Here is a 44,606-nt window from a genome sequence, read left to right as displayed (position 1 = left end):
TCAAATAAAATTGTATTTTTTTAATAAATCACCGTAAGTGAAATGAAAAATCCACCCAGAATATGAGTGGATTTTATTCTAAATCAATATCGAAAAACAATTTTCAAGGGAAGCCTAAATAACGCACCAATTATCAAAATCATTTTTCATTAAAAGTTAGTTTGTGCGTCTTTTTTGAAACGCCACCTTATTAATTCATACTCCTTCCAAAGCCAACGGTTTCTCTAAACAATTGTGGTGAAACGTCTGCATTATTTTTAAAAAATCGACTGAAATAATATTCATCATCATAGCCTAATTCAAAGGCTATTTCCTTCACGGTTTTATTGGTTAAGTACAATTCTCTTTTGGCCTCAATTACAATTCTTTCGGCAATTAAATCCGTTAAAGTTTTATTGAAATAGGTTTTAGTGATTTTGGCTAAAGCTTTTGCAGAAATGTTTAAGTCTTCGGCGTAATCACTTGGAGAATGTTTTACTTTGAAATTACTTTCAATAGAATCTTTGAGATTTTGCAGAATAAAAGGTTCTTTTAGTTCTGATAAAGTTGTTTTATAATTTGCTGTCTGTTCGTTTTTTAGTCGTGAAGCTTTTATCAAAAATATCTTCAAATACGAAACCAATAATTCATTTTGAGCTAAGGCTGGATTTTGCATTTCGCTTTGCATTTGTTCATATAACATTTCGAAAGCCAAGGAAGAGGTTTCATCAATCAAAGTAAAAGGAGGCTGATAGATATTGTTGAACAAAACGCCATTGCAAGCGACTTCGCTATGATGTTTATGAATACAAAAAAAATCTGGGTGAAATTGAATAGCAACTCCACTAATATTTTCAGTGCAAAGCATAAAAGGCTGATAAAGCGAGAAGGCAAACAACGTATTTCCTGAAAAATCATACTCCGAAAAGTCAGATTTTAGTTTTCCACTACCTTCTTTCACCCAAATCAATGAGTAATAATTATGGCGTTGTAAATGGTCGAAATGGCGATTATCTTCAAACGAAAAAATCTTAAAAGCGAGGTTTCCTGTGTGTGGATTGACTAGCGTAAAAACAGATTGCGTTGACATATTCAAAATAATGTGTTGTATTAAATCAATTTACGTTCAGATGCTGAAATGGTTAAATCATTGATGCTGGCAAAGCGTTTTTGCATTAACCCATTTTCATCAAATTCCCAAAGTTCATTGCCATAACTTCTAAACCATTGTCCTGAATGGTCGTGCCATTCGTATTCAAAACGTACAGCCATTCTATTTTCACGAAAGCCCCATAATTCTTTTTTGAGTTTATAGTCTAATTCTTTTTCCCATTTGCGAGTCAGAAAAGCTTTTACTTCTTCACGACCATTAATAAAGTCAGTTCTGTTTCTCCATTCTGTATCAATAGTGTAAGCTAAAGAAACTTTTTCTGGGTCTTTCGTATTCCAAGCATCTTCGGCAGCTTGTACTTTTTGCAAAGCAGTTTCCATCGTAAACGGTGGAAGCGGGTATCTTTTATTATCCATTGTTTTGTCTTAAAAATAAAGGTAGTTGCTTTTGGGAACAACTACCTTTATTCATTTATTAAATTAAACCGTTTCAAGTTGATGTGCATTAACTACTGGAAAATCAATTTCAGTTTGTGCAGTATTATTGAAGTAATTTGTAAGAATGTTCAATGCTACATGACCAACTACTTCTCCAATTTCGCCTTCTGTAAGTCCAGCTTCTTTGGCAGCTTCTACCTCAGAATCAGTCAATAAGCCCTTTTTACTTACTAAGGCTTTTGCCAATTTCAAGACGCCATCTGTTTTTACATCAGAAGCATTTCCTAATCTTGCAGCTTCTATTACTTCAGGTTTAATTTTTACCAAGTTTGCTCCAATGTATGTATGTGCCGACAAACAGTAATCACAAGCATTACTTTCTGATACTGCTAAAGCAATTAATTCACCTGTTTTTGCTCCCAAAGTACCACCCGCTAATGCTCCGCTTAGATGCAAATAGCTTTCTAAAAAAGCTGGAGAATTTGCCATTGTTCTCATCATATTAGGAACAACTCCCAATTTACCTTGAATGGCATTAAAAAGTTCTTTTGTTTTACCTGTGGCTACTTCTGGATTAATTGCTGTTAAACGTGCCATGTTGTTTATTAAGTTTAAATGTTTTGTCCTTATTGACAATACAAAGTTGCAAGAACTTAAAGGCTTAAAACATGGAGAAACTACGCAACATGATGGACGATTTTCCCTGCCGAAATTTAATAAAACTTAGGCAAAGGATTTAGTTTTAAATTTTGTCTTTGATGCCAATATGGGTAAATAGTTGGTATTTCGCTGGCTTGGTCTAATTTTTTGATTTGTTCTGTACTAAGATTCCAGCCAACTGCTTCAAGGTTCTGGCGAAGTTGAGCTTCATTTCTTGCACCGATGATGATACTCGAAACCGTTGGTCTTTGTAAAACCCAATTAATCGCTACTTGTGCTACTGTTTTGCCTGTTTCTTCGGCTACTTCATATAAAGCATCAATAGTATTATAAAATACTTCTTCATTAATAACTGCTTCTGGAATCGGACTTCCGCCTTGTGCCACACGACTATCTTGTGGAAGTGGCTGATTTCTACGATACTTTCCACCTAATCTTCCAGCCGCCAATGGCGACCACACGATTGCTCCTACTTTTTGGTCTAAACCTAAAGGCATTAATTCCCATTCGTATTCACGATTTGCTAAAGAGTAATATACTTGATGTCCTACATATTTATTCCAACCATATTTATCGGCAATTGCTTGCGATTTCATTAAATGCCAACCCGAAAAGTTGGAAGCAGCAATGTATCTGATTTTGCCACTTTGAATTAAATCATCTAAAGCACGTAAAGTTTCTTCAACAGGCGTATTGCCATCAAAACCGTGCATGTGATAAAGGTCGATATAATCAGTATTAAGGCGTTTTAAACTACCTTCCACTTGTTTGATTAACCTAAAACGAGAAGAACCTTGATTGTTCGGCCCATCGCCAAAAGTAAAAGTAGCTTTGGTAGAGATTAAAGATTTATCTCTTTTACCAGCCAAAGCTTTGCCCAGAATTTCTTCTGAAAGTCCTTGAGAATAAACATCGGCAGTGTCGAAGAAATTTAAACCTGCCTCCAAACAAATATCTACTAAACGAGTTGCTTCTTCCACTTGAGTACTTCCCCAAGCTTTGAAGAAATCATTTCCACCGCCAAAAGTAGCAGTACCAAAACTTAGCACAGGCACTTCCAAGCCCGATGCACCTAATTGTCTGTATTCCATTTTAAATTGGTTTAATTTTTATGTGTCAACAAGTAAATTACTTGATGATAAAATACAAAAAAGAGAAAATGGGTTCGTTTTTTATAAAAGAATTAGCCTGTAGAAAAGGGTAGAAATCAGCTTGTTTTTGAAGTATTTTAAATCAAAACAGCTTCCCGAAAAATTCAGGAAGCTGTCGTTTTCACCTAACCACTAATATTTATTGTTTTTAAATAATAATTTTCAAAAGATGATTGTTCAATTATCTTTTTGAGTATCTTCTTATTGTATCTTGAAACTCTGCCTTTCTTCTTCGGGCAATGTCTATTTTTTGTTCGTTAATCATAATTACACTTAGTTCTTCTACAGTATTAAAGGCTTTCAAGTATCTTAAATTAATGAGTACTGATCTGCTAATTCTTAAGAAATCGTAAGGCTCAAAGAGTTCACAAAATTGTTTTAATGTTTTTGAGAACAAATGTTTCTCTCCGTTTTTGTAGTGAACATAAGTATAATTGCCTTCACCTTTGCACATTAAGATTTCCTCAATGTAAATTTCTGTTTTTCCTCTTTCTAAATAAATAATTGTGTTTTTTTCTCTATTAAAACGCTTAGGAGAATATAAAAAATTGGTTTGTATTGGTAAGTTCATAGTTGTTTGGTTTGCAAAAATCACCTTGATGAATAGTATTGCATAGTACAAAACAAATGCCTTTGTTATCAATATTTTAGCGTATAAATACTCTATGGGTAAATTAGCGTATTTGTACGTTATGATGAAACTAGCTTTTGGTACTACAAATTGTTAGTCGCAAAAGCATTTGAAAATGGTAACAAAAATTTAGAAAAACTTTTAGGGTTTGAAGAACACACGAATAATTCTTAATTTTGTAGCAAAACAAGATTTGTGATTTTCTTGCAAATCATATTACAACGACTATGCTTTCAGAACAAGAAGTACTTCGCCGACAAAAGCGAGAAGAATTGATGAAGTTGGGAATTGACCCTTATCCAGCTGAACTATACGAAATCAATGTAACTACTGAAGATATTCAGCAGCATTACGAAAACAATAAGATTGATTATAAAAACATCTCGATTGCTGGTAGATTAATGTCTTTCCGTATTATGGGAAGTGCATCATTTGCTGAATTGCAAGATGCTACTGGTCGTATTCAATTATATTTTCGTAGAGATGACCTTTGCCCTGGCGAAGACAAAACACTTTATAATACTGTATTCAAAAAGCTATTGGATATCGGTGACATTATTGGTGTAAAAGGTTATGTTTTCACTACTCAAACGGGTGAAATTTCTATTCACGTTACTGAATTCAAGATTCTTAATAAATCTTTGCGTCCGTTACCAGTGGTAAAACGTGATGAAGATGGTAATGTATTTGATGGTTTAACAGATCCTGAAACTCGTTACCGTCAGCGTTATGTTGACTTAATTGTTAATCCAGACGTAAAAAAAATATTTTTGAAGCGTTCAAGAATTGTAACGACGATGCGTTCAATTTTTGATGAAAGAGGTTGGTTAGAAGTAGAAACGCCAATTCTTCAACCTATTCACGGTGGAGCTTCTGCTCGTCCATTCAAAACACATCATAATACATTGGATATGCCTTTGTACATGCGTATTGCCAATGAATTGTATTTGAAACGACTTATTGTAGGAGGTTTTGATGGCGTTTATGAATTCGGTAAAATGTTCCGTAATGAAGGAATGGACAGAACTCATAATCCAGAATTTACTTCGTTAGAGTTCTATGTAGCTTATAAAGACTACAATTGGATGATGGGAATTACGGAAGAAATTTTCGAAAAAGTTGCTTTGGCTACTAATGGACAAACAAAAGTAAAGGTTGGTGAAAACGAAATTGAATTTGCTGGACCATTTACTCGTTTGACGATTGCAGGAGCAATTGAAAAATATACTGGTGTTAATGTGGAAGGCATGGACGAAGTTACACTTCGTGAGCATTGCAAATCGTGGGGAATTGAAGTGGATGCTACAATGGGAACTGGTAAATTAATTGACGAAATTTTTGGTGAGAAAGTAGAAGGCAATTTGATTCAACCGACTTTCATTATTGACTATCCAGTTGAAATGTCGCCATTGACTAAAAAGCATCGTAGTAAACCTGGTTTGGTAGAGCGTTTTGAATTATTTGTAAATGGTAAAGAAATTGCCAATGCTTATTCAGAATTAAATGACCCAATCGACCAACGTGAACGTTTTGAAGAGCAACTCAAATTAGCGGAAAGAGGCGACGATGAAGCGATGGCGATGGATGAAGATTTTCTTCGTTCTTTAGAATACGGTATGCCACCAACAGCTGGTATCGGTATTGGTATCGACCGCTTGACGATGTTGATGACTAACCAAACAACGATTCAAGAAGTATTGTTCTTCCCTCAGATGCGTCCAGAGAAGAAAGCAGAACTTTCTACGAATGAAGAATATGAAGCAATTGGTGTACCAACAGAATGGATTCCAGTACTTCAAAAAATGGGCTTTATGACGATTACTGCTTTGAAAGAAGCCAACCCGAATAAAGTATTTAATGATTTGGGCGGAATGCGTAAAAAACTAAAATTAGATATTGCAATCCCTGCCAAGGGCGACGTTCTTAAATGGTTTGAGTAAACAAAAACGGCTACTTCAATTGAGGTAGCCGTTTTTGTTTACTCACATTTTTATTGTGATTCTAGTTAATCCTTAATGACAATTTTATTATCTTAATTTTTACGATTCGGCTATTTTGTCATGTAAATATTTTTTTAAATACGTAATAGCAGACAAAATGGCGTAATTTATTGGCTGGTATAAGATTTGAAATAAAAGGGATGTCCATCAATTTAAAATGGATAATTCATATTAAACATCAAATCAAAAAACATTTAAACATAATAAAGCCATGAAACTTGTAAGATTCAATAACCCAGCATTCCAATTTTTCAATGAAGATTTCAATAACGTTTTAAAAAATCTAGACACTATGTATCCTTCAAAACAAAATCATCAATTAGCTTTCAATAATATTCCAGCAGTGAATGTAAAAGAAGTAGAAGGCTCTTTTCAGATTGAAGTAGCTGCACCTGGTTTGAAAAAAGAGGATTTCAAATTAAGTCTTCACGAAAACCGCTTGAGTATTTCAACCAAAAAAGAAGAATCAAGTGAAGAAAAAACAGAAAAATATACTCGTCAAGAATTTAATTATTCTTCTTTCCAAAGAACATTCAATTTGCCGAAATCAGTAGATGGCGAAAAAATTGAAGCAACTTATAATGATGGTATTTTGAATATCAATTTACCTAAAAAAGAAGAAATCAAGCCAGCAATAAAAGAAATTGCAGTAGCTTAATTTAGGAATGAGCTAACAGTTATGAGTCATGAGTTTGAAAATTTTTGATATTTTAAAGCTCATGGCTCATAGCTGTTAGCTTAAGGCTTAAAACTCATCGCTATTTTTCTTAAAATTTGTTAAAAAGCCCTAAAGCGATGCACCTTAAAAAAAGTTTTTGCGTTAAATTAGCAGATGTGAATGAAAGACCGAAAGATTTATTCAATCTTTAACTGTTTTGTAAAATTTAACAAAATATCACAACCATGGAAATTAAAAATAATGTTAAAAACCTAGCTATAGCCGGAGTATTGAGTAGTGCTACTACGCTTGGAGCCTATAAGCTTTTTTTAGAAAAATCATCATCAGATTCTCTATTTACTAATACGCCTTCAGCTTTTACTAGAATGGTTTCGAATGCTGGAGCTTTACCAGCGGGAGCACCGGGGGAATTTACTTTTGCTGCCGAAAAGGCAACACCAGCTGTAGTGCATATTAAAACAAAAATGACTCGTAATGTGAGCCGCCAAATGATGGATCCATTTGAAGATTTCTTCGGGGGGTTTGGAGGAGGTGGTCGTCGTCAACAACAAGAACCACAAGAAGCCTCAGGTTCAGGAGTAATTATTAGTTCAGATGGCTACATTGTTACGAACAACCACGTAGTACAAGATGCAGATGAAGTATCAGTAATTTTGAACGATAAGCGTGAATTAAAAGCAAAAGTTATCAGTACTGACCCTGCTACTGATATTGCGGTGATTCAAGTGAAAAGTAATAATTTGCCATTCTTAACTTTCGGTGATTCGGATGGTATTAGAGTAGGAGAGTGGGTTTTGGCTGTTGGTAATCCATTCAATTTAGAATCGACTGTTACGGCTGGTATCGTTTCAGCGAAAGGACGCCAAAATATTATTGACCGTGACAAAGATGTAAATCCATTAGAATCATTTATTCAAACGGATGCTGCTGTAAATCCGGGTAATTCTGGTGGTGCTTTAGTAAACTTGAAAGGTGAATTAATTGGTATTAATACTGCAATTTATAGTCGTACAGGTCAATTTGCAGGTTATTCATTTGCTGTTCCTGTAAGTATCGTTAAAAAAGTAGCAGCAGATTTAATTAAATACGGAAATGTTCAACGTGGATATTTAGGAATCAATATTGCAGAAGTAAATGCCAAATTGGTTGAGGAAAAAGATTTGAAAGTAAGCGACGGTGTTTATGTAGGAGGTTTTCCTACGACTGGTGGAAGTTCTGCTCAATCAGCAGGTTTGAAAGTAAATGACGTAATTGTAAAAATCGACGGTATCGAAACGAAATCAATGTCAAAATTGATGGAGTTGGTTGGTCGCAAGCGTCCAGGTGAAACCGTAGTTGTTACGGTAAATCGTGATGGTTCTTTGAAAGATTTCAATGTAGTATTGAAAAACAAAGATGGAAATACAAACATTGTAAAAGGAGAAGTGGCAGGAAATGCTGTAAAAAGTGATTTTCTTGGAGCGAAACTTTCTAATTTAACAGATGGAGAAAAATCTAAATTTAAAGTAAGTGGTGGTGCTAAAATCACAGAAATTGATCCTGAAGGACGTTTAGGTTACCAAGGATTCGACAAAGGTTTTGTAATCACAAAAATTGATGATAAAGCGATTACTGATGCTAAAGAAGTGGCTGACGTATTGGCTAACCGTAAAGGAAGAGTTAAAATCGAAGGAATAGATGTGGACGGTACTCGTGTAATTATGGTACTTTAGTCATTCTAATATTTCATTAAAAAACCTGTGAGGCTAAGCTTTACAGGTTTTTTAATGCTCCATTTTTTTAATTGCATTTGAAAGTTCTTTTGCCCAAAGTGGATAAGCTACTTGTTTTAAATGAATGCCATCTAAGGAATACTGGTTTTTTAATGATTCTTTTTCAGATAGAACTTGATTGGCATCTATATAAACCACTTGGTTTTGTTGACAAAAACTTGCCAGTTGTTGGTTCAAAATCGTTATTTGATGATTAATTTCAGGCAAATTGGTATAAATAACGGCATTAACAATGGGCTTAATTTGTTGTTTTTGAAGGATATGAATCATCTTAATATAATTTTCAAAAACTCTTTGTTCGGGAACGCCAGCTAATAAATCATTTACTCCGCCTTCAATCACACATATTTTAGGTTTTATTTTTGGACTCAATACTTCTATGTTTTTTAGAATATATAAAGTAATTGCCCCACCATAAGCCAAATTCGTAATATCGTTCCTTTCTAAAAGTAAAGCCCAATTTTCTTGTGCTAATAAAGAATCACCCACTAATAAAATGTTGTTTGATTCAGGCGGGAATAAATATTTATGCAGTTTTTCTTTGAATTTAAAAGCTAAAGTTCCACCTGTTAGGATAAGTATTACATTTAAGATTAAAGAAAAAGTAAGTAACTTTTTTTGCATTATAAAAGGTTGTTAATTTCAAAAGAATCAGCATCTAAATAAGCAGGAAACTGTTCCCTGAATTCTGCTAAACTCTTTTTGTTGAGTACTTGTGTTTCAATAATTTCGCTATCTGCTTGGTAGAAAAGATGATTTCCTTTAAAATCAATCATGGTAGAATTTCCTGAATAAACTAAATCCATTCCATCTTTTCCCACTCTATTTACTCCAATTACAAAGCTTTGATTTTCAATGGCTCGTGCTTGTAACAGCGTATCCCAAACTTTTGATCGCACCGCTGGCCAATTGGCTACATAAATCAATAAATCGTAAGCTTGATTTACATTTCTTGACCAAACTGGGAAGCGTAAATCATAACAAATGAGTGGGCAAATTTTCCAACCTTTCAATTCTACAATTAATTTTTGCGTACCACTAGTAAAGTAATGATGTTCGCCCCCCATTCTAAATAAATGTCGTTTGTCGTATTGTTCAAAACTTCCATCTGGTCGCATCCAAATTAAACGGTTAAAATACTTTTCACCTTCTTTGGCAATAAAACTTCCAGTGACAACTGCATTTGTTTGTGCAGCTTGTTGTTTCATCCATTTTTGTACGAAAAAATTCATGGGTTCACCTACTTGTTCAACATTCATTGTAAAACCAGAATTAAACATTTCAGGTAATACAATCAAGTCGGTTGGTGTAGAAATCATCGCAATTTTTTCTTCCAACATTGCCAAATTAGCAGTTGAATTTTCCCAATATAAATCAGTTTGGATGAGTGTTATGGAAAGGTCTTGCATACAATTAGAATTGTTTAAGAAAGGGAAATAAGGAAAGCTATTTTTCAAAAATACTCATTTTATGTGGCTCAATCAAGTTTTGATTTCGTAGAATATGTTTGATTTAAAAGGAAACTGGAAACTTAACTAACAAAACAAGATACATCCATGAAGAAAAATTTCTATCTTTTATGAAGCATAAAAAACAATTTTAAAAAAATGAAAAGAATACTTATCCTCTTATTATTAACTATTTGCGTAGGAATATTTGGCTTCAAAAATATTGAAGAGCATCCAACTTTAGAAATAGGTTCGCCAGCTCCTAATTTCAATTTAAAAGCTACCGATGGTAAAATGTACTCGCTGAATACTTTTGCTAAAGCTAAAGTATTGGTCGTAGTTTTTACTTGCAATCATTGTCCAACGGCACAAGCTTATGAAGAACGCATTAAGAAATTGGTGACAGAGTATAAAACTAAAGGAGTACAAGTAATTGCGATTTCGCCAAACGATCCAGTAAGTGTCCGTTTGGATGAAATGGGTTACACCGATTTAGGCGATAGTTTCAACGACATGAAAGTAAGAGCCAAAGAACACCAATTTAATTTTCCGTATTTATATGACGGTGACACAGAAGAAGCCTCTAAAAAGTTTGGACCAGTTGCTACGCCACATGTTTTCATATTCGACCAAAAAAGAATATTGAGGTATTCAGGTAGAATTGATGATGTAGAAAAACCAACAGGTACTCCTAAAAATCATGATACAAGAAGGGCTATCGAAGAATTATTAGCCGATAAACCAGTGTCAATAAGTAAGACAAAAACGTTTGGTTGTTCGGTAAAGTGGGGAGGAAAACGAGAATTGGCTGCTCAAGAAAAAATAGATTGGGCAAAAGAGCCAGTCAGTTTAGAAACCATTGATGAAGAAGGAATAAAGAGTTTATTGAAAAATGATTCTGGGAAATTACGTTTAATCAATGTTTGGGCTACTTGGTGCGGACCTTGCGTGGCTGAATTACCAGATTTTATGACGATAAATAGGATGTATCGTTTAAGAGATTTTGAATTAGTGACGATTTCGGCAGATAAACCTGATAAAAAAGACAAAGCTTTGGCTACATTAAAAAGATTACAAGCTTCGACCAAAAACTATATTTTTAATTCAGATGATGCTTATAAATTGATAGAATTAATTGACCCAAAGTGGCAAGGAGCTTTACCTTATACACTTTTGGTAGAACCGAATGGAAAAATTGTTTATCAAAAACAAGGAACGATTAATCCGCAAGAAATGAAGAGAATTATTGTAGATAATCCATCTGTTGGAAGAGTTTATTAGCAAGTAAATTTTATATAAATATTAAAATAGCGGCTAAAACAGACTTCGAAGTCTGTTTTAGCCGCTATTTGTTTTGAAAGATTTTCGCAATATGTCATTTTGTTTGCATGATTGGTCAAGGACGATTTCGGGGCTTTCCGACAACTTTGTATCATCATTAAACAACAAAAAACATGAAATCAGAAATCTTAGTTTTAGGCTCAACAGGAAGCATCGGTTATGCTTTTACCGAAAATTTACTTAGCAAAAATATCCCAGTAACCATAATCGTTCGTGATGCAGTGAAAGCGAAAAACCTTTTTCAAAGCTTTAATCACGTAGAAATTATTAAAGGAGATGCACAAGATTTGAATCTTTTGAAACAAGTAGCCGCCGACAAAAAGTATATTTTTCACGGCATCAATTATCCATATAATGAATGGTTTGGGAATATGGACGTGGTGACAAATAAGATTATCGAAGCGGCAAGTTTAAATAAAGCCATGATTGTTTTTCCTGGAAATGTTTATAATTATGGCAATACGCCTTTGATTAAAGAAGATTCTCCAGAAAATCCATGTACACGAAAAGGAGCTTTGCGAGTAGAAATCGAAAAAACCTTGCGAGATGCCGCTAATGCTGGCAAATGTAAAGTACTCAATGTTTGTTTGCCAGATTTTTGGGGACCAAATGTATTGAATTATGGTATCAAACCCATTTTTATAAATGCTTTGAAAGGCGAAGCACTACCATATATGGTTCGTCAAGATATTCCTCATCAATTAGTTTTTACCAAAGATGCGGCTGAAATCATGGTAAGATTGATGCAGAGAGGCATCCAAAAACCTTATGAAAATTATAATTATGGCGGACAAGTACATCCAACGATGAAAGGTTTACTGAACCGAATTTCAAGATTGGCAAATGCACCTGAAAAAGTAAAACTTCATCCAAAATGGTTATTTTCAGTATTGGGAATTTTTATGCCAATGATGAAAGAAGTAAAAGAAATGCTTTATCTTTTTGAAGGAACTGTACTTTTAGATGACACAAAAGTAAGAAGTATTTTTCCTGATTTCAAAGAAACGCCTTTGGATGAAGCCATTACAGAAACTTTGAATTGGTTTAGGGAGAATCAGTTATAAGTTTTGAGCTTTCTTGTACTCATGCCATGACTCCAAGTCATGAGTGTTGAGTGTTTTACAATAAACTTTATAGAAAAAACAAACATGAAAAATATTTTAAAATTAGAAGAATTGGCTGAATTTATATTGGGAATATTGATTTTCAGTCGTTTAGAGTTTGCTTGGTGGTATTTTCCAGCATTGTTATTAACACCAGATTTAGGAATGTTGGGTTACTTAATCAACCCGAAAATAGGAGCGTGGATGTACAATTTGGTGCATCACAAAGCTTTAGGAATTACTATTTTAGCTTATGGTTTTTACGAACAAAATCAAGGAGTTTTATTGTTGGGAACAATCCTTTTTGCTCACTCAGCTTTTGACAGAATGATGGGCTATGGACTAAAGTATGAAGATAGTTTTGAAAATACGCATTTGGGAAAAATTGGGAAGTCAGCGAAATAGAAATTTGCTTTAGGCGATAAGCTGTAGGCTTTAGGCAAACACAATAACACAGCAATATTAAATAAAGGCTTATAACTTACAGCCTAAACCAAATTTTGCATAAATACAAAATCTGAAACCCGAAATCCGACCGCTGAAATCCTATGCTACCATTTTAGGATTTTTACGGTAAACATTTGGCGTGTGTCCAGTCCATTTTTTGAAAGAACGTGAAAAAACACTTGGTTCAGAATAGCCCAACAAATACGCAATATCTGTAGTACTTAAATGTGATTCTTGTAAATGTTTAAGCGCTAAATTTTTGCGAATTTCATCAAGGAGTTGCTGAAAAGTAACTCCTTCTTCTTTCAGTTTCATTTGTAAAGAACGTAAACCTATTCCTAAACTTCTTGAAACATTAAAAAGTGAAGGTTCTTCGCCTTTTAAGCCATCCAAAATTTCTTTTTTCACCTTTTCTTTAAAAGAATTGTCTTGCTTCAAACCTTCCAGAATACTCTGTGCGTGTTTATCAAACAAAGAAAAAAGATTAGAATTAGCGTTGATAATAGGCAAATGAAAGTACTTTTTTTCAAAAACCATTCCTGTGAAATTGCTTTCAAAAACAACTTCTTGCGTTTGAAAAACTCGCTGGTATTCAGACGAATCGGAGTAAGTTGGATAATTAAAATGAACAGATTTTAGCGGTAAATCTCTGCCAATCATTCCTTTCATGGCTGCGTGATAAATAGACAATTCAGACTCAAAAGCATATTCAGGATACAACATTTCATCACTTAGTTGCGTAAGCGTAACATAAACCAAATCGTTTTGAATAAAAACAGTGGTTTTTGAACCATCACAAACAATATCTTGATACTGGCAAAGTTTCTCTAAAGCTTTATCCAAAGTAGGGCAGTGCATCATCACATAAGCCAAAATTCCGACCGCAACCGTATTGATAGATTCTCCAAGATGTAAAGCCAAATGTTTATCGCCCGTCATTTCAACTGCTTCTTTCCAAAGTACTTGTACTTTTTTGATAGGTAAACGAGCATCTGGGTCTTGTAGCATTTCGGTAGTTAAACCAACTTTTTCGCACAAAGTAGTATAGTCTACACCTCTTTGTTGGGCAGCATATAAAATCAGATTAAAAGAGGCAACGGAGAGGGAATTGTTTTTCATGGGTTGGAGGCTTGTTAGCTTTAAGCTATGAGCTTTTTATTTTCCATAACTTTAATAGAAATATTTTATCAAATAATGAAAATAAAAAAGCTCAAAGCTTACTGCTAACAGCTAAATTACTTTATATAACGCCAATCTTCATTTCCTTTTAAGGCAAGTAAAGATTCATAAATCAAGTTAATAACCGCTTGTACATCGTCTTTTGAAACAGTTTCAACAGTCGTGTGCATATATTTCAATGGAAGAGAAATCAAAGCAGAAGCAACGCCTTCAGTAGCATAAGCAAATGAATCGGTATCAGTACCCGTAGAACGAGAAACAGCCTGACGTTGAATTTTGATTTCTTTTGCTTCGGCAACGTCGATGATAAAATCACGTAAATTGTTTTGTACCGCTGGGCCATAACAAATCACAGGGCCAGAACCACATTTCAAATCACCTTGCTCTTTTTTATTGTACATCGGCGACTGAGTATCGTGTGTAACGTCTGTTACAATGGCAACGTCTGGTTTCAAACGTCTTACAATCATTTCAGCACCACGCAACCCGATTTCTTCTTGGACAGCATTTACGACATACAAAGTAAAAGGCAATTGAACATTGTTTTCTTTTAACATTCGGGCTACTTCGGCAATCATAAAACCACCCATGCGATTATCCAAAGCACGACCAACGAAGTAACGATTGTTCAATTCTGTAAGCCCATCTTCAAAAGTAACGACCGTACCTACATGAACGCCCATTTCTTCTACTTCCTTTTTGTTGGCAGCACCCAAATCAATAAAAATATCATTGACAGTCGGAGCTTTGTCTTTCGCCAAATCACGCACGTGAATCGCTGGGTAGCCAAAAACGCCTTTAACAACGCCTTTTTTTGTATGTAAATTACAACGCATCGAAGGAGCAATCACTGCATCAGAGCCACCATTTCTTCTTACGAAAATATAGCCGTTATCGTCGATATAATTGACAAACCAAGAAATTTCGTCGGCATGAGCTTCAATAACTACCTTATAAGGTTGGTTAGGATTAATCACCCCAACGGCAGTTCCGTAAACATCAATAATCGTTTCGTCGATATAAGGTTTGATATAATCCAACCAAATTTGTTGTCCGGGAGCTTCAAAGCCAGTTGGCGAAGCATTGTTGAGGTATTCGTAGAGGAATGTTTTTGCGTTTTCAGTCATAACTTATTCTATAAAAAATTTATCTAAAAATGTTTTTAAATTCTTGAGTGCAGGAGCATTCAGATGCCAGTGGCTTGTATTTGAATAATCTCTTTCTGCTTCTTTTATTTTCTTTTTTTGATTTTTACTTTCACCTAAAAGTGCTTCTAAATAAGCGTAAATCTTAGTTTTGCGAGCTGGGATTGTATAGTTTTTCTCTTTATGTGAACGTAAGCATTCTTCATAACTAGCCCAACAATCAAAAATAGTCTGATGTTCTCGATTGATGATTTGTTCGAGTAAAGTTTCTAAATCTCCGTCATCTTGATTATTGGGAAGTAAAAAATAGCTCTCAATAGTATATTTGGTTTGATATTGGACAAATTTTGAATTTTCTTCGGCAAAGTTATCTGCATCAAAAATGACAATATTGGCTATTTCATTGATTTCATTTTCTTTAAATAGATTTGAAACTTTAGGAATTTTATCTTTACCACCAATAATTAAAATAGCTGGATTAGCACTTTCACTACCAACTTTCCCAATCTCTAAATCTATTTTATAAGTGTGAGCAACAAAATCTTTCAAAAATTTTGCATCAGCAATGCCTTCTACAAAGATTTGAACCTTTTTCATCTTTGCCCTCCTCTCGTATTAGCACCAATACTTAATGCAAATTCAAATTGTTCAAAATCAAAAGTCACAGACTGTACTTCTCCCTTAGCATTTTCTAACAAACTGATATTTCGGGCATCTTTTTGATACTCTTCACCTAATTCCGACAAAGCCTCCACAAAATATCTTTGACATTCTAAACTATGAGTAGTAGCAAAAAGTTGAACATCGTATTGTTTACAAAGCTTTATAACCATTTTCCAAAAATCTTTTAGACGAGAAAAATGAATACCAGTATCTATTTCATCAATCATTATTCGTTTACCTTTTGCCATCAAAATCTCAAGTAAAATACGAGAAAGTTTTATTGTACCATCACCGAATCTTGTTATTGGATAGATACCGTTTTCATCCTCAAGAACAACACCCAACATTTCTGTATCATCAAAGAATTTTTGAGTACGTATTTCCTCTAATTTAGGAATGAAAGTTTTTAAATTGTACTCGAATTCTTTTCTTTTCTTTTTGTCTGTATTAATTTGCTTGTAATAAAAATTTAACAAATCTGAGTCATAATTGTCACTAGTTGCTATAAAAGGAATGTAGTTTTGAATATCTTTGATAGCAATAATAAGCTCATTGTTAGTAATGTTAGATAAAGGATAAAAATTGTTCAATCCATTAATAGAACTAAATCTTAAACCATATTTAAACACTAGTTCCTGAAACCCATCTCTTGGGAAAGTACTTTTTTTTGACAATAATTTATAGTCTTCAGTAGTTAAATCAGCAAAAGGAATTAAATCCCATTTAATTTTTCTTATATCTTGTGATTCCACATACGCAAAAGTGATTTCGAATGGCTTAGTCGTTTTTTTAGGAAAGGCATTCCATAAATTTAAGTTAAGAGAAATACTCAAATTAGGGTCGTCAACAAGAAGTTTTCTAGTAAAAAGACAATGAATTAATCTTACTAAGAATTTTGCTCCATCCTCATCAAACAAAAGCCCCTCCAAAACACTCGTCTTTCCAACATTATTATCGCCCACCAAAAGGTTGAATTGACCAAGGTTTTCCATTTCAAAAGAATCAAATCTTTTGAAGTTTTCAATTTTGAAATATGTTAAATGGTTTTCTCCCATAATTTTGTCATTTTCACAAAAATACAAAACCCCAAAGGTTTTAAAAGCCTTTGGGGTAAGAAAGTTATTTGTTAGCTGTTATCTGTTATTTGTATCTTTTCGTCCAGATAACAGATATACTGATAACTAATCACTTAACTACAAAGGAATATTTCCATGTTTCTTTCTTGGTAAATTCGTTACTTTATTCTCCAACATTTTAAAAGCACGGATTAATTTCTGACGAGTTTCAGATGGCTGAATTACTTCATCAATATATCCACGATGTGCCGCTCTGTATGGATTCGCAAACTTCTCAGTATAATCATCTACTTTTTCTTGGAGTTTCTCAACTGGATTTTCAGCTTCGGAAATTTCTCTTTTAAAGATAATTTCTGCCGCACCTTTTGCACCCATTACGGCAATTTCTGCGGTTGGCCAAGCATAATTCATATCTGCACCAATATGTTTTGAATTCATTACATCGTAAGCTCCGCCGTAGGCTTTACGAGTAATTACTGTAATTCTTGGTACAGTTGCTTCGCAGAAAGCATATAATAATTTTGCTCCGTGTGTAATAATGCCGCCCCACTCTTGATTAGTGCCGGGCATAAAACCGGGAACGTCTTCAAGTACAAGTAAAGGAATATTGAAACAATCACAGAAACGAACAAATCTTGCTGCTTTCTGGCTCGCCTGAATATCCAAAACTCCCGCCATCACCGCTGGTTGATTAGCGACAATACCGATACTTCTGCCTGCCAAACGTGCAAAACCTACTACAATATTTTCTGCGTAATTTTTATGTACTTCAAAGAATGAATCTGTATCAGTAATATGTTCAATTACTTCTTTGATGTCGTAAGGTTGATTGGGGTTTTCTGGAATGATACTATTTAACTCTTTGCGTTCTTCGTTTCCAGCTTCATTAGGTAAAGCAGGAGCTTGGTCTTCGCAGTTTTGTGGAACATAAGAAAGTATTTTCTTGATGTCGTTGATACAAGTAACTTCGTTGGCACAAGAAAAATGCGTAACGCCCGATTTGGTGGAGTGTGTGGAAGCTCCCCCCAATTCTTCAGAAGTAACAACTTCGTGGGTTACGGTTTTTACTACGTTTGGCCCTGTTACAAACATATATGAAGTATTTTCTACCATCAAAATAAAGTCGGTAATGGCTGGCGAATAAACTGCTCCGCCTGCACATGGCCCCATGATAGCTGAAATCTGAGGAATTACACCAGATGCCAAAGTATTTTTATAGAAAATATCTGCATAACCTGCTAAGGAAGTAACGCCTTCTTGAATTCTTGCACCGCCAGAATCATTCAAACCAATAATTGGTGCGCCATTTTTCATAGCTAAATCCATGATTTTACAAATTTTTTCAGCATGACTTTCAGATAATGCTCCACCAAAAACAGTGAAATCTTGGGCGAAAACATACACTAATCGTCCGTTTACGGTTCCATAGCCTGTCACAACACCATCGCCCAAATAATATTCTTTATCTAAACCAAAGTCCTTACAGCGGTGCATGACGAATTTTCCAATTTCTTCAAAACTACCTTCATCCAATAATAAAGTAATTCTTTCACGAGCAGTTAGCTTTCCTTTTTTGTGTTGAACTTCTATGCGTTTTTCTCCACCACCCAATAAAGCTTCTGTATTTTTTTTTGCTAATTCATCAAATTTTGCTTGATTGCCACCTGTATTCATTTGCGATGATTTTGTTCTAAATGGTTCTGTTTGAATTATTATCAAAGATATAATTCAAGAATCAAATACCTGCAAAAATGATATAGTTTCTTGATTTTGTATATTTTTGGCTTTGCTAATTTTATAGTTAAAATATTGAATACTATTTCTCTAAAATTCCTTCTTAATTAAGATAAATAAATGGACAAATTTAGATTGAATTGTACACTTGAATCGTTTTCTACAAAATGTCTTTTATTCAAATTATAGTATGCTCAAATTAAACTAATTTTGGGTTTGAAAGACAAAATCGATTCATTCAGCATGGCTAAAAAATACTATTGGATTTTTTTTACGATATTTTTTCTACAAATCGCAAAGCAAGGGTTTTGTCAAATTGGAGGTAATGGAAGTTTTAGCTTTTTAAATATTCCTAGCAATCCTGTTAATTTAGCTTTGGGTGGCGTTAATGTTTCTCGTTCAGAAAAAGATGTTAACGTATTTTTTCAAAATCCAGCACTTTTAGATAGCAGTTTACATAATTTTTTAGCCGTAAATTATACTCCTTATTTCTCAGGAATTAATTATGCTACTGCAGCTTATGCCAGAAACATCAAAGAAAATATTATTGCTTTGGGTGTTCAATCTATTAACTATGGAAATTTTCAATTGACGGACGCTTCTGGAAATATTCTTGGGCAATTTGCAGCGAATGATGTGGCGATGACTTTGTCGAGTGCTCGTACTCAGGGAAATATCACATTTGGTGGAAGTTTAAAATTTGCATCCTCCGTCATAGAAAGTTATTCATCGGTAGCCTTACTTATGGATTTTGGTGCTATATTTAAGCATCCAACGCAAGCTTTAACGATTGGTTTCACTGTGAAAAACGTAGGAGTAACCCTAAAATCTTATACTCCTTTTGATAAAACCGATTTACCTTTTGATGTACAAGCTGGAATTACTTTTAAACCTAAATACATGCCAGTGCGTTTCTCTTTTACTGCTCATCATTTGTATCAATACGATATTTCATATTTGGATAAAAGTATTATCAAAAAAGATTTGAATGGTAATATTATCGAAAACAAAATAAGTCCTGTTGATAATTTTGCAAGACATTTTGTTATCGGAACAGAGCTTTTACTGAGTAAAAATTTTCATGCCTTAATTGGTTATAATCATTTAAGAAGTGCAGAATTAAGCCAACAAAATATCGGTGGTTTCTCTGGATTTTCTCTTGGTTTTTTGATTCGGACTAAATTATTTAATTTTTCTTATGGGTATTCAGGCTATAATACAGCTGGAAATTTGAATAGTTTTGGTTTAGTTTGTGATTTAAACAGAATAATAAAATAAAAATTTACTGACCTAGCAAAATTGTGTTCACGCAAATTTGTGGAACGTTTAAAAGATGGCAAATTTAGATTCATTAACTCCTAAACAAATTGTCGCTGAACTCGACAAATACATTATTGGGCAGAAAGATGCCAAGAAAAATGTAGCAATTGCACTTCGAAATCGTTGGAGACGAATGAATGCTCCAGAAGAAATGCAAAAAGAAATTACACCAAATAATATCTTAATGATTGGTTCTACTGGTGTTGGGAAAACCGAAATCGCTCGCAGATTGGCTAAATTAGCAGATGCTCCATTTACAAAAGTGGAAGCTTCTAAATTTACAGAAGTGGGTTATGTTGGGCGAGATGTAGAATCAATGGTTAGAGATTTGGTAGAATCGGCAGTTCATTTGGTGCAAACAGCCAAGAAAGAAGAAGTAAAAGATAAGGCTTCTGAAATCGTAGAGGATATTATTGTGGAAGCACTTGTTCCATCTATGGGAAAGACTGGTAAGAAGAAAAAACAAGAAAAGATTGGTTTTGAAAATGAATTGCCAGAATCTGACGAAGAACTCAACCAAAGAACCAGAGAACTTTTTCGTGAAAAACTAAGAAGAGGTGAATTAGAAAACCGTAAGATTGATATTGCCGTTAGAAGTACCAATTCTCCGAACATTGGTGTGATGGGTGGCCCAATAGATGAAATGTCGATGATGAATATTTCTGAAATGATAGGCGGAATGTTACCCAAAAAAGAGAAAAAGCGTAAAATGACGATTGCTGACGCTCGTAAAGTATTGTTAGAAGAAGAGTCTGCAAAACTGATTGACATGGATGAAGTAAAAGAGGAGGCAATCAGAAAAGCAGAAAATTTAGGAATTATTTTTATTGATGAAATTGATAAAATTGCTTCTTCAAGAAGTGGTGGTGGCGGTCCGGATGTTAGCCGTGAAGGAGTACAAAGAGATATGCTTCCGATTGTTGAGGGTTCTACAGTGAATACAAAATATGGTGTGATTAATACTGACCATGTTTTGTTTATCGCAGCAGGTGCTTTCCATGTTTCAAAACCAAGCGATTTAATTCCTGAATTACAAGGACGTTTTCCAATCAGAGTAGAATTACAAAGCTTGAAAGAAGAAGATTTTTATAGAATTCTGAAAGAGCCTAAAAGTGCATTGACAAAACAATATATCTCTTTATTACAGTCAGAAGGAGTAGCGTTAAGTTTTGATGATGAAGCTTTGGCAGAAATTGCTCGTATTGCTTTTGCAGTTAATTCAGAAGTAGAAAATATTGGAGCAAGGCGTTTACAAACAGTAATGTCACATTTATTGAATGATATTATGTTTGATATTCCTGATGTGATTACGCCAAATGAAAAAATAGTCATTGGAAAAGAATTAGTTGTTGAGCGTTTGGGTGGAATGGTTAAGAACAGAGATTTGAGCCAATACATTTTATAAAATAGCATGAACAGAAATTAAAAAGAGCTTCTCGAAAATTTTCGAGAAGCTCTTTTTAATTTCAAACATTTAGAAAAATCAGGGCTAATTACTTACCTCTTTCGTTGTAGATACTTTGTAATTTGATAGCTACAATTGTTGAAGCACCCATTAGAACGATAAAGAAAGCCCAAGTTAATACTGTTCCAGACATTTTTATATGATTTTGAAGGTTCAATTATTCTATTTAATCTTACTACAAAGGTAAGTAAGAATTGTTAAAAATGGATTAATAGGAATTAATTCTTTGGTTAATTTCCTATACAAAATAAAATTTTATGATTTATAAAACACCTTTTGTAGAAGGAAGAATATCTAAATCTTTGATTTCTCTTTTCGTTGCCATTTTGATGGCTTTTGCAAAAGCTTTAAAAATCGCTTCGATTTTATGGTGTTCGTTGTCGGCTTCTGCCTTAATATTTAGATTACATTTTGCAGTATCAGTAAACGATTTGAAGAAATGGAAGAACATTTCGGTTGGCATTTCTCCAATTTTCTCACGAGAGAATTTTGCATCCCAAACCATCCAATTTCTACCAGAGAAATCAATCGCTGCATGAACCAAGGCTTCGTCCATTGGCAATAAATAAAAACCATAACGAGTAATTCCTTTTTTATCACCCAAAGCTTTTAAATATGCTTCGCCCAAAGCTAAAGCAGTGTCTTCAATCGTATGATGTTCGTCGATATGCAAATCTCCGTTTACTTTGATGGTCAAATCTGCACCAGAATGTTTTGCCAATTGGTCTAACATGTGGTCGAAAAAGCCCAAACCAGTATCAATATTTGATTTTCCTTTTCCATCTAAATTCACAGTTACCCAAATTTGCGTTTCTTTGGTAATGCGTTCTATACTTCCGATGCGTTCTGGTAAACGAAGGAATTGATAAATTTCATCCCAATCTTTTGAATCCAAAGCAATGGCATCTGTTAGTTTTTGGTCTTCAGGTTTATTATCACCCAAATAAATTGCTTTTGCACCTAAATTGATGGCTAATTGAACGTCGGTAAGTCTATCGCCCAATACAAAGGAGTTTTTTAAATCATAAACTGAAGCATCGAAATATTTTTCCAACATTCCTGTTCTTGGCTTACGAGTAGGAGCATTTTCATGTTCGAAAGTACGGTCGATGTGTACTTCGGCAAAATGAATATTTTCATTCGTCAAAGTTTCCATCATTTTGTTGTGTGCTGGCCAAAAAGTGTTTTCAGGAAAAGAGTCTGTTCCTAATCCGTCCTGATTCGTCACCATCACTAATTCAAAGTCTGATTCTTCTGCTATTTTACGAAGATTTGAAATCGCTTTTGGAAGGAATGCCAATTTTTCAAGTGAATCTACTTGGAAATCTATCGGAGGTTCAGCGATAATAGTACCATCACGGTCAATAAACAATATTTTTTTCATGGAATATAACATGATTATAAAATCATGAATTTGAAATGGGAACTACAAAATTAGTACTACATTCCTAGAGTTTTATCACTTTTATCAAATTTGCTTGATGTTTATTCTTTTGAATGTCTAATTTTTAAGTAAAAATTCCGTTTAAACTACAAAATGAGGAATTTGCTCAAAAGATAAATAGATGAAAGTTGAGTACAAATTCTCAGCGAAGATTTGTTCTTGTAAATATTTTGAGTGTTTTTTGAGAATTAGGTTGTAATTTTGACTTAACATTAAAAGATTTTAAAAACAAAGAGTATGAATTTATTTGGAGAACTTAGAGAGCTGCTAGCAGGAGATATTTCATTCAAAATAGCCAATATTACAGGAGAAAAAGAAGAGAAAGTGAAAGTGGCAATTGATGGACTAATTCCTACTTTGATTGGAGGTTTGATGAAGAGAGTCTCTAACGAAGCAGGTGCAACAACCTTAATGAATGTTATTCAAAGAGGTAAACATGATGGCAGTATTAATGAAAAACTACAAGATTATTTAAGAGATAAAGAAAGTTTCACACCACTTTTTGAGCAAGGAAGTTCTTTGGTCAGTCAGGTTTTGCCAGACAAAAAAAGCTCTATTGCAACCTTGATTTCACAATTTGCAAGTATTCGAAATTCTTCTGCAACGTCAATAATGGCAGTAGTTGCTCCAGTTGTAGTGGGTAAATTAGGCAAATTGGTAATAAGCCAAGGTTTGGATAAAATTCACTTAGCCAATTATTTACTTGACCAAAAAGTACATTTGATTGATGAAACACCAGACGCACTTCAGCCAAAAATGATTGATACGCTTGGCATTGCGATTTTCATGAGTCAAGAAATTAAGCCAATTCAGTTTGCACCAGCAGCACCTATAAAATCTGTTGCAGTCAATAATACTGTAGCAACAAAGCCTGAGAAAGAGTCGAAGATGACTTACTCGACTAAAAACTACGAAAGCGAATCAAGTGGTGGTTTGGGAGGTATTCCAAAATGGTTTTTGCCTTCAGTATTAATTGTAGCAGTTATTGCAGGTTTAGGATATTTTGCTTTTACTTATGATTGGAAAAGTTTAAGTACTTCATCCGACAGTATGGTAGATTCATCTGAAATGGAAGAAGTAACAGGAGCTATTATTGATACTAATAGTTTAGCAAAAGATTCTTCAACTGCTAAAGTGGATACAACAGCTTTAAAAGCGGAAGAAAAAACAATCGCCGTAAATTTACCAAACGGACAAAAAATTGATTTAACCAATGGTTCTTTTACGTATAATTTTGCAAGATATTTGGCAGATTCTGCTGCTACAGTAAATCGAGTTTTTACTTTTGATAACATAGGTTTTGAAGGAAATACTGGTGCATTAACAGCAGGTTCTGATAAAACAGTGATTGATTTAGCAAAAATCATGTCGGCTTATCCAAAATCACAAATTAAGCTGACAGCCTATATTGATAACATGGGCGATTCACTTCAAAGTAAACGATTGGGTTCAAGACGTGCAGCAGCTATTAGAAATATATTAATTGGGAATGGTATTAATGCCATTAGAATAGATTTTGCGGGTATTGTTTTAAGAAATGCAAGTAATAAAGGAGTAGAGCTAAAAGTAGTTAAGAAATAAAAACCAAAGAGGCTAATGTTTAAAACGTTAGCCTCTTTGGTTTTAACGATAAGACAAACGATTTGCTTTCCAATTACTACTTTCTACAGTCGTTGAATTAGTAATGTTGTTAATAGTTTTTTTGTTAGTCATCAAGAAATTTGCTAAAGCAGCTGCTAACATTTCTTCTTCAGCATCAGGTAATTCGTCTAATAATTCTGGAGAATAATACAAACTTATAAATCTTGTATCAAAATTTCCAGATAAAAAGGCTTGGTGTTGCATTACAAATTTACAAAATGGCAAAGTTGTTTGAATCCCCGAAATTTTGAACTCATCAATTGCTCTAATCATTTTGGCAATTGCTTCTTCTCTATTTTTGCCATAAGTAATCAATTTTGCAATCATTGGGTCATAGAAAATTGGAATGGTCATTCCTTGTTCAAAACCATCATCTACTCTTACCCCATTTCCTTCTGGTCTAATATAAGTATTTAGCGTGCCAACATCTGGTAGAAAATTATTTCTTGAATCTTCAGCACATACTCTTATTTCTATTGCATGCCCTTGAATATGAATATCTTCTTGTTTAAAAGAGATACTTTCTCCTTCAGCAATTCGAATCATTTCTTTTACTAAGTCGATGCCTGTGATAAGTTCAGTAACAGGATGTTCAACTTGTAAGCGAGTATTCATTTCTAAGAAATAAAAATCTAGTCGCTCATCTACGATAAACTCTACAGTTCCTGCTCCATAATAATTACAAGCTTTTGCTACATCAACAGCACAACGCCCCATTGCTTCACGAATCTCAGGTGTTAAAACTGCTGATGGAGCTTCTTCAACTACTTTTTGATGACGACGTTGAATAGAACATTCTCTTTCAAATAAGTGTACTACGTTTCCATGTTGGTCGCCTAATACTTGTATTTCGATGTGTTTTGGTGCAGTAATATATTTTTCAATAAAAACAGCACCATTGCCGAAAGAAGTAATAGCTTCAGAAACAGCCCTGTCCATTTGTTCATCAAAATCTTCTTCTTTTTCCACGACACGCATCCCTTTTCCACCACCACCCGCAGAGGCTTTAATCAATACTGGATAACCAATTTCTAGAGATTTTTCTTTAGCGATAGCTCTGTCGGTCACGGCATCAGGCGTGCCGGGAACCATAGGAATATTATATTTTGCTACTGTGTGTTTGGACGTTAATTTGTCGCCCATCAATTCAATACTTTCAGGTGAAGGTCCGATGAAAATTAACCCTGCTTCAATTACTTTTCTACAGAAATTGGCATTTTCAGAAAGAAAACCATAACCTGGATGAATGGCATCAACATTCAATTTTTTGCAAATCTCTATTATTTTATCGCCTAAAAGGTAAGATTGATGAGAAGGCGGAGCCCCAATACAAACAGCTTCATCTGCAAAACGGACATGAGGAGAATTTCTATCAGCCTCTGAGAAAATAGCGACGGTTTGAATATTTAACTCTCTGGCAGTACGCATAATTCGCAAGGCTATTTCTCCACGATTGGCGATAAGAATTTTATTGATTTTTGGCATATAATATCCTAAGCTGTTTTATGAATTAGTTTAAACAAAGGTAAACTACATTATTAAATGTATAGATTTTTTTTAATTTTTTCTGGTAAATATGATATATTTATTGAAAAGTATTATCGTCTAATAATTTGTGAATTATTACTTGTATTGTGATAATTATAATTATTGAAAATAATGCTAATTTTTTTGCGTATTTACGGTACTATTTTTTAAAATTTTGTTTTTGGTATAAATTTTGCTTACAAATTTGTGAGGAAATGAATAAGCTTATTTTTTTGTCAATTTCTTTAATTTTGTGATTAATATATTTTTTGTACTTTTTTGATAATATACTTATTTTCAAGTCACAAAATAGATGAGTGGTTTTATTGTTATTTAAGTGCAGATTTAAATATGCGATGAATTTTATAATATCTTTTTGTATCTATTTTTCATCCAAATGCCTTAAAATCGCTACTTTATCATAAACTAATTTTTGTCAGTTTGTGAACTTCTAAGGAAAATTAGATTATTTTTGCAGTAAATATGTTTCTAAAACTATTCAAGCTTTAAAGTGATTTTACCAAGAAATTAAACAAGGTAAAACCATTCAAAAAGTTAACATACATTAATCATTAATTACTAAACATAACAACAACACTTAAACGAATGCTCTACAAAGTCTAGGGCAAAATCAAAATGAGAACAAAATTTTTATCAATTGTACTTGGGTTATCAGTTCTTGCTTCATCTTGTACATCTGAATTAATTGTTGATGAATCAAAAACGAATGACATTAATAGCCTTGTCGTTCCAGCTGGTTTTGATTGGAAAACATCAAGAGATGTAAATTTCAACATTTCAATAAGCGATATTCGCTTCAAAAATTCACTTCATGTTGTATCTGTTTATGGTGCTGATCCATCTACAGGTGCAGTTGCTCTTTCAAAAGGGGCGGCATCACCTTCTTCACCATTTTTAACAAAAATTTCAATTCCTTCATCTGTCAAGGAAATTTATTTTGTTAAAACAGCTCCAGATGGAACTAAAATAACACAAAAAGTAGCACTTACTGCTGCTTCTAGCCTAGCTGTATCATTAGGAACAGTTTCTTCTGGAAGATTTGGTGTTTCTTCAGATTCAGAGAAGTATGTAACCGCAGCTTCTTCTGAAACCAGTCCTGATTGTAATACTGGTTGTGATATTTCAGTAAGTAGTGGAACAACAATTGACCTTAATAGTAGCACAGGTTCAAAAACATATTGTTTAACGGGGAGTGATTATACTGTAAACTTCAATGCAAATACATTAAATGGTGGTACTATTCGTATTTGTGGTACTAATATTACACTCAATAATTTGAACTTTAATTCTGGTGCTAAATACACCGTAATTATTACTTCAAAAGGTTCTGCTAATTTCAGTAATGTAAACTGGAATTCAGCAGATGTAACTGTGAAAAACTTTGGTACTTTAAATTCTTCGGGTAATCTTATTGTTGGAGGTACTTTTTACAACTACGGCGTTGTAAATGCTAACTCTGAATTACAATCTCGTTCAGGTTCAAACATCATAAACGAAGGGAATATTATTGTTAAAGGTTCTTCTCCTTTAGACGGTGCAATGACTAACAATGCTGAAATAACATTTAACGGAGAAGTTAGATTAAATTCTTCAGGTCAAACTGTAACAAACAATGGAAAAATGACAGCAGTTGGTAATTTCATTATCAATAGCTCAACAACATTGACAAACAATAGCTACATGACTGCTAATAGTATGCAAGTAAATAGTTCTGGTATTTTGAATAATAAATGTCAATTACTTATCAAGACTGATTTAGGTGTTGATAAAACGATTAATAACGATGGTTACATTTCTGTAGGGGGAAATACTCGCATCAATGGATCAGGTGTAGTTAATTTATTCAATGGTGCATTATTTGTGACAAATTCATTGAATACTTATGACGGTAAAATTACTGGTACTGGTGCTAATTATTCTTTATTTAAAGTATTGACAGCAGCATCTAACACTATCAATAACGGTGGTGGACAAAAACTTACTGGTACTGTACAGTTTTCTGAACCAAGCGATATTTTAAAATCAAGCTTTTTGGATGGAACCGCACAAAAAACAAAAGATGGCGGTATTTACATTGCTAAAACTGCATGTAGTGAAGGAAATGGTACAGCACCAGTAGCAAGCAATGATTCAGATAAAGATGGAGTAATAGATAGTGAAGATGCTTATCCAAATGATGGTACAAAAGCATTTAACAATTACACGGTAGCTTCTACGGTTGCTTTTGAAGATCAGTGGCCATCAGTTGGAGACTATGATTTGAATGATATTGTCCTTTCATTTACTTACAAGATTGTTACAAGTGCTACTAATCAAGTAGTTCAAGTTAATGCAGATTACTCTCTTAAAGCTACTGGAGGTTCATATAACAATGGAGCTGGGATTCAATTTAACATTCCAAGTGGAAATGCTAAAAACTTCACAGGCAATGTAAGTATCGGAGCAGGATTAGAGGCAGGTCAAGACAGTGTTGTTGTGCTTTTATTTACAAATGCAAGAAGCGAACAATCTGCATGGAATACTCGTCCTGGAGAATCTGTTGTTGCGGATAAAAATTATAGTTTTTCTTTTGACGTAGTTAATGGTCCGTCTATTGGTACATTTGGTCTAAGTGCTTACAACCCTTTCATATATAATAATACTTCTGGATTTGGCAGGGGGTATGAAACCCATTTATTTGGTAAACAACCTACAAAATTGGTGAATAAAGGCTTGTTTGGTACGAAGGATGACGCATCAAATACAAAATCATATTACTCAACAACTAAGAATCTTCCTTGGGCTATTCTTGTGACAACTGCTAATTTTAAATATCCGAAAGAGGAGGTTAATATTACTCAGACATATTTGAAATTTGCTGACTGGGCTACATCAGGAGGTAAATCAAGTGTAGATTGGTACTCAAATACTTCGGAAGGATATAGAAACACAGCTAACGTTTTCAATCCATAATTGATATTTAATGATTAAATAAAAAGAGCTTCGAGATTATTCTCGAAGCTCTTTTTATGATATGCTAACCCATTTTACTCTTCTTCAAAATCTTCTCTATTAAACAAAGCCCTGAAAGTTTCAGACATGGCGATTAAGTCATGTACTTTGTTTTTAGCTAACTTCAATACTCTTGTTTCTTGGCAATTTTGAATCCTTTTGTCAAAATGATTCCACAAATGAATCATATCGTTTATGTTTTCTGCAAAACGCTCGATGATAAAACGTTCAAATTTTGGTTTTTCCCCTTCTGCTAAATATAAAATGACGTGAAAGCTTTCGCCCACAAAAAACCATGATAGCTGACTTCTACTAAAGTCTTTTATCATGGCATTGTTATCAACCAAGAAGTCAATTATATCCACTTCGTTACTTACATCGTATAAGTTTTGCGAGTTTTTCATATCATTATTGTATTTTTTTAAGAAGATAGACTCTAAAAATTTTACAAATATTTGACTACTCTAAACATTAACTGTATTGAATATAATAATAACAAACGATATTTTACTTGAAAATTGATAAGTTCTTGAAATATTACTAGAAAATATCAACGAATTGTTGAATACGAATGAAATAGCACTTAATGTTGGCACATTTTTGCAGAAAGAAAATAATACCTTAACTTTGTGATTATTTAAAGATTATAAAATGTTTTTCTCTTGAAATATATAATATTATTTAGACAGCGAAATATTTTGTAGTTGAGATCAAAGAAAATGTTTTTTATTTTCCTTGAAGACATATTTAGTTTTAATCATTAAACACAAAAAGAAGTGGATATTTTCGATAAAGTCAGCAAAGGTCTGGGACCTATCGGTGCCCATGCTCATTATTCTCATCACTACTTTACTTTTCCTAAATTAACAGGAGAGTTAGGACCAAGAATGACCTTCATGGGTAAAGAAATGTTAAACTGGTCATTAAATAATTACCTAGGTTTAGCGAATCACCCTGAAGTGCGTGAAGCTGATAATAAAGGGACTCAAGATTATGGTTTGGCTTATCCGATGGGAGCTAGAATGATGTCAGGTAATTCAGATTTACATGAAGAATTTGAAGCTCAATTGGCTGAATTTGTTGGAAAAGAAGATGCCTTTTTATTGAACTTTGGTTACCAAGGAGTAATGTCAGTAATTGAGTGTATTTGCGACCGTAATGATATTATTGTTTATGACGCTGAAGCTCACGCATGTTTGATTGATGGTATTCGTTTACACAAAGCCAAAATGGGTGATTATTATAAGTTTAATCACAACGACATGGATTCTTTGCGTAAAAACTTAGAAAGAGCTACTAAAAAAGTTGCTGAAACAGGCGGAGGTATTTTAGTAATTACTGAAGGTGTTTTTGGAATGTCGGGTAAAGTAGGTTCTTTAGATGAAATTGTGAAAATGAAAGAAGATTTCAATTTCAGAATTTTAGTGGATGATGCTCATGGCTTTGGAACAATGGGACCAAACGGTCGTGGAGTACATGAAGCATTAAATTGCATGGATGGTATTGATTTGTATTTCTCTACTTTTGCAAAATCAATGGCTGCCATCGGTGCTTTTATTGCGGCAAGCAAAGAAATCGTAATGTTCTTGAAATACAATATGCGTTCACAAATCTACGCAAAAGCATTACCAATGCCATTTGTAGTAGGTGGAATGAAACGCTTAGAATTAATTAAAAAGCATCCAGAATTTCGTGAGAAATTATGGGAAAATGTAAGAGCTATCCAAACAGGATTTAAAGCTAAAGGATTTGATGTTGGTGAAACTACTTCACCAGTAACACCAATCTTCTTACATGGAGATTATGAACTTTCGCACGTTACTGCTCTTGTACGTGATATGCGTGAAAATATGGGTGTATTTTGCTCAATCGTAACATATCCAGTTGTTCCTAAAGGACAAATTATGTTGAGAATTATTCCTACGGCTTCGCATACTTTAGAAGATGTAGCTTATACCCTAGATTGTTTCGAAAAAGTACAGCAACGCTTACAAGATGGTACTTATCGCAGAATTGCTGAAGAATTTTTAGCTCAGCAAGCAGAATTAGCATAATTTATATAGGTTTTTGACTTATTTCGCTTAAAATTTGTTGCTTGGATTTGTAAGATGTAATAAAATAGCTATATTTCGGACACAAAAAATGCGTCTCAACGCTATTAAAGGCTTTTTCAACCAATTATCAACTTAAATCCAGTTTCTATTATGAACAGATTTGCAGAAGTGAAGGACTTAATTTTGTCCTTAGAAGGAGATTTCGAGAAATTTTATGACAAAGGCAATCAAGCTGCTGGTACTCGAGTTAGAGGTGGTATGCAAGAATTGAAAACTTTAGCTCAAGAAATCCGTACAGAAGTTCAAGAGATAAAAAACAATGCAGCGAAATAGTGCTAAATAGTTAAGATTTTATAAAAAGGCTCAAAGTATTTTGAGCCTTTTTATTTTTTAGATTAAAACTCTTCTTTGTTCATTATCGTAGCTGAACCTTCTGTAGTTTTCTTCCCAGTTTGAACATCAAAAATCTCAGTTGAAATTTCTGCTATATGCTTATCTGCATTAATTGAAGTAACAGTAAAAACTGCTTCGTATTCATTATTCACAAACATTGGGCGTTTGTAGTCTGAAAACTGTTTTAAATAGACACTTCCAAAACCAGGAAATTCTGTCCCCATGATTTTTGAAAAAACACTTGAAGCCAATGCTCCGTGAATAATCGGACGCTTAAATGCAGTAGTAGCTGCAAATTCAGCGTCGAGGTGAAGAGGATTATTATCTCCAGATACTTTTGCAAATAAAATTACATCTTCTTGTGTGAAAGAAAACTTATGACGGTAAACAGTTCCGAGTTGAATCATTGTATAATTAATCTTTGTGATTTTACTTAAAATAAGGACGAAATTACTACAAAAATCCTCCAATTTTAAACCTTCACTTACTAGAATAACTAACAAGTAATGAAATTTGAAATTTCAATGTTATAAATAGCCTTTAATTATTTAAGCTTATTGCCTAAAGCTTATAGCTTTTTTAAGATGAATGGTCGGCAACAATTACCCATTGTCCTTTTATTTTTCGCCAGAGTAATGTGTAATGCCCGCCAATATCTCCTTTTTCTGGACGAGTTAAATGCCATTTCCCAACGACAAAACAAGCATCTTTGGCAATAAAATTGACTTTGATAATATCAAATTTCAAAGTCCCCATAGTGGCTTTGTCTGGATAATTTTTCCGATAACTTTCCAAAGTTCCTTGGTAGCCATACTTTACACCACTTTTGCCAATGTACATTAGTGAGTCTGAAACCCAATAGCCATTCATGAACTTTTCAACGTCGCCGTTGTTCCATGCTTTGGTCTGAGCATCCAAAATATTCAGAATTATTTGGCGGTCTCTGCCCGTTTGAGCGAACACATTCAATGAGAAGAATGTTAATGAAAGCAAGAGTAATTTTTTCATCCCTTAATTTTTATGTAAATTTGAATATATATTTAATTCTTATCCAAATATAAGAATATGTTTAAATACTCTTTAAGAAGAGTTTGCTGCTTATGAAATTCAAAGAGTTTTACGAAAAATACAAAGATTATTATTTAGTTGATGGAATGATGTACTTGTCGTTCATAATTATGATAATATTGATGTTTATCTTTTTTAGCTGATATGGTTTGGTTTGTGATGAATCCTAAGTCGGGAACTACTACACCCGCACAAAAAAATAAAATTACCATTCTGGTCGGAAAACAAGCAAATGCTAAATTGTTTTTTACAGAATATAGTGGGCATGCCACAGAGATTGCCCAACAAGCAGTTAAAGAAGGTATTACTAAAATTATTGCAGTGGGTGGCGATGGAACAGTAAATGAAGTAGCTCGTGGATTAGTAGGTTCAGAAACAGCATTAGGAATCGTTCCGATTGGTTCAGGAAATGGTCTAGCCAGACATCTAAAAATTCCTTTAAAAATTGATAAAGCAATTCAGTTTGCACTTTCTTCTAATGTATCATCTATAGATGTCTGTTTTTTGAATGAGATTCCATTTTTTTGTACAGCAGGAGTAGGATTTGATGCTTTTGTAGCCAATGAATTTGCTCAACAAAATTCAAGAGGATTGAAGACTTATGCAAAAATGTCTCTAAAATCATTCAGAACGTATAAACCAGAATCGTATCATCTTGAATCTCAGCAAAGTGTTGAAATCAAAAATGCGTTTTCTATTACTTTTGCCAATGCTACGCAATATGGTAATAATGCGATGATTTCTCCAAAATCTAAAATTGATGATGGTTTAATAGAGATGGTAGTTTTAAAACCCTTTCCATTTGGTGCTGCTCCGATTATTGGTGTCCGTTTATTTAGAGGAACGTTACCAAATTCAAGGTATATCGAAACAGCATCTGATACAGAATTTATTTTGAAAGCCGAAGAAGATTTATTGATACATTATGATGGTGAGCCTTTACAATTATCAACGAATGTTTTGAAAATTACCCTAAAACCCAAAGCTTTAAAAGTAATTGGTTATGTCTAAAAATAAAAAAATACCGTTAGGAGTGGTTTACTCTACCAATCCAGATTTTGACTTTGCTTTTGAAAATGACGGAGAAGTAACAACATTAGAACCCAACAAACAGAATTTAAAAGTTCAATTAGATAAAAAAGCTCGTGCTGGAAAGCAAGTAACGCTTATTTCGGGCTTTGTTGGTAGCGATGATGATTTAGAGATTTTGTCGAAAAAACTAAAAAACCTTTGTGGTTGTGGCGGTTCTGCCAAAGACGGTGAGATTTTAATTCAAGGAGATTTTAGAGATAAAATTTTAACTTTTTTATCTACAGCAGGATATAAAGCTAAAAGAGTAGGAGGCAATTGAGTGATGAGTTTTGAATTTGGAATGATGAATGTTGAGTGAGGAGTTTTGAGATGTTAAGTACTGAATAAATTCAATTAATTTTTTATTATAAATGTCTGATTGTTAGGTGCTTGAAATGATAATCGCCAATCACTTTTTACTAATCACTACTTAATTTGGAATTTAAAATACTATTTTTCAAACAAAACTCCTCACTCAACATTCATCATTCCTCACTCAATTAGTTCTTTTAGAATTTTCTGAGCAGCAATAGAAATCACTGTTCCTGGACCAAAAACACCTGAAACACCTGCATCGTATAAAAATTGATAATCTTGTGCAGGAATTACTCCACCAGCAATCACCATAATGTCTTCTCGACCATATTTTTTTAGTTCTTCAATTAACTGTGGAATTAAAGTTTTATGTCCAGCCGCTAAACTTGAAGCGCCCACTACATGCACATCATTTTCAACGGCTTGTTTGGCTACTTCTTCAGGCGTTTGAAAGAGTGGCGTAATATCTACGTCAAAACCTAAATCTGCAAAACTGGTTGCAATTACTTTTGCTCCACGGTCATGACCATCCTGACCCATTTTTGCGACCATTATTCTTGGTCTTCTGCCTTCGAGATTAGCAAATTCATTTGCCATTTCTCGGGCAATTCTGAAATTTTCGTCGTCTGTCACTTCTGCTGAATATACTCCAGAAATGGAGCGGATTATGGCTTTATGCCTGCTAAATACTACTTCCAAAGCATCAGAAATTTCCCCTAAAGTTGCTCTTGATCGTGCTGCTTCAACAGATAATTGAAGTAAATTTCCTTCTCCAGTTTTAGCTGATTGAGTTAGTTTTTCAAGTGCTTCTTGAACTGCGACTGTATTTCTGATTGCTTTTATGTTGTTTAATCTTTCAATTTGTGAAAATCTCACTGCTTGATTATCAACATCTCTTACTTCTAATTCTGTATCTGTATCAATTTTAAAACGATTTACACCTACAATAATATCTTTTCCAGCATCAATTCTAGCTTGTTTTCTCGCTGCGGCTTCTTCGATTCTCATTTTTGGTAAACCTGTTTCAATGGCTTTTGCCATTCCGCCCAATTCTTCTACTTCTTCAATGAGTTTCCAAGCTTTTTTGGTTAATTCTTGTGTTAAATATTCAACATAATATGAACCTCCCCAAGGGTCAATTACTTTGGTAATGTTGGTTTCATGCTGAATGTACAATTGTGTATTACGGGCAATTCTAGCAGAAAAATCTGTCGGTAAAGCGATGGCTTCATCCAAAGAATTTGTATGCAAACTTTGAGTATGTCCTAAAGTTGCCGCCATTGCTTCTATGCAAGTACGAGTAACATTATTAAATGGGTCTTGTTCAGTAAGCGACCAGCCAGAAGTTTGGCAGTGTGTTCGAAGCATCAAAGATTTATCATTCTTAGGATTAAATTTCTTGACAATTTTAGCCCATAACAATCTTCCAGCACGCATTTTGGCAATTTCCATGAAGTGATTCATGCCAATTGCCCAGAAAAACGATAATCTTGGGGCAAAATTATCAATATCCAATCCTGCTTGAATCCCAGTTCTTAAATATTCTAATCCGTCGGCTAGGGTGTAGGCTAATTCTAAATCAGCGGTTGCTCCAGCTTCTTGCATGTGGTAGCCAGAAATAGAAATAGAATTGAATTTAGGCATATTTTTAGCTGTGTAAGCAAAAATGTCAGCAATAATTCGCACCGAAGGAATTGGCGGATAGATATAAGTATTCCGAACCATGAATTCCTTTAAAATATCATTTTGGATTGTTCCTGATAATTTTTCAGGTGATACGCCTTGTTCTTCAGCAGCGACAATGTAGAATGCCATAATGGGTAAAACAGCACCATTCATCGTCATTGAAACCGACATTTCATCTAATGGAATCTGGTCGAAAAGTATTTTCATATCTTCGACAGAATCAATGGCGACTCCAGCTTTTCCAACATCGCCAGTTACTCTTGGGTGGTCGGAATCATAACCTCTGTGCGTAGCTAAATCGAAAGCTACAGACAATCCTTTTTGCCCAGCAGCTAAGTTTTTACGATAAAAAGCATTTGATTCCTCTGCCGTTGAAAATCCAGCATATTGACGGATTGTCCAAGGTTGTTGGGTGTACATTGTAGCATAAGGACCTCTCAGAAAAGGAGATAAACCAGCTCCAAAACCTAGATGTTCTGCTTCTTTTATATCATCGAAACTAAAGTAAGGTTTTACAGAAATTCCTTCTGGCGAACGCCAATTTTGTTTAGTAGAAGTGATTTTCCTTTCCTCTTTCTTACTTACTTCCGTTAGTTTAATGTTAGATATATTCGGTCTCATGGCTTAACTCTTTTACATTTCGAAACTTTCAGATAAACGTAAGTTTGGTAATAATTCCAGATCAGAATGTGCAACTGAAGTACTTTCCAAAGCTTTAATGAATGGTTTTTCATCTAATCTGAATTTATTTACACCAACCATGATATATTTATTTGTCTGTAAATCGTCCTGTTTTTTACTGTTTTCAACACTAATTTTTTTCTGAATAAAACCCTGTTTGAAGGCTTTCATTACTCCTCCTAAAGCTTCTACTTCTTCTAATATTTTTAAAGATTCCTCTGCAATTTCTAGCGTTAGTTTTTCGATAAAATAGCTACCAGCTGATGGGTCGGTTACTTTATCGAAATAGCTTTCTTCTTTTAAAATGATAGAAATATTTCTGGCGATTCGCTGTCCAAAATCATCTGAATTGTCAGCATTTTTATCGAATGAAAGAATACTTATTGAATCACAGCCACCAATGATGGCAGACATTGCTTCGGTGGTAGTTCTCAATAAATTGCTATGCGGCGTAATAGTTGAATGATAATATGACGACGTTTGGCAATGAAATGAAGTAATATTCGTCAAAGAAATATCAAATCCATAAGCCTCTAAAAGTATTTTTTTCCAGAGAAATTTTAAGGCTCTTAATTTTGAGATTTCAACAAAATAATTGGTGCCAATTGAGATAGAAAATTCAATATTTTTAAGAATGTCTTTTACTTCGATTCCTTCTTGACTCAATTTATCAATAGCTTCAATGGCTTGTGCTAATACAAAAGCTAATTCTTGAGCCACATTTGCCCCAGCATTATGGTAGTGATGGCTAGAAAAATGGAGTACTTTGAATTGAGGTGAATTTTGTACTTTTCTAATAAGTTCGACACTGTCTTTCCAATGGTTTATATCCCAATTTCCAGTGTTCATCCATCTACCAAAAGCATCATTAATGATTCCCCCTTTCCACTGATAAATTGCGAACTTTTGTAACTCATTTACCAAATCTAAAGCTTGATTTTCTACTTTAAAAAAAAAGGGTGTATCAGATAGTTTGAAATTGTGCAACAATTTCTTAATTTCAACATTAGAAAGTAACACGTCGCTTAAGTCAATCAGAAAAGAATCAACACCCTGTCTTAATAGTTTGAAAATCAATGAATTAGTCTCTTTTTCTGATGTATATCTAATAATTTCTCGATAGTTCCAATTAGAGTTAACTCTTTGGTTTTGAGCTTGTTGTATGTTTTTTGTCGATTGAAAATCAATCTCTTCAGAAGCATAGTATGGTTCAATCTGGATATTCTTGTCAATATTCCAGACCATCATTTCGTCGAAGTTTTTACCTTTTAATTCTTTGACGGCCTGTTGTTTCCATTGCTCTTTTGTATGAGAATGAAATTCATTAAAAAGTTGATTCGCCATAATAGTATTTTCTGAAATATTTAACTTTTCAAAGTTAGTCAAATTTATGAATTTAGACTTTTCAAAACAAAAAAACAAGGAAAGTTACCAAATGGGGCTATCTTGTTGGATTATCCCAAGAAAAATGCCGACTTATTATTTTTTAAATTATTTTAAGTGAGAATGAAACGAAATTGATTTTTCTCTCCAAGAAAATTCACTATTTTTGCCATCCTTTTGGGGAAATGAAATATAGATTTTCAGCTAAATAGCTAATCGTTTGAAAATCAAATATTTAGTAAAAGTGCTTTTCTTGAGCCGCCAATATAGATTATAACATGCATTCAACATCTCAACTTCAAGCAAGGCAAGTTTGGTCAAAGTGCCTTGAGATTATACATAACGATATCAACGAACAAAGTTTTAAAACTTGGTTTGAACCTATCATACCCCTGAATGTAAGTAATCAAACTCTTTCTATACAGGTGCCAAGCCAATTTTTTTATGAATGGCTTGAGGAAAACTATATCCATGTACTTCGTAAAGCAATTGATTTTACTTTAGGAAAAAATGGAATGCTAGAGTACTCAATTATAGTTGATAAAGGAGACAAGAAAAACCCACCGATAACTTATAATATTCCAAACCAAAAATCATCTGTTCCTGTAACAGCCCAACAACGCAAACCAGAACCAACTTTGTACGAAAGTCCATTTCAATTAAAAGATTTGGATTCTTTAGATTTGGATTCTTATTTAAACGCACATTATACCTTCGATAATTTTGTAGAAGGAGATTGTAACCGTTTGGGGCGTTCGGCGGGTTTAGCGGTAGCACAAAGACCAGGTGTTACTTCATTCAACCCATTGATGATTTACGGAAGTGTAGGTTTAGGAAAAACGCACTTGATTCAAGCAATCGGGAATTATATTAAAAATACGCAAACCAATAAGTTTGTTTTATACGTTACTTCTGAAAAATTCTGTAATCAATTTATCAACGCTATCAAAAATAACACACTTCAGGCATTTACTAATTTTTACATGCAAGTAGATTGTTTAATTATTGATGATGTGCAGTTTTTAGCAGGAAAAGAAAAAACACAAGAATCATTCTTTCATATTTTCAACCATTTGCATCAGTCAGGCAAACAAATTATTATGTCGTCTGATAGAGCGCCTAGAGAATTGGCTGGTATGCAAGATCGTTTACTTTCTCGTTTTAAATGGGGTTTAACGGCAGATGTTCAGCAACCAGATTTTGAAACAAGAATTGCGATTTTACAGAAGAAACTTCAAGCTGATGGTATTTATATTGAAGATAAAGTAATTGAATATTTAGCGCATAGTATCGATACCAACGTGCGTGAAATGGAAGGCGTAATTGTGTCTTTGATGGCTCATGCTTCGTTGAATCGCAAGGAAATTGATATGGATTTGGCTAGAACTACTTTAAAAAATATTGTAGTTGATAATGAAAAAGAAGTAACGGTTGATTCTATTTTAGATGCAGTAACAAGCCATTTTGATGTAAATATGTCGGATTTGAAAAGTAAAAGCCGTAAGAAAGAAACGGTTTTCCCTCGTCAAATTGCGATGTATTTAATGAAAGAATTTACCAATTTACCTTTGAAGTCGATTGGGTATCATTTCGGTGGGAGAGACCACAGCACGGTAATTCATGCGGTGCAAACAATCAGTATTATGCTTGAAACCGATAAAGAAGTAGAAAAAACAATGCAGAAACTATACAAATATTTTAACAGAGTAAGAGTTAAAAACTAGAAAAAATAACAAAAAAGCCCGAAGAAAATGAAAATTATCTTCGGGCTTTTTTGTTGGATTACCTTGTATAATAGCTGTCAAATTGTATTTTTGTTCTACAATTCAGCTCTTCAACTTCAATCTTATGAAAAAATATATACTCTTGACTTTATTATCAATCAGTTCGTTTTGTTCCAGTACTTTGGCAGATGATATTAATCCCATTGAATTGATGCCTTTGAAACATAAAAATTTGATCTTAGATAATCCTAAAGGAAAACTGAAAATCAAATTTGTGATGAATGATTTCAAATCATCAGGCGATACGACTAAACCTAAAAGTCTTTTTGCAAAAATAAAAAATGTTGTAAATTCTTTGCTAGATGCTTCCGATAATCCACCATTTAAAGTACAAGTGGTTCGAGAAAAGAAAAACTAAAAGCGTTGAGATTTAAAATCTCAACGCTTTTAGTTTTTATGATAAGGCAAATTTAATTGCTCCTGTAATACTCAGAATAGTAAAAAATGAAATAATGTAAAGGAAAAACAAAATGAAAGATTTAAAGATAGTTTTGAATAGTCGTTGACGATAAACCACTTTCAAGGCTACAATAAAGTAAATGAAAAAACCTAACATCGTGGCAGACAAAGCTTCTTTCCAGTATCCGAAAAATACGCCTCCACCCACAAAAATAACAATCATTAAAAATAATACGCTGTGAATATGAATCGAAAAAATAAGATGTTCATAATAATAGCGAGTATGTCCTTCTAAAATATTGGGAACATTTTGATACCTTCTGACTTTTCTGAAACGAATTAGGTAAAGTAAAAAATCCCATAAGTAACGCAAAAGTCTAAAAGGATAAGTGAAAAAACTATGCGAACGTTTACTGTAAAGAAACTTCAAAAGAATTGCTACAATTGGCATTAAAATGAACATCATCAACGAGAATACTCCAATTCCAAAATGAGTAATCTCTTGAATTGCCGCTTCTGCATCTTCTTCAAAAGCTAATTCATAATGTGTTACATTTCTTAAAAAACCTCTTTCGAGTGCAATCAAGCCAAAGAAATTATTATTTTCTCTTCCAGTTTTTTTTCTACGAGCAATTAGACTATCTAATTCATTATCAGACATTTTCAAGATGCGCTGTTTATAGGCTTTATTCTCGACACTGCCATCGCTGCCTTTTATGGTAATAATAGTATCTTGAAAATATTGCACTTTCAGCAAAGCATTATTTTTTAAGGAATGAAGTCTTAATACGTACTTTAATTGACTTTTCGTACCAATCGTTTCTGTGAAATATTCACTCATTTCATTACTTACATCGCTCAATTCTACCGTATTTACAGTATCTAAAACGATTTGCTTTTGAATGGCAATCAATCTTTGGCGTTGTTGATTTTCTGGTAGCTTTTCTATTAACTTTCTTAAAGTATCGTCATTTTGAATGTTCATTTCATCCAGAATTTCATCAGCATCAATATCCACAAAGTCTATCCAACTATTTGTTTTCTTTTGTAAATCTTTTGTTTGTTCATTCAGATTCTCTAAATCTTTTATATCACTTCTTACATCATTTAATTCGTGTTCGGCATTATACAAGCCGTTTGTATCTTCTGATGATTTTATTTCTTTTAAAGCTTTTTTAGCATTTTTCAACCTTTTTTGACTTTCTTTTTCAGCTTTACTTTTTGATTCAGAAACACCATCAACTACACCATCAAAAAAGCCGTTTTGCCCTTTTTCAATAGCAGTATCAATCATAAAACCCAAGAGTAAGAAAAAAAGAAAAGATGCCAGAAAATAAAGGCGAATAGGAGGGACATAGCGCCCACGGCGACCTTCCAGAAAGTCTTTCGTGATTTTACCGGGATACAAAAAAATAGCTCGAAGTGTATTGTATAATTTGGTGTCGAGATGGGTGAAGCCTTCAACTACTTCAAAAATTAAGTGACCAACTGGTACTTTTAAATCATGATTTTCTTGTCCACAATTCGGACAAAAATTATCTTCAGGTTTTAAGATTGTGTGGCAGTTATGACAAATTTCTACTTTTCTGCGTTTTTTGTGTTCAGACATTCCAATGGTTAGTGTTAAATAATGAAGTGCGATTTAGAATTTCTATTGAAAGTAATAAAAAAAAGGAGAAAATCAGCTGATTTTCTCCTTTTTAATGCAAAACAATGACTGTTTTGGCTAAAAAATGAAATTTATTCTAATTCGCCATCATCAGCGATATTAGGCTCACTTGTATCTAGTAATGCTTTTTCGTCACCTTTGATTTTTTCCTTGATTTTGTTTTCAAGTTCTTCTAATAAATCTGGATTATCTTTTAGCATTTCTTTCACGCCGTCACGTCCTTGTCCTAAACGGTTAGTTCCATAACTAAACCAAGAACCTGATTTTTTTACAACTTCCATGTCAACTGCTAAATCAAGTACTTCACCAGCTTTAGAAATTCCTTCGCCATACATGATGTCGAACTCAACAACTTTGAATGGAGGAGCAACTTTGTTTTTAACAACTTTTACACGAGTACGGTTACCGATAACGTTGTCTCCATCTTTGATTTGACCAATTCTACGAATATCCAAACGAACAGAAGCATAGAATTTCAAGGCGTTACCACCCGTTGTTGTTTCTGGGCTACCAAACATTACACCGATTTTATCACGCAATTGGTTAATAAAAATACAGCAACAACCAGTTCTATTAATAACACCAGTTAATTTACGCAAAGCTTGCGACATCAAACGAGCTTGAAGACCCATTTTAGAATCGCCCATATCGCCTTCTAGTTCTGCCTTTGGAACAAGTGCAGCTACTGAGTCAATTACACAAATATCAATCGCTCCAGAAGAAATCAATTGTTCTGCAATTTCCAACGCTTGTTCACCGCTATCAGGTTGAGAAATTAATAAATTAGCAGTATCAATGCCTAATTTTTCTGCATAGCCTTTATCAAAAGCATGTTCAGCATCAATAAAAGCGGCTAAACCACCATTTTTTTGTGCTTCTGCAATACAGTGCATTGTTAAAGTAGTTTTACCAGAAGATTCTGGCCCGTAGATTTCAATGACTCTTCCACGGGGTACACCACCTACACCAAGTGCTAAATCTAGCCCTAATGATCCTGTCGAAATCACGGGAACGTCAAGTACTTTACTATCCGACAAGCGCATTACTGTACCTTTTCCGTATGCTTTGTCTAATTTTTCAAGCGTTGTTTGTAATGCTTTTAATTTTTCGTTGGCAGGATTTGTTGCCTCCGCTTGTTGTTTTGCCATGTTGGATTTTTAGGTTAAATTTTGGTTTTAATTCGGGAAATCAAGCTGAGTTATTGAAATTTTGTTGAGAAACAATTAGCAATAGGGAATCAAAGACTGTTTTTTTCTGTCATTGATTAGTAGAACTCAATACCCGAATTCAAAATTTTCAATGGTGAAATTACCAAATTTTCAGCAATTTAAAGTACTTTGCTTACAAATGTTCAGACGATTTTTTCAAATAAACCTAGCCCTCTTTTTGTTTACAGCTCAGTATAGCTTTGCTCAGTTAAACAATACTCATCTGGAAACTTTCCAACACATTGATTCCACCAAAAATCAACAGCTTTATTTTCAATTCAATAGCTTTAGTTTTTTGAAGAATAATGAATACTTCGGAAAGATTGCCGATGGATTTACGCTTTTTGGGAATCAATTTTCGCCAAAATTTATTTATCAGCCAGCACCCAATGTGAGTATTGAAGCTGGAATTTATGCTTGGAAAGATTTCGGAAATGATAAGTTCACGAATGTACAACCAATTTTTACCATCAGAGTTCAAAAAGATTCTTCGCAGTTTTTGTTTGGAAATTTAGATGGACAACTGAATCATCACTTGGTAGAACCGATGATGAATTTTGAAAGAGTAATCCTAAATCGTCAAGAATTTGGACTTCAATACACCAAACGTACTTCAAAAACCTTTTTTGATAGTTGGATTGATTGGCAACAAATGATTTATAAAGGTTCTGATTTTCAAGAAATAATCTTTGCAGGATTTTCTTGGAATAAGCGTTTGATTCAACATAAAAACTTTAGACTTTCTCTTCCCGTTCAGTTGACTTTACAGCATCATGGCGGACAAATAACGAGTTCAAAAGACACCAGCCAAGTGGTTACTTACACAAATGTTGCGTTAGGAATTGAGGCTGAATTGAAAACTGAAGGCTTTTTTCAACGTTTCAAAACCCAGAATTATTGGTTAGGTTATCGCCAAAATTCAGGTTATAATCCCTACTTTTCAGAAGGTTCAGGTATTTATTTGAATTTATTAGCTGAAACTAAAGTGATGAATTTAATGCTGAGTTATTGGCAGTCGAGTGGCTATTTTTCAGAAGTGGGTGGAGATTTATATCAATCTGTTGGAAGAGTTTACCGAAATCCGAATCAATTAGAAAAAGAACGTAAATTGTTGATTTTCAGATTTATGAAAGACTGGAAGCTGATTGATAATTTATGGCTTACTTTTAGGTTTGAACCTTATTTAGATTTGAACAATCACTCTTTTGAACATTCCGAAGGTTTATTTTTAACTTATCGCCAAGGATTTAAACTTAAGTAATTGAATTTTAATAAATTTGTATAATTCATTAAACAAATAGAAAACATGAAAAAGTTAATACTTGTATTTTCATTAGTGTTTGCTGCATTTTCAATCAATGCACAAAGTAAATTTGGACAAGAAATTACCGAAGAAGGTGCAATTCCTACTACTGAACTATTGAAAAAAGCAGATGGAAAAGAAGAAATCACGGCTAAGGTTTCGGGCGTTGTAGAATCTGTATGCCAAGTAAAAGGTTGCTGGATGAAAGTAAAATTAGACGACGGACAAACCATGCGTGTTACTTTCAAAGACTATGGTTTTTTTGTGCCAAAAGACATCGCAGGTAAAACGGTAGTTATCGACGGAACGGCGAAAGTAAAAACCACATCAGTAGCTGATTTAAAACATTATGCCGAAGATGCGGGCAAGAGCAAAGACGAAATTGCTAAAATCAAAAAGCCAGAAAAAGCTTTAGGTTTTGTAGCAAATGGAGTAATTGTAAAATAAATTCAAAAGAAAAAGGCTAAGAATTTTAAAATTCTTAGCCTTTTTCTTTTGAAGATTTTCCTTAGGCTTCCCTTTAATCTTGTAAATATTTAATAATCAATATATTACCAATAAAATAACCCCGGGAAAGTGTCAATACTGGCAATTTTCGGGGTTTTTCTGTATTTTGTTTCTGCTAAA

39 protein-coding genes are annotated in these 44,606 nt (G+C 33.7%); 18 read left to right on the top strand and 21 right to left on the bottom strand.

What is annotated here, in order from left to right; genetic code table 11:
• Positions 1 to 190: 190 nt before the first annotated feature.
• The 5 genes from VB776_RS22770 to VB776_RS22750 form a co-directional block, all read right to left on the bottom strand.
• A complete protein-coding gene (locus VB776_RS22770) occupies positions 191 to 1,069 on the bottom strand; it encodes a helix-turn-helix domain-containing protein (protein WP_323699173.1) in 879 nt (292 codons plus the stop codon).
• Positions 1,070 to 1,089: 20 nt separating this feature from the next.
• On the bottom strand, positions 1,090 to 1,506 hold the full coding sequence (locus tag VB776_RS22765) for a nuclear transport factor 2 family protein (protein ID WP_323699172.1): 417 nt from the start codon (positions 1,504 to 1,506) through the stop codon (positions 1,090 to 1,092).
• Between the two features lie 63 nt (positions 1,507 to 1,569).
• The gene (locus VB776_RS22760) at positions 1,570 to 2,124 is read right to left on the bottom strand and encodes a carboxymuconolactone decarboxylase family protein (protein WP_323699171.1); all 555 of its coding nucleotides are present in this window, start codon (positions 2,122 to 2,124) and stop codon (positions 1,570 to 1,572) included.
• A 116-nt stretch (positions 2,125 to 2,240) separates the two neighbouring features.
• Entirely contained in the window at positions 2,241 to 3,278 is a 1,038-nt protein-coding gene (locus tag VB776_RS22755; RefSeq protein WP_323699170.1) for an aldo/keto reductase, read from the bottom strand.
• A gap of 241 nt (positions 3,279 to 3,519) precedes the next feature.
• Complete coding sequence (locus VB776_RS22750) at positions 3,520 to 3,909, bottom strand: LytR/AlgR family response regulator transcription factor (protein WP_323699169.1); 390 nt, start codon at positions 3,907 to 3,909, stop codon at positions 3,520 to 3,522.
• 287 nt (positions 3,910 to 4,196) lie between these two features.
• Here VB776_RS22750 and lysS point away from each other — a divergent pair, with 287 nt between their 5' ends.
• From lysS to VB776_RS22735, 3 genes are all read left to right on the top strand, one after another.
• Positions 4,197 to 5,909 (top strand): lysine--tRNA ligase, encoded by a 1,713-nt coding sequence (gene lysS, locus VB776_RS22745; RefSeq protein WP_323699168.1) that lies wholly within the window; start codon positions 4,197 to 4,199, stop codon positions 5,907 to 5,909.
• Positions 5,910 to 6,180: 271 nt separating this feature from the next.
• Complete coding sequence (locus VB776_RS22740) at positions 6,181 to 6,627, top strand: Hsp20/alpha crystallin family protein (protein WP_323699167.1); 447 nt, start codon at positions 6,181 to 6,183, stop codon at positions 6,625 to 6,627.
• A 245-nt stretch (positions 6,628 to 6,872) separates the two neighbouring features.
• A complete protein-coding gene (locus VB776_RS22735) occupies positions 6,873 to 8,360 on the top strand; it encodes a Do family serine endopeptidase (protein WP_323699166.1) in 1,488 nt (495 codons plus the stop codon).
• 51 nt (positions 8,361 to 8,411) lie between these two features.
• Here the strand turns inward: VB776_RS22735 and VB776_RS22730 are convergent, their stop codons facing one another.
• On the bottom strand, positions 8,412 to 9,044 hold the full coding sequence (locus VB776_RS22730; RefSeq protein WP_323699165.1) for a GDSL-type esterase/lipase family protein: 633 nt from the start codon (positions 9,042 to 9,044) through the stop codon (positions 8,412 to 8,414).
• Positions 9,044 to 9,829, bottom strand: a complete 786-nt coding sequence (locus VB776_RS22725) for an amidohydrolase (protein WP_323699164.1) — start codon at positions 9,827 to 9,829, stop codon at positions 9,044 to 9,046. The genes VB776_RS22730 and VB776_RS22725 overlap by 1 nt, the downstream gene beginning before the upstream one ends.
• Positions 9,830 to 10,027: 198 nt before the next feature.
• Here VB776_RS22725 and VB776_RS22720 point away from each other — a divergent pair, with 198 nt between their 5' ends.
• From VB776_RS22720 to VB776_RS22710, 3 genes are all read left to right on the top strand, one after another.
• The gene (locus VB776_RS22720) at positions 10,028 to 11,149 is read left to right on the top strand and encodes a redoxin domain-containing protein (RefSeq protein WP_323699163.1); all 1,122 of its coding nucleotides are present in this window, start codon (positions 10,028 to 10,030) and stop codon (positions 11,147 to 11,149) included.
• A 173-nt stretch (positions 11,150 to 11,322) separates the two neighbouring features.
• Positions 11,323 to 12,273: an NAD-dependent epimerase/dehydratase family protein gene (locus VB776_RS22715; protein ID WP_323699162.1), complete on the top strand. Its 951-nt coding sequence runs from the start codon at positions 11,323 to 11,325 to the stop codon at positions 12,271 to 12,273.
• Positions 12,274 to 12,357: 84 nt separating this feature from the next.
• Positions 12,358 to 12,717 (top strand): DUF4260 domain-containing protein, encoded by a 360-nt coding sequence (locus VB776_RS22710; RefSeq protein WP_323699161.1) that lies wholly within the window; start codon positions 12,358 to 12,360, stop codon positions 12,715 to 12,717.
• A gap of 141 nt (positions 12,718 to 12,858) precedes the next feature.
• Here VB776_RS22710 and VB776_RS22705 read toward each other — a convergent pair whose 3' ends face one another.
• The 5 genes from VB776_RS22705 to VB776_RS22685 form a co-directional block, all read right to left on the bottom strand.
• Positions 12,859 to 13,878 carry an AraC family transcriptional regulator gene (locus VB776_RS22705; RefSeq protein ID WP_323699160.1) on the bottom strand — a complete coding sequence of 340 codons (1,020 nt, stop codon included), beginning with the start codon at positions 13,876 to 13,878 and terminating at the stop codon, positions 12,859 to 12,861.
• A gap of 116 nt (positions 13,879 to 13,994) precedes the next feature.
• On the bottom strand, positions 13,995 to 15,065 hold the full coding sequence (locus VB776_RS22700; RefSeq protein WP_323699159.1) for a M42 family metallopeptidase: 1,071 nt from the start codon (positions 15,063 to 15,065) through the stop codon (positions 13,995 to 13,997).
• Between the two features lie 3 nt (positions 15,066 to 15,068).
• Entirely contained in the window at positions 15,069 to 15,680 is a 612-nt protein-coding gene (locus VB776_RS22695; protein WP_323699158.1) for a DUF3226 domain-containing protein, read from the bottom strand.
• Positions 15,677 to 16,801 (bottom strand): AAA family ATPase, encoded by a 1,125-nt coding sequence (locus tag VB776_RS22690; protein ID WP_323699157.1) that lies wholly within the window; start codon positions 16,799 to 16,801, stop codon positions 15,677 to 15,679. Before VB776_RS22690 ends, VB776_RS22695 begins: the two co-directional genes overlap by 4 nt.
• Before the next feature lie 138 nt (positions 16,802 to 16,939).
• The gene (locus VB776_RS22685; protein ID WP_323699156.1) at positions 16,940 to 18,496 is read right to left on the bottom strand and encodes an acyl-CoA carboxylase subunit beta; all 1,557 of its coding nucleotides are present in this window, start codon (positions 18,494 to 18,496) and stop codon (positions 16,940 to 16,942) included.
• Between the two features lie 276 nt (positions 18,497 to 18,772).
• Here VB776_RS22685 and porQ point away from each other — a divergent pair, with 276 nt between their 5' ends.
• Positions 18,773 to 19,834: a type IX secretion system protein PorQ gene (gene porQ / locus VB776_RS22680; RefSeq protein WP_323699155.1), complete on the top strand. Its 1,062-nt coding sequence runs from the start codon at positions 18,773 to 18,775 to the stop codon at positions 19,832 to 19,834.
• Between the two features lie 55 nt (positions 19,835 to 19,889).
• Positions 19,890 to 21,281 carry an ATP-dependent protease ATPase subunit HslU gene (gene hslU / locus VB776_RS22675; RefSeq protein ID WP_323699154.1) on the top strand — a complete coding sequence of 464 codons (1,392 nt, stop codon included), beginning with the start codon at positions 19,890 to 19,892 and terminating at the stop codon, positions 21,279 to 21,281.
• Positions 21,282 to 21,603: 322 nt separating this feature from the next.
• Here the strand turns inward: hslU and hisB are convergent, their stop codons facing one another.
• Entirely contained in the window at positions 21,604 to 22,725 is a 1,122-nt protein-coding gene (gene hisB, locus VB776_RS22670; RefSeq protein ID WP_323699153.1) for a bifunctional histidinol-phosphatase/imidazoleglycerol-phosphate dehydratase HisB, read from the bottom strand.
• A 297-nt stretch (positions 22,726 to 23,022) separates the two neighbouring features.
• Between hisB and VB776_RS22665 the strand changes: the two genes are divergently transcribed.
• Complete coding sequence (locus tag VB776_RS22665) at positions 23,023 to 24,366, top strand: DUF937 domain-containing protein (protein ID WP_323699152.1); 1,344 nt, start codon at positions 23,023 to 23,025, stop codon at positions 24,364 to 24,366.
• 42 nt (positions 24,367 to 24,408) lie between these two features.
• On the opposite strand, the gene VB776_RS22660 is transcribed toward VB776_RS22665, so the two are convergent.
• Complete coding sequence (locus VB776_RS22660; RefSeq protein WP_323699151.1) at positions 24,409 to 25,911, bottom strand: acetyl-CoA carboxylase biotin carboxylase subunit; 1,503 nt, start codon at positions 25,909 to 25,911, stop codon at positions 24,409 to 24,411.
• 678 nt (positions 25,912 to 26,589) lie between these two features.
• Between VB776_RS22660 and VB776_RS22655 the strand changes: the two genes are divergently transcribed.
• Positions 26,590 to 28,926, top strand: a complete 2,337-nt coding sequence (locus tag VB776_RS22655; RefSeq protein WP_323699150.1) for an LruC domain-containing protein — start codon at positions 26,590 to 26,592, stop codon at positions 28,924 to 28,926.
• Positions 28,927 to 29,000: 74 nt separating this feature from the next.
• On the opposite strand, the gene VB776_RS22650 is transcribed toward VB776_RS22655, so the two are convergent.
• Positions 29,001 to 29,369, bottom strand: a complete 369-nt coding sequence (locus tag VB776_RS22650) for a hypothetical protein (RefSeq protein ID WP_323699149.1) — start codon at positions 29,367 to 29,369, stop codon at positions 29,001 to 29,003.
• A gap of 372 nt (positions 29,370 to 29,741) precedes the next feature.
• Here VB776_RS22650 and VB776_RS22645 point away from each other — a divergent pair, with 372 nt between their 5' ends.
• Entirely contained in the window at positions 29,742 to 31,019 is a 1,278-nt protein-coding gene (locus VB776_RS22645; protein WP_309920178.1) for an aminotransferase class I/II-fold pyridoxal phosphate-dependent enzyme, read from the top strand.
• 150 nt (positions 31,020 to 31,169) lie between these two features.
• Complete coding sequence (locus tag VB776_RS22640) at positions 31,170 to 31,352, top strand: histone H1 (RefSeq protein ID WP_184137647.1); 183 nt, start codon at positions 31,170 to 31,172, stop codon at positions 31,350 to 31,352.
• Between the two features lie 62 nt (positions 31,353 to 31,414).
• Here VB776_RS22640 and VB776_RS22635 read toward each other — a convergent pair whose 3' ends face one another.
• On the bottom strand, positions 31,415 to 31,819 hold the full coding sequence (locus tag VB776_RS22635) for a MaoC family dehydratase (RefSeq protein ID WP_323699148.1): 405 nt from the start codon (positions 31,817 to 31,819) through the stop codon (positions 31,415 to 31,417).
• Between the two features lie 172 nt (positions 31,820 to 31,991).
• Complete coding sequence (locus tag VB776_RS22630; protein ID WP_323699147.1) at positions 31,992 to 32,420, bottom strand: YybH family protein; 429 nt, start codon at positions 32,418 to 32,420, stop codon at positions 31,992 to 31,994.
• Positions 32,421 to 32,639: 219 nt separating this feature from the next.
• Between VB776_RS22630 and VB776_RS22625 the strand changes: the two genes are divergently transcribed.
• Positions 32,640 to 33,491, top strand: a complete 852-nt coding sequence (locus VB776_RS22625; RefSeq protein ID WP_323699146.1) for a diacylglycerol/lipid kinase family protein — start codon at positions 32,640 to 32,642, stop codon at positions 33,489 to 33,491.
• Positions 33,484 to 33,831: a translation initiation factor gene (locus VB776_RS22620; RefSeq protein ID WP_323699145.1), complete on the top strand. Its 348-nt coding sequence runs from the start codon at positions 33,484 to 33,486 to the stop codon at positions 33,829 to 33,831. The genes VB776_RS22625 and VB776_RS22620 overlap by 8 nt, the downstream gene beginning before the upstream one ends.
• Before the next feature lie 212 nt (positions 33,832 to 34,043).
• On the opposite strand, the gene scpA is transcribed toward VB776_RS22620, so the two are convergent.
• Positions 34,044 to 36,173, bottom strand: coding sequence for a methylmalonyl-CoA mutase (gene scpA / locus VB776_RS22615; RefSeq protein WP_323699144.1), 2,130 nt, complete (start codon positions 36,171 to 36,173; stop codon positions 34,044 to 34,046).
• 12 nt (positions 36,174 to 36,185) lie between these two features.
• A complete protein-coding gene (locus VB776_RS22610) occupies positions 36,186 to 37,577 on the bottom strand; it encodes a methylmalonyl-CoA mutase family protein (RefSeq protein ID WP_323699143.1) in 1,392 nt (463 codons plus the stop codon).
• Positions 37,578 to 37,894: 317 nt separating this feature from the next.
• Here VB776_RS22610 and dnaA point away from each other — a divergent pair, with 317 nt between their 5' ends.
• Together dnaA and VB776_RS22600 are read left to right on the top strand one after the other, a co-directional pair.
• Positions 37,895 to 39,340: a chromosomal replication initiator protein DnaA gene (dnaA, locus tag VB776_RS22605; protein WP_323689693.1), complete on the top strand. Its 1,446-nt coding sequence runs from the start codon at positions 37,895 to 37,897 to the stop codon at positions 39,338 to 39,340.
• Positions 39,341 to 39,464: 124 nt separating this feature from the next.
• On the top strand, positions 39,465 to 39,758 hold the full coding sequence (locus VB776_RS22600; protein ID WP_323699142.1) for a hypothetical protein: 294 nt from the start codon (positions 39,465 to 39,467) through the stop codon (positions 39,756 to 39,758).
• 36 nt (positions 39,759 to 39,794) lie between these two features.
• On the opposite strand, the gene VB776_RS22595 is transcribed toward VB776_RS22600, so the two are convergent.
• Together VB776_RS22595 and recA are read right to left on the bottom strand one after the other, a co-directional pair.
• Positions 39,795 to 41,408 carry a DUF3667 domain-containing protein gene (locus VB776_RS22595; RefSeq protein ID WP_323699141.1) on the bottom strand — a complete coding sequence of 538 codons (1,614 nt, stop codon included), beginning with the start codon at positions 41,406 to 41,408 and terminating at the stop codon, positions 39,795 to 39,797.
• 131 nt (positions 41,409 to 41,539) lie between these two features.
• Positions 41,540 to 42,616, bottom strand: a complete 1,077-nt coding sequence (gene recA, locus VB776_RS22590; RefSeq protein ID WP_323699140.1) for a recombinase RecA — start codon at positions 42,614 to 42,616, stop codon at positions 41,540 to 41,542.
• 151 nt (positions 42,617 to 42,767) lie between these two features.
• Here recA and VB776_RS22585 point away from each other — a divergent pair, with 151 nt between their 5' ends.
• Both VB776_RS22585 and VB776_RS22580 read left to right on the top strand, forming a co-directional pair.
• On the top strand, positions 42,768 to 43,937 hold the full coding sequence (locus tag VB776_RS22585; RefSeq protein ID WP_323699139.1) for a hypothetical protein: 1,170 nt from the start codon (positions 42,768 to 42,770) through the stop codon (positions 43,935 to 43,937).
• Positions 43,938 to 43,982: 45 nt separating this feature from the next.
• Positions 43,983 to 44,426, top strand: coding sequence for a DUF4920 domain-containing protein (locus VB776_RS22580; RefSeq protein ID WP_323699138.1), 444 nt, complete (start codon positions 43,983 to 43,985; stop codon positions 44,424 to 44,426).
• Positions 44,427 to 44,606 lie beyond the last annotated feature (180 nt).

This window comes from Arcicella gelida, assembly GCF_034931025.1.
Taxonomy (GTDB): Bacteria; Bacteroidota; Bacteroidia; order Cytophagales; family Spirosomataceae; genus Arcicella; species Arcicella gelida.
Note: the sequence above shows the minus strand (reverse complement) of the source record. Positions and strands in the feature narration are given on the sequence as shown.

What these genes read in the sequence shown, in the direction of transcription:
- VB776_RS22770 (WP_323699173.1), bottom strand. Translation starts at nt 1,069, where the DNA reads ATGTCAACGCAATCTGTTTTTACGCTAGTCAATCCACACACAGGAAAC.
- VB776_RS22765 (WP_323699172.1), bottom strand. Translation starts at nt 1,506, where the DNA reads ATGGATAATAAAAGATACCCGCTTCCACCGTTTACGATGGAAACTGCT.
- VB776_RS22760 (WP_323699171.1), bottom strand. Translation starts at nt 2,124, where the DNA reads ATGGCACGTTTAACAGCAATTAATCCAGAAGTAGCCACAGGTAAAACA.
- VB776_RS22755 (WP_323699170.1), bottom strand. Translation starts at nt 3,278, where the DNA reads ATGGAATACAGACAATTAGGTGCATCGGGCTTGGAAGTGCCTGTGCTA.
- VB776_RS22750 (WP_323699169.1), bottom strand. Translation starts at nt 3,909, where the DNA reads ATGAACTTACCAATACAAACCAATTTTTTATATTCTCCTAAGCGTTTT.
- lysS (WP_323699168.1), top strand. Translation starts at nt 4,197, where the DNA reads ATGCTTTCAGAACAAGAAGTACTTCGCCGACAAAAGCGAGAAGAATTG.
- VB776_RS22740 (WP_323699167.1), top strand. Translation starts at nt 6,181, where the DNA reads ATGAAACTTGTAAGATTCAATAACCCAGCATTCCAATTTTTCAATGAA.
- VB776_RS22735 (WP_323699166.1), top strand. Translation starts at nt 6,873, where the DNA reads ATGGAAATTAAAAATAATGTTAAAAACCTAGCTATAGCCGGAGTATTG.
- VB776_RS22730 (WP_323699165.1), bottom strand. Translation starts at nt 9,044, where the DNA reads ATGCAAAAAAAGTTACTTACTTTTTCTTTAATCTTAAATGTAATACTT.
- VB776_RS22725 (WP_323699164.1), bottom strand. Translation starts at nt 9,829, where the DNA reads ATGCAAGACCTTTCCATAACACTCATCCAAACTGATTTATATTGGGAA.
- VB776_RS22720 (WP_323699163.1), top strand. Translation starts at nt 10,028, where the DNA reads ATGAAAAGAATACTTATCCTCTTATTATTAACTATTTGCGTAGGAATA.
- VB776_RS22715 (WP_323699162.1), top strand. Translation starts at nt 11,323, where the DNA reads ATGAAATCAGAAATCTTAGTTTTAGGCTCAACAGGAAGCATCGGTTAT.
- VB776_RS22710 (WP_323699161.1), top strand. Translation starts at nt 12,358, where the DNA reads ATGAAAAATATTTTAAAATTAGAAGAATTGGCTGAATTTATATTGGGA.
- VB776_RS22705 (WP_323699160.1), bottom strand. Translation starts at nt 13,878, where the DNA reads ATGAAAAACAATTCCCTCTCCGTTGCCTCTTTTAATCTGATTTTATAT.
- VB776_RS22700 (WP_323699159.1), bottom strand. Translation starts at nt 15,065, where the DNA reads ATGACTGAAAACGCAAAAACATTCCTCTACGAATACCTCAACAATGCT.
- VB776_RS22695 (WP_323699158.1), bottom strand. Translation starts at nt 15,680, where the DNA reads ATGAAAAAGGTTCAAATCTTTGTAGAAGGCATTGCTGATGCAAAATTT.
- VB776_RS22690 (WP_323699157.1), bottom strand. Translation starts at nt 16,801, where the DNA reads ATGGGAGAAAACCATTTAACATATTTCAAAATTGAAAACTTCAAAAGA.
- VB776_RS22685 (WP_323699156.1), bottom strand. Translation starts at nt 18,496, where the DNA reads ATGAATACAGGTGGCAATCAAGCAAAATTTGATGAATTAGCAAAAAAA.
- hslU (WP_323699154.1), top strand. Translation starts at nt 19,890, where the DNA reads ATGGCAAATTTAGATTCATTAACTCCTAAACAAATTGTCGCTGAACTC.
- hisB (WP_323699153.1), bottom strand. Translation starts at nt 22,725, where the DNA reads ATGAAAAAAATATTGTTTATTGACCGTGATGGTACTATTATCGCTGAA.
- VB776_RS22665 (WP_323699152.1), top strand. Translation starts at nt 23,023, where the DNA reads ATGAATTTATTTGGAGAACTTAGAGAGCTGCTAGCAGGAGATATTTCA.
- VB776_RS22660 (WP_323699151.1), bottom strand. Translation starts at nt 25,911, where the DNA reads ATGCCAAAAATCAATAAAATTCTTATCGCCAATCGTGGAGAAATAGCC.
- VB776_RS22655 (WP_323699150.1), top strand. Translation starts at nt 26,590, where the DNA reads ATGAGAACAAAATTTTTATCAATTGTACTTGGGTTATCAGTTCTTGCT.
- VB776_RS22650 (WP_323699149.1), bottom strand. Translation starts at nt 29,369, where the DNA reads ATGAAAAACTCGCAAAACTTATACGATGTAAGTAACGAAGTGGATATA.
- VB776_RS22640 (WP_184137647.1), top strand. Translation starts at nt 31,170, where the DNA reads ATGAACAGATTTGCAGAAGTGAAGGACTTAATTTTGTCCTTAGAAGGA.
- VB776_RS22635 (WP_323699148.1), bottom strand. Translation starts at nt 31,819, where the DNA reads ATGATTCAACTCGGAACTGTTTACCGTCATAAGTTTTCTTTCACACAA.
- VB776_RS22630 (WP_323699147.1), bottom strand. Translation starts at nt 32,420, where the DNA reads ATGAAAAAATTACTCTTGCTTTCATTAACATTCTTCTCATTGAATGTG.
- VB776_RS22625 (WP_323699146.1), top strand. Translation starts at nt 32,640, where the DNA reads ATGAATCCTAAGTCGGGAACTACTACACCCGCACAAAAAAATAAAATT.
- VB776_RS22620 (WP_323699145.1), top strand. Translation starts at nt 33,484, where the DNA reads ATGTCTAAAAATAAAAAAATACCGTTAGGAGTGGTTTACTCTACCAAT.
- scpA (WP_323699144.1), bottom strand. Translation starts at nt 36,173, where the DNA reads ATGAGACCGAATATATCTAACATTAAACTAACGGAAGTAAGTAAGAAA.
- VB776_RS22610 (WP_323699143.1), bottom strand. Translation starts at nt 37,577, where the DNA reads ATGGCGAATCAACTTTTTAATGAATTTCATTCTCATACAAAAGAGCAA.
- dnaA (WP_323689693.1), top strand. Translation starts at nt 37,895, where the DNA reads ATGCATTCAACATCTCAACTTCAAGCAAGGCAAGTTTGGTCAAAGTGC.
- VB776_RS22600 (WP_323699142.1), top strand. Translation starts at nt 39,465, where the DNA reads ATGAAAAAATATATACTCTTGACTTTATTATCAATCAGTTCGTTTTGT.
- VB776_RS22595 (WP_323699141.1), bottom strand. Translation starts at nt 41,408, where the DNA reads ATGTCTGAACACAAAAAACGCAGAAAAGTAGAAATTTGTCATAACTGC.
- recA (WP_323699140.1), bottom strand. Translation starts at nt 42,616, where the DNA reads ATGGCAAAACAACAAGCGGAGGCAACAAATCCTGCCAACGAAAAATTA.
- VB776_RS22585 (WP_323699139.1), top strand. Translation starts at nt 42,768, where the DNA reads ATGGTGAAATTACCAAATTTTCAGCAATTTAAAGTACTTTGCTTACAA.
- VB776_RS22580 (WP_323699138.1), top strand. Translation starts at nt 43,983, where the DNA reads ATGAAAAAGTTAATACTTGTATTTTCATTAGTGTTTGCTGCATTTTCA.